The sequence below is a fragment of the Sporichthya brevicatena genome (assembly GCF_039525035.1).
GTDB classification, from domain to species: Bacteria; Actinomycetota; Actinomycetes; order Sporichthyales; family Sporichthyaceae; genus Sporichthya; species Sporichthya brevicatena.
In genome coordinates, this window is the sequence record NZ_BAAAHE010000020.1 from 109,703 (window position 1) to 165,653 (window position 55,951).

Here is a 55,951-nt window from a genome sequence, read left to right on the forward strand (position 1 = left end):
GCGCTTACTCGCCCGGCCGGGCGAGTAAGGCCTGGCTGCGGCGAGTGAAGCGCAACCCCGGGGGCGCGGCGCGGCGGGGCGCGGCGGGGCGCGGCGGGCCGCGGCGGGGGTGCGACTCAGCCGTGGCCGGCGGCGACGGCGACGGTGTAGATGACGACGCCGGCGAGGGCGCCGACGACGGTGCCGTTGATCCGGATGAACTGGAGGTCGCGGCCGACGGCGGTCTCGATCTTCTCGGAGGCCTCGGCGGCGGGCCAGCGGGCGACCTGGTCGCGGATGAGGGCGACGACCTGGTCCGCGTAGTGGGTGACGGCGTAGCGGACGGCCTGGTCGACGCCGCGGTCGAGCTTGGCGGCGAACTCCTCGTCGGAGACGACGCGGCGGCCGAGGTCCTGGACGAACCGGCCGAGCTGCTGCTCGAGGCTGACGGTCGGGTTGTCGAGCAGTTCGCGGGCCGAGCCGAGGTACCGGGCGACGACGTCGCGCAGCCAGGACTCGACGGCGGGGTTCGCGGCGATGTCGCGCAGGACCTCGTCGATGCCGTCGGCGGCGCGGGGGTCGTTCGCGAGGCCGTCGGCGAGGCGGGCGAGGACTTCGTCGAACTGCCGGCGCAGCGGGTGGTCCCGGCCGACCCGTTCGATCTCGAAGGACAGGTCGATGACGCGGTCGATGATCTTGTCCACGCGCCGGTCGGTGGACCACAGCCGCGCGAACACACCCAGGCTGTCGAGGAAGCGCGAGAGCTCGCGGTGCACGGTCGCGCGGTTCGCGACGACCTGCGCGCGCAGCCGCGGGAGGCTGAGCTCGATGATCGGGTCCTGGGCCCGGTTCTGCACCGCCGTCGTGAGCAGCTGCCCGACCTCGCGGGCGTAGGAGCGCCGGTCCAAGTCGCGCCGGACGTGCTCCAGCACCATCGAGGAGACCAGTCGCTCGTCGAGCGTCCCGACCACGGCCGCGATCGCCCGCGAGAGTTCGCGCCCGACGGCGTCGGCCGTCGCCGGCTCCAGCAGCCGCTCGCCGATCTTCCGGACCGGGTCGGCGGCACGGACGCGCTCGGCCACCGCGTCCGGGGTGAGGAAGTTGCCCGAGACGAACTCGCCGAGCTTGGTCGCGAGGTCGTCCTTCTTCTTCGGGACCAGCGCGGTGTGGGGGATCGGCAGCCCCAGCGGGTGCCGGAACAGGGCCGTGACGGCGAACCAGTCCGCGAGCCCGCCGACCATGCCGGCCTCGGCGGCGGCGCGCAGGTAGCCGGTCGCGGTGTTCTCCGGCAGCGCGAACGTCAGCAGGAACAACCCCGCCGCGAGGGCGAGCAGCCCCGTCGCCGCGAGCTTCATCCGACGCAGACGGCGTCGGGACACCGGGTCGTCGTAGCCGGCGAGAACCCCGGTGATCACCACGGCGTCACGCTATCCGTCCCGCGACCCGCGGAAACTCCCGTCACGCTGCGTGCGAGGCCACAGCGGTTCCGGTGACACCGCCCGCGGGCCCGCGGACGCCGACCTAATCTGACCAGATGGACGCTGAGGTCGAGGCCTGGCTGTCCGACACCGTCCTGCCGGACTTCGGGCCCCAGGTGGTCTACGACGACACCGCGCGCGCCTGGTTCTCCGGGCTGCACGCGGACGCGGGTCCGCTCACCGGCGAGGCCCTCTGGCGCGCGGCCGCGACGCACCAGTTCGAGCTGGCGAAGGACGCGGTCCTCGCGGTCTACGCCGATCTCAACGCCACCCTCACCGACCGGTCGCTGGTCATCGCGCCGGAGATCGTCGGGTACGTCGTGCGCATCAGCTGCGACGGCACGTTCTCCGACCACGACGGTGGGCGGATGCTCGCGTTCGGCCCGGACCAGGCGCTGCTCGAGGTGGCGACGACCGTCCAGGACCTGCTCACCGGCCTGTGGATCGCGTGGCCCCAGTGCCCCGAGCACGAGCGCGCCCTGATGGCCGAGGCCCGCTCGCGGCCGGCCTGGGTCTGCCGCACCGGCCCGCACGAGGTGGCCCCGATCGGTGCGCTCACGTCCGTCGGCGGCGCCGCGGGGTAGCGTGATCGACGTGGAGTGTTCGGGTCCGGTCCAGGTGATGTGGGACCCGAAGCTGATCGGCTACGACTTCGGCCGCGACCACCCGCTCGCCCCGATCCGCGTCGACCTCACGATGCGCCTCGCCCGTGAGTTCGGTGTCCTCGACGCCCCGAACGTGCGCGTCGAGGCCGCCGCCCCCGCCGACGAGCGGACGCTGCTGCTCCTGCACCAGGCCGAGTTCCTCGCCGCGGTGCGCCGGGCGGGGGAGGACCCGTCCCAGGTCGACCTCTACCGCGGTCTCGGCACCGGCGACGTCCCGACCTTCGCCGGCATGTACGACGCGTCCGCGCTGGTCGTCGGGCAGTCGGTCGCCGCCGCCGAGGTGGTCTGGTCCGGCGAGGTGGCGCACGCGGTGAACATCGCCGGCGGGCTTCACCACGCGATGGCCCACACCGCGAGCGGGTTCTGCGTCTTCAACGACGTCGCGCTCGGCATCGCGCGGCTGCTCGAGCTCGGTGCGACGCGGGTCGCGTACGTCGACGTCGACGTCCACCACGGCGACGGCACGCAGGCCCTGTTCTGGGACGACCCGCGCGTGCTGACCATCTCCCTGCACGAGTCCGGCCGGTACCTGTTCCCCGGCACCGGCTTTCCGGAGGAGATCGGCGGCGCGGGCGCCGAGGGGCGGGCGGTCAACGTCGCGCTCCCGCCCGCGACCGACGACGCCCGGTGGCTGCGCGCCTTCGACGCCGTCGTCCCGCCGCTGCTGCGGGCCTTCGCACCCGAGGTCCTGGTGACCCAGCACGGCTGCGACAGCCACGTGAACGACCCGCTCGCGCACCTCGCGCTCACCGTCGACGGGCAGCGGACGTCCTACCGCCGGCTGCACGAGCTCGCGCACGAGGTCGCCGGCGGGCGCTGGCTCGCCACCGGCGGCGGGGGCTACGACCTGATCGGCGTCGTCCCGCGGGCCTGGACGCACCTGCTCGCCGAGGCGTGCGGCGTCCCGATCGACCCTGACACCGCGACCGCCCCCGGCTGGCAGGCGCACGTGAAGAGCCTCGGCGCCAGCCCGCCGCCGCGCATGACCGACGGGTCCGCCGCGGCGTTCGTCCCCTGGGACGGCGGCGACCCCGACGACCCGCTCGACTCCACCGTGCTCGCCACCCGCGCCGCCGTCTTCCCCCGGCACGGACTGACGGCGTGACCCGGCCCAGCGTCCCCGTCCCCACCCGCGACGAGCTGCGCAAGCACCTGTGCGAGGCGCGCATCGCGGGGGACGTCGCGACCCCGCGCGACAACAACCTGCGCAGCTACCGCCGGGTCGTCACCGGCGACGAGTACGCCGGCTTCGGCCTCGACCTGGACCCGGACTGGACGTTCGCGCAGGTTCTGGAGGTCATGGCCGACCGCTGCGGCGTCTCGCCCGACGACCGGATCACCTCAGGCCCGGACACGATCGACCCCGACCGGACGCTCGACGCCCTGGACGACGCCGCCGAGGTGATCGCCCGCGCCGCGGCCGACCGGGCCCGCGTTCTCGTCGCGACCGGCCACCCCGCCGGGCTGCTGCCGGTGCACCTCGCCGTCGCCGCGGCCCTGAAGGCCGCCGGGTGCACCCTGCTCACCCCCGCCGCCGGGTGGCGCTACGAGGAGTGGCGCCGGCACGGGGAGGAGTACCGGGAGATCCGGTACATCGCCGACGTCGCGATGGTGTCCAACCGCGGGGAGCTCTGCCACACGCACTCCGCCTACCCGATGCGGGCGATGCTCGACGACCTCGAGCGCGCCGGGGAGGCGCCGCCGGACCTGGTCGTCGCCGACCACGGGTGGGCGGGGGCTGCCGGGCTGGCCGGCGCGACCGTCGTGGGCTTCGCGGACAGCAACGACCCGGCCCTGTTCCTGGGCGCCGAGGAGGGGAAGGTGGCGGTCGTCGTGCCCCTCGACGACAACGTCGCGCCGCACCTCTACGAGCCGATGACGGCCTACCTGCTCGACAAGTCCGGATTGTGATGGTCCGTTCGGGCAAAGTTCTGACCACCCGGACGGGTGACATTTTCCTCGGAAAGCGCCAAAAGACGCTTAGGTGTGTCGCGTTCTCGCAGGTAGATCAAGATCGGGCACAATGCGGCCCCTTCCCCACCCGTACCACCCGCCACTAGTGTCTACTTAACGAAACGCAGCATCCCCGAACTCGTCCATCGGACCCTTCCGGTGACCGACGCGGGCTGAAAGGTCCGGTGCGCCCATGGCTTCGAACGAGCAGCCGCTCTCCGACGTCTCGTTCCTCACGGTGGCGGAAGTCGCTACCAAGATGAGGGTGTCGAAGATGACGGTCTATCGGCTCGTCCACAACGGTGAGCTCCCTGCCGTGCGCGTCGGCCGGTCGTTCCGCGTCCCCGAGAACGCGGTGCAGACGTACCTGCGCCAGTCGTTCTTCGACGCCGACACCGGCTGACCTGCACGTCGCAACCCCTGCGCCGGGCCCGCTCCTGCGAGCCCGGCGTTCGGTGTTTGTGGGGGCGGTTGTGGGGGCGGTTCGGCTCCCCGGGCCGCCGGGTAGGCTTTCCCACCTGAACTCCGTCCGGCGCGCCCGTCTCCAGGCCGCCCTCCTCGTCTGAAAAAAGGTCTGCAGTGGGCTCTGTCATCAAGAAGCGCCGTAAGCGCATGGCGAAGAAGAAGCACCGCAAGCTGCTGAAGCGCACGCGCGTCCAGCGTCGCAACAAGAAGTAGGTAGCGGGACTTTCCAGGGCGGGGGCCGACATGGGACGAGTCGTTCTCGTCACCGGGGTTGCCCGGACCCTGGGCGGTGCCCTCGTCCACGAACTCAACGCCGCGCCCGGTGTCGACCGGGTGATCGGCGTTGATGTCGTTCCGCCGCGGTCCGACCTGGGCCGCGCCGAGTTCGTCCGGGCCGACATCCGCAACCCGATCATCGCCAAGGTGATCGGGGCGGCGGAGGTCGACACCGTCGTGCACCTGTCGGTGACCTCGGCGCCCGGGGCCGGCGGCCGCGCGGCGATGAAGGAGCTCAACGTCATCGGGACGATGCAGCTGCTCGCGGCCTGTCAGAAGGCTCCCAGCTTGCGTCGTCTGGTGGTCAAATCTTCGACAGCTGTCTACGGAGCGTCGCCGGCCGACCCCGCGCTGTTCACCGAGGGCACGCAGCCCAAGGTCGCGCCCCGCTCCGGGTTCGCGAAGGACGCCTCCGAGGTCGAGGCGTACCTGCGCGGTTTCGTGCGCCGGCGCAGCGACGTCGACACCACCGTCCTGCGGTTCGCGAACATTCTCGGGCCGGGGATCGAGTCGCCGGTCGCCGCGCTGTTCCGGCTCCCGGTGATCCCGACGATTCTCGGCTACGACGCCCGGCTGCAGTTCCTGCATCCCTCCGACGCCCTGGCGGTCCTGCGGGAGGCCGCGACGGGCCGGCACCGGGGGACGTACAACGTCGCCGGCGACGGCGTCCTGCTGCTCTCCCAGGCCGCGCGGCGGGCCGGGCGTCCGACCGTGCCGGTCGCGGGGGTGGCGGCGAAGGTCGCGGCGCCGGTCCTGCGCAAGGCCGTCGGGGTGACCCTGACGCCGGAGCTGATCGGCCTGCTCACCCACGGCCGCGTCGTGGACACGACCAAGCTGCGCACCGAGTTCGGGTACACCCCGCGCTACTCGACGGCCGCCGCGTTCGAGGCGTTCCTCGCGGGTGCCTCCGCGGATGCCGACCGCCCGGACGACGATCCCCTCCCGCCGGCCGGCCTCGGGCTCGTCGGCGCCGGCGGGAACCCCGGAGGTGCCGATGTCTGACGCCCGCGTTCTCCCGTTCCCGCCCGAGGACCGCTCGGGCCCGGCCGGCACCGAGTCCGCGACCGCGGGCACCGCGGAGCCCGGCCTGTCCGACGCCCTCCGCGACGCGCTCGGCGCCCGTGGGCGCGACCTGGACCGCAAGGCCGCCGGGGCGCTCGCCTTCCTGCGCCGCCGCGTCAGCGGGGAGTACGAGGTCGACGAGTTCGGCGCCGACCCCGACCTGACCGACCACGTCCTGCTCGCGCCGTTCCGGCCGCTCTACGACCACTGGTTCCGGGTCGAGATCCGGGGCGAGGAGAACGTCCCCGCCGAGGGCGCCGGTCTCGTCGTCGGCAACCACTCGGGGACGATCCCGCTCGACGCGATCATGACGATGCTCGCCCTGCGCGACCACCACCCCGCCCAGCGGCGTCTGCGCCCGCTGGGGGCGGACCTGGTCTTCGGGCTCCCGTTCGTCGGCGAGTACGCCCGCAAGGCCGGCGTCACCCTCGCCTGCGCCCCCGACGCCGAACGCCTGCTCACCGGTGGCGAACTCGTCGGCGTCTGGCCCGAGGGCTACAAGGGCATCGGCAAGCCGTTCCGCGAGCGGTACAAGCTCCAGCGCTTCGGCCGGGGCGGGTTCGTCGCCGCCGCCCTCCGCACCGGCGCCCCGATCATCCCGACCGCCGTCGTCGGCGCCGAGGAGACCTACCCCGTGATCGGCAACTCCCGGACCCTCGCGCGGGTCCTGGGCGTCCCGTACCTCCCGCTGACCCCGACCTTCCCGTGGCTCGGCCCCCTCGGCCTCGTCCCGCTCCCGTCGAAGTGGCTCATCGAGTTCGGCCGCCCGGTCCCGACCGACCACTACCCCGAGGGCGCCGCCGACGACCCGTCCCTGGTCTTCGAGGTCGCCGACCAGGTCCGCGAGGTCATCCAGCAGACCCTGTACCGCCTGCTCATGCAGCGCCGGAGCGTCTTCACCTGATCCGCCCCTGACTCGCCCCTGATCCGCCCGGACGCGCCCGCGCGGACTGGCTTCACCGGCTGAGCCTCTGCTTGACCGCGCGGCCCGGCTGGTGAAGCGAGGCCTCGGCTGGTGAAGCGCGCGGGGTGGCTGGTGAAGCGGCGCGCGACGGAGCGACGAGCGGGAGCTACTCGGCGGCGAGGTGGGCGTACCGGGCGCCGGAGGGGCTGAAGCTCGCGGAGAGGCTGCCGGGGACCGAGGCGTTGATCTCGTTGCTCGGGACCGGGAGGCCCCAGAGCAGCTGATCGGCGGCGGAGCTGCCGGCCTCGCGGACGGGGCTGCCCTTGAGCGAACCGGTGGTGACCTGACGCTCGCGGTCGGTGTTCGGCATGCTCGTGACCGCGACGTGGTCGAAGCTGCCGTCGCTGCCGGCGACGTCGACCTCGATGTACTTGCTCACGTCGCGCTTGAAGGTCTCGGTCGCGGGTTCCTGCTGCTCGGCGGCGGTCTCGTCCTCGGCGGCGGCCGGGGCGGCCTGCTGCTGCGCGGCCTGGGCGGCGGCGCGCATGGCCTCGAGCGCCTGGGCGATCGCCGCGGCGGAGCTGTCGAGAACGGTCCGGTCGGCGTGCCGGTCGGCACGGTCGCGGATGTCGCCGACGAGGGTCATCGGGCGGGCCAGGTCGGTGGAGCGACCGGTCACGTACGCGACCTTGGCGGCGAGGTCCTCGAGCTCGACGAGCAGCGAGGCGGAGTTCATCCGCAGCTCGACCGGGAGCAGGTCGCGCACGGCGGACAGACCCTCGGCGCGCTCGGCGAGGAACTGCTCCAGCGTCGCGAGGACGCTGGCGTCGCCGGTGCGCTCGAAGACCTCGAAGAACAGGGCGCTGCCGGCGTTCACGGCCTCGGCCATCGCGAGCATGGTCTCGCGGAGCTCCTGCACCAGCGCCGGGTCGGCGGCGGCGTTCGGGTTCTCGGCGAGCATCGCCTTGATCTCGCTCAGACGGGTGGACGCGATCGCCAGGTACCGCTCGGCCTTCGCGATGTCGTTCGGGGCGAGCGCGAGGCGCATGTTCTCGATCGCGAGCTTGACCTCGTAGAGGCGGTCGCCGGGCAGCGCGTTGCCGCTGGCGACGGCCAGGCCGGCGCCGCTGCCGGTCGAGACGGCGAGGACGGCGCTCGCGGCGACCAGGCGCCGGCGCCACGGGGCCGGGGCGGCGACCGCGGGCGGCGGGGTCGTGACGGCACCGACGGCGAGGATGCGGTTGCGGAGGGCGGCCTTGAAGTCGTCCGCCGGGGCGGCGGCGGTCAGCGCGGTGCCGACGCCCTGCAGGGAGGTCGCGAGGCGTGCCAGGGGGACCGCGGTCGTCTCGTCGACGGCCGCGCCGTCCAGCGCGAGGGCAAACTGCCGCACGCGCTGCCGCTCACGCGGACCCACGGTCACCGCTCCCACCCCCGGCCATACCTTTCCACGGCGTTGGGTTGTCGCCCGGCATAACGAGAGTTGGCCGAGGAAGTTACGCATTCACGCGAGGAACGTGCCGAACCGCCCGAAAGCGGGAGGGAAATCGCGCTCATCGGATCTCCTCCGGCAGCAGAGCGGCAAGGGCCCGGATCGCCCGGTACTGGAGCGTCTTGATCGCGCCCTCGTTCTTCCCCATCACCTTCGCGGTCTCGGCGACCGACAGACCCTGAAGGAATCTCAGGACGAGGCACTCCTGCTGCTGGGCGTTCAGGCGCTGCAGGGCCTCCAGCAACGCCGTGTTGGTGAAGGTCGCCATGACCTCGCCCTCGGGGCTCTCCTCGACGTGGTCGGAGTCGACCATGTCCGCCGTGGTGACCTCGAGGCGGAACCGGCTGGACTTGAAGTGGTCCGCGACCAGGTTCCGGGAGATGGTGACGAGCCAGGCGCCGAAGTCCCGGCCCTGCCAGGTGAAGGTCTCGATGCGGCGCAGCGCGCGCAGGAACGTCTCGCTGGTGAGGTCCTCGGCCAGCTGCTTGGAGCCGACGCGGTAGTAGACGTACCGGTAGATCGTGTCGACGTAGTGGTCGTAGAGCCGGGCGAACGCCTCGGTGTCGCCGTCCTTGGCGCGGTTGACCAGCGCGGTGAGGCGGCGCGACTCCGGGTCGTCGAGCTCGGCGGGGGCGCTGGCCTGACCGGGCAGCCCCAGGACGTTGCCGGCCGCGTTCGCGGCGACGCTCAGCAGCGTGTGCGGCGAGGACTCGGCGCGGTGGCGTCCGGTGCCGGCGAAGGGCGCCCGCGGCGCAGCACCGTCGAACCCGCCGGCGACCGCGAGTGCGGGTGGCGCCAGCAAGGCATCACGCAGGCGTGCGAGGCCTGACGCGTCGGTGAACGGCGGACGGGACATCGGCTCCCCGGGCGGCGGCGGACGGGAGGGGCGTTATTCCGAAGGTGTCGCAATCGTAGACACGGAAACCGGGACAGGACAGATGTTGTGGACGAACCTTGACCTTCCCACCGGCACCGCACTCAACACCACCGATCGGGTGAACGGCGGGCCCCATCGGTGCACGATCCGGGAGCGGTTGTGTGCAGATCTCCAAGGTCTGTTCCAGCGGCCAAAAGAACGGTCCGCGGACCCGCGCGGCATTTGTCGCGAATATGTCCGGATTCGTGCGAATGACGGCTCTGTAACTTTGTGCGACCGCCCGATTCCCGGCTGTGGTGCTTTTCGGTCGAGGGCTCAGCCCGACCCGCGCACGTGGCGTCGGTGGACCGAGATCGCGGCGGCGATCCCCCCGGCCATCGCGCCGGCCCCGGCGGCGGTGGGGAGCCCGATCTTCGCGGCCTTGCGGCCGGTCCGGTAGTCGCGGATCCGCCAGCCGTGCGCCTTCGCGTGGGCGCGCAGTTTCGCGTCCGGGTTCACCGCGCACGGATGCCCGACGAGGGAGAGCAGTGGAATGTCGTTCGCCGAGTCGCTGTAGGCGGAACAGCGCGCCAGATCGAGGTTCTCGCGGGCGGCCAGCGCCTCGACGGCGCGCGCCTTCGCGAGCCCGTGCAGCGGCTCTCCGACGAGGCGTCCGGTGTAGACGCCGTTGCGGACCTCCGCGACCGTCCCGAGCGCTCCGGTGAGGCCGAGCCGATTGGCGATCGTCGTCGCGAGCTCGACCGGCGTCGCGGTCACCAGCCACACCTGCTGCCCGGCGTAGAGGTGCATTTGCGTCAGCGCGCGGGTGCCCGGCCAGATCCGCTTGGCGATCAATTCGTCGAATATCTCTTCGCCGACGGCGACCAATTCGGAGACGGAGTGCCCGTCGATGAACGACAGCGCCATGGTTTTCGCCGAATCCATGTCGTTGAGATCCTCGGATCCGCCGACCACGAATTTCAGCTGCATCACCGCGAAGCGGGCGATGTCGCGGGTCGAGAAGAAACGCCGCGCATAGAGGCCGCGCGCGAGATGGAAGATCGAGGCGCCGCGGACGATCGTGTTGTCGACGTCGAAAAAGGCCGCCGCACCACCCCCGGTGTCCGCCTCGGCCGACATGCTCCGAGCCTATCGACGCCCGCGGGCCCGCCGAGCGCGCGTGGCAGACTCCGGGCCGTGGGAAACGCCACCTTCGCGCCGGGCCCGGCGAATCTCGCCGGTCTGGTCGCCGCGGCCGCCGCCCGGGACCCCGCGGGGCTCGCGCTGGTCGCGGGCGGGTCCGCCCGGACCTGGGCCGACCTGGACGCCGAGGTCGTCGCCGTCGCCGCCGGGCTGCAGGCCCGTGACCTGCGCTTCGGTGACCGGGTGGCGCTCTCGCTGCCGAACAGCGCCGGTTTCGTCGCTGCCTACCTGGGCGCGTTGCGGGCGGGCCTGGTGGTCGCGCCCCTGGACCCGACCGGATCGCCGGTCGCGATCGCGGCGGCCGTCGCCGAGGTCGGGGCGCGCCTGCACGTCACCGACGAGGCGGCCGTGGCTGACCTGGCCGCCGCGGGCCGCGCCGCCGGCGGCGCCCCGGCGCCCGGGCCGGTCCCCGGCGGGGAGGCCCTCGCCGCGCTGCTGCTCACCGCGGGCACCGGCGGCCCGCCCAAGCGGGCGATGCTCTCCCACCGGGCCCTGCTCGCGAACCTGTCCCAGTTGGCGGGCCTCGACCCGGCGCCGGTCCAGCGCGGCGACGTCGTCCTGCTCGCGCTGCCGTTGTTCCACGTCTTCGGCCTCAACGCCGTCCTCGGGCAGGCGCTGCACGCCGGGGCGACCACGGTCCTCGCCCTCGACAACGACCCCGCCGCGGTCCTGGACCTGGTCGCCTCCACCGGCGTCACCAGCGTCGCGGGCACCCCGGAGATGTACGCCGCCTGGACGGCGAACCCCGGCGCGCGGGACGCCCTCGCCGCGGTCCGCGTGTTCGTGAGCGGCTCGGCCCCGCTGCGCCCGGCGGAGGCGGCGGCGTTCCGGGAGGCCACCGGCCGCCGGGTCTGGCAGGGCTACGGGCTGACCGAGGCCGCCCCCGTCGTCACCGCGTCCCTGCGCGCCCGGGAGGGGTCGGTGGGCCGGCCGCTGCCGGGCATCGACGTCCGCGTCGTGGACCGCGACGGCACGGAGGCCGACGACGGCGACCCCGGCGAGCTGTGGATCCGCGGCGCGAACCTCTTCTCCGGGTACTGGCCCGACGGGCAGGGCGCCCCGGACGCCGACGGCTGGTTCGCCACCGGGGACGTCGCGATCCGCGACCCCGACGGTGACCTGTTCATGGTCAGCACCCGCCACGACGTCCTCGAGGTCGACGGGTTCGCGGTGTACCCGCACGAGATCGAGGAGGTCCTGCTCGCGCTGCCCGGTGTCGCGGAGGCGGTCGTCGTCGGCGCGCCCGCGGGTGAGCGTGGGATCCGGGCGCTGCTCGTCCCCGCGCCGGGCGCGGAGCTGACGGCGGATCAGGTCCGGGAGTTCTGCGCGGGCCGGCTCGCCCGGTTCAAGGTTCCGCAGCAGGTCGAACTCGTCCCGGGACTGCCGCGCTCGGTCTCGGGGAAGATCGCCCGCGGACAGTTGCGGCCGCCCGCACCGGGCGAACGGGAGGAGACGCGGTGACCGAGTCGACGCAGAGTTCGCCGCGCGTGACCGTGCTGACGAAGCCGGGCTGCGGCCTGTGCCAGAAGGCTCTGGTCGTGATCGAGGAGGTCTGCACCGACCTGGGCGTCGGGTGGACCGAGATCGACATCACGCAGGACGAGGATCTGTTCGCGCAGTGGTGGGAGCAGATTCCGGTGACGCTGGTGGATGGCGTACAGCACACCTTCTGGCGTGTGGACCCGGACCGCCTGCGTGCGGCCCTGACACGGTGAGGTAGCCGAAACGCTCTCGTCTCACCAGGTGAGACGAACGGTCGCTCCGAGTTTGTTCGCGCGTTCACAAGCGCTTACCCTCGCTGGTGCGCACGCCCCCCGAAAAGCGCCTCATTTTTCCCGCCCAGGAGTGCCATGAGCGCTGCACGATCACCGCGCGCGGCCCGCAGCCGCGACGGGATCCCGGACGCCACCGTGGCACGGCTCCCGGTGTATCTCCGCGCGCTGCTCGCGTACTCCGAGCGCGGCACGGCCACGGTCTCGTCCGAGGAGCTCGCGGCCGCCGCCGGCGTGAACTCCGCGAAACTCCGCAAGGATCTTTCCTACCTCGGCTCCTACGGGACCCGGGGGGTGGGGTACGACGTCGCGTACCTCGTCTACCAGATCTCCCGTGAGCTCGGCCTCACCCAGGACTGGGCCTGCGTCATCGTCGGTGTCGGTTCGCTCGGCCACGCGCTCGCGAACTACGGCGGTTTCTCCTCCCGTGGTTTCCGCATCGTCGCGCTCGTCGACGCGGACCCGGCCCGGGTCGGGGAGACGCTCGCCGGCGTCGTCATCAACCCGCTCGAGGACCTCGAGTCGATCATCGCGTCCCGCGGGGTGACCATCGGCGTCATCGCCACGCCCGGCAGCGCCGCGCAGGAGGTCTGTGACCGCCTCGTCGCCGCCGGCGTGACCAGCATCCTGAACTTCGCGCCGGTCGTGCTGACCGTCCCCGACGGCGTCGACGTGCGCAAGGTCGACCTGTCCGTCGAGCTGCAGATCCTCGCCTTCCACGCGCAGCGCAAGTCGCTGCGCGAGACCGAGCCCCGGCCCCGGCGCTCCCGCCGGGTCCCGGCGCCGAACGCGGACGGCAGCTCCAACGGATCCACCAACGGCGCGCCCGCGGACACCGGCGCCCTGACGGGGGCGATGCCCGGATGAACGTCCTCGTCATCGGACTGTCGCACCGCACCGCGCCGGTCCGCCTGCTGGAGCGCGTCGCCCTCACCGGCGATGCGCTGAACAAGCTGCTCTCGGACGCGCTGGCCTCCGAGCACGTCGCCGAGGTGACGGTGCTCTCGACCTGCAACCGGGTCGAGGTCTACGCGGTCGTCGACAAGTTCCACGGTGGTCTCGCCGACCTGTCGGAGGTGCTCTGCCGGCACACCGCGATCGGACTGGAGCAGCTGCGTCCGCACCTCTACGTGCACTACGAGGACCGGGCCGTCCAGCACCTGTTCTCCGTGGCCTGCGGCCTGGACTCGATGGTCGTCGGTGAGAGCCAGATCCTCGGTCAGGTCCGCGCCGCGCTCGCCGTCGCGCAGGACCAGGGTGGCGCCGGCCGTGTGCTGAACGAACTCGTGCAGCGCGCGCTGCGTGTCGGCAAGCGCGCCCGCACCGAAACCGGGATCGACCGCGCCGGTCGTTCGCTGGTCAGCGTCGGGCTCGGCCGGGCCCGCGCGACGCTCGACGGTCTCGCCGGCCGCAAGGCGCTCGTCGTCGGCGCGGGCTCGATGAGCGCGCTCGCCGCGACCGTGCTCGCCGAGGAAGGCCTCGCCGAGCTCGTCGTCGCCAACCGGACCTACTCGCGCGCGCAGCGCCTCGCCACCGGGCTCGGCGGCCGTGCGATCCGCATGGAGCAGGTCGAGGCGGCGTTGCCCGAGGCCGACCTCGTCGTGTCCTGCACCGGGGCGACCGAGCTCGTGCTCGACGCCGCGACCCTCCGTGCCGCTGCGGACGTCCGCGGCGGGGCGACCCAGTTCTTGCTCGACCTCGCGCTGCCGCGCGACATCGACCCGGTGGCCGCCGAGCTGCCCGGCGTCACGCTGGTGGACCTGGAGTCCCTCGCCGACGCCGACTCCGAGAACGGTGTGCCCGCCGAGGTCGAGGCGGTCCGGCGGATCGTCGCCGCGGAGGTCGCCGCGTTCGCGGCCGGCCAGCGGGCGAACCAGATCGCACCGACCGTCGTCGCGCTGCGCACCATGGCCGACGACGTCGTGAACGCGGAGATGCTGCGGCTGGAGGGCAAGCTCCCCGACCTCAGCGCCCGCGAGCGGGCCGAGATCGCGAAGACGGTCAAGCGCGTCGTCGACAAGCTCATGCACGGTCCGACCGTGCGGGTGAAGGAACTGGCCAGCGGCCCCGACGGCGAGACCTACACCGCCGCCCTCCGCGAGTTGTTCAACCTGGACCGCAACGCGGTCGAGGCGGTCATGAGCGCCGACCTGACCGACGACGTTCTGGGCGACCTCGAAGGGGGAGCCTCGTGATCGCGCTGCGTCTAGGCACTCGCGCCAGCAAACTGGCGACCAGTCAGTCCCAGTGGGTTGCCGACCGCGTCACCGAGTTGACGGGGCGTCAGGTCGAGCTGGTCCACATCACGACCGATGGCGACGTCTCCACGGCGCCGCTGGCGTCGATGGGGGGCGTGGGCGTGTTCGTCAGCGCGCTGCGCGAGGCGCTGCTCGCCGGTGAGATCGACTTCGCCGTCCACTCGCTCAAGGATCTTCCGACCGCGGACGCCGCGGGCCTGGTCATCGCGGCCGTCCCGCAGCGCGAGGACCCGCGCGACGCGCTCGTCGCTCGCGACGGCCTTGTGCTCGGTGAGCTGCCGTCCGGCTCGAAGATCGGCACCGGCTCGCCGCGGCGGGCCGCGCAACTGCGCGCGCTCGGCCTCGGGCACGAGATCGTCGAGATCCGCGGCAACGTGGACACGCGGCTGCGCAAGGTGACCGACGGGGAGCTCGACGCCGTCGTCCTGGCGCGGGCCGGCCTGGTCCGCCTCGGCCGCGCGGACGAGATCACCGAGACCCTCGACCCGATCCAGATGCTGCCCGCTCCCGGGCAGGGGGCGCTCGCGGTGGAGTGCCGCGACCCCGACACCGATCCCGCGGCGGCCGACGTGTTCGCCGCGCTCCGTGGCCTCGACGACCCGTGGACCCGGGCCGCCGTCGCCGCGGAACGAGCTCTGCTCGCCACCCTTGAGGCCGGATGCTCGGCGCCCGTCGGGGCGCTCGGGGAGCCGGTCGAGGGGGACCCCGAGGCGGGCGAGGAGGACGAGCTGTACCTGCGAGCGACGGTGCTCGCAACCGATGGGACCGCCGCCGTGCGGCAGTCCATGACCGGCCCCCTCGTCGAGGCGGAGATGATCGGCCGCAAGCTTGCGGCCGAGATGCTCGCCGACGGGGCCGACTTGTTGATGCAGGAGGAGTCGGCATGAGCCCGACGCGAAAGACGACCACCCCGGCCGCCCCCGCTGCGACCGCCGCGAAGCCCGCGGCGAAGCCGAAGGCGGTGAAGACCTCGACGAAGACGACGCCGGCCGAGCCGGCGAAGCGCGCGTCCGGGTCCGTGGCCTTCGTCGGCATCGGCCCGGGTGACCCGGGCCTGCTGACGGTGCGTGCGCTCGAGCTCCTGCGCGACGCCGAGGTCGTCGTGCTCTCCGAGAACGGCCGCGAGCAGCTGCTCTCGTACTGCCCGGCCGACGTCGCCGTCGTCGACGGCGCGTTCGACGCCGACGGTGCGCCGCTGACCCCCGCCGCCCGCGCGAAGGCGATCTCCAACGCGGCCAAGGGTGGCAAGCGCGTGATCCGCCTGGTCGACGGTGACGGCGCGATGACCGGGCACCTGGCCGACGAGGCCGCCGCCTGCGTCAAGGCCGGCTGGCCGTTCCAGGTGGTGCCCGGTGTCTCCCCGGTCGCCGCGGTCCCGGTGTTCGCCGGCGTCCCGCTGACGAACAAGTCGGTGCGCGAGGTGCGCGTCGTCGACGTCGCGGACACCAAGATCGACTGGGCGTCCCTCGCCAGCAAGGATGCGACGATCGTGCTCTCGGGCACGACCGAGCGTTCGCTGGTCGGCAACGCCGCCGCGAAGCTCATCGAGGTCGGCCTCGACCCCGCGACCCCGGTCATCACGACCTGGTCGGGCACGACCACCGAGCAGCGGACCGTCGCCGGCACGCTGGCCGACATCGTGAACGCGCTGCCCGCGGGCACGCTGGCACCGACCGCGGTCACCGTCGTCGGTGAGGTCGTGAACCTGCGCGAGACCCTGTCGTGGTTCGAGACGCGGCCGCTGTTCGGCTGGCGCGTGCTCGTCCCACGGACCAAGGAGCAGTCCGGCGCCCTCTCGGCGCGGCTGCGTTCCTACGGCGCGGTGCCGGAGGAGGTCCCGACGATTTCCGTCGAGCCGCCGCGCACCCCGCAGCAGATGGAGCGGGCCATCAAGGGCCTGGTCACCGGCCGCTACGAGTGGGTCGCGTTCACCTCGCGCAACGCGGTCCGTGCGGTGCGGGAGAAGTTCGAGGAGTACGGCCTCGACGCGCGTGCCTTCTCCGGCATCAAGGTCGCGGCGGTCGGCGAGCAGACCGCGGCCGACCTCGCGGCGTGGGGCATCCGCGCCGACCTCGTCCCCTCCGGGGAGCAGTCGGCCAAGGGCCTCCTCGAGGACTGGCCGCCCTTCGACGAGGTCTTCGACCCGATCAACCGCGTCTTCCTGCCGCGCGCGGACATCGCGACCGACGTCCTCGTCGCCGGCCTGGTGAACCTGGGCTGGGAGGTCGACGACGTCACCGCCTACCGGACCGTGCGTGCGGCCCCGCCGCCCGCGCCGGTGCGCGAGGCCATCAAGGGCGGCGGCTTCGACGCCGTCGTCTTCACCTCGGCCTCGACGGTGCGCAACCTCGTCGGCATCGCCGGCAAGCCGCACGCCTCGACGATCATCGCGTGCATCGGCCCGTCCACCGCGGCCGAGGCGACCGAGCACGGCCTGCGCGTCGACGTCCTCGCCCCGACCCCGTCGGCGCGCGAGCTCGCGGACGCCCTCGCCGACTTCGGCGAGGCCCGGCGGGCCGCGGCCGAGGAGGCCGGCGAGGCCGTGCTGCGACCTTCCGAGAAGCGCACCGCGGCTCGTCGCCGGCGGTAGGACAGGACGGACGATGGACATCCGGCCGCGCCGGCTGCGGCGGACCCCGGCCATCCGGCGACTCGTCGCCGAGACCACCGTGGAGCCGCGGCAGCTGGTGCTGCCGATGTTCGTCGCCGAGGGCGCGACCGAGCCCCGGCCGATCGCGTCCATGCCCGGCGTCGTCCAGCACTCGCTGGACTCGCTGCGCAAGGCCGCGGTCGACGCGGTCGAGGCCGGTGTCGGCGGGCTGATGCTGTTCGGCGTCCCGCTGGAGAAGGACGCCACCGGCTCGGGCCTCGACGACCCGGACGGGATCCTCAACGTCGCGTTGCGCGAGCTCGCGGCCGAGGTCGGGGACGCCACCGTCCTGATGGCCGACCTGTGCCTGGACGAGTTCACCGACCACGGCCACTGCGGGGTGCTCACCCCGAACGGTGCCGTCGACAACGACGCGACCTTGGAGCGGTACGCCGCCGGGGCGCTGGCGCAGGTCCGCGCCGGGGCGCACGTGCTCGGTCCGTCCGGGATGATGGACGGTCAGATCGCTTACGTGCGAAGGGCTTTGGACGCCGAGGACTTTACCGACACCGTCCTGCTCGCCTACGCCGCGAAGTACGCCTCGGCCTTCTACGGGCCGTTCCGGGACGCCGTGCAGTCCTCGCTCACCGGGGACCGCAAGAGCTACCAGCAGGACCCCCGCAACGGCCGGGAGTCGTTGCGCGAGGTCGCGCTCGACATCGCCGAGGGCGCCGACATCGTCATGGTGAAGCCGGCCCTCGGGTACCTCGACGTCGTGCGGCAGGTCCGGGACGCGGTCGACGTCCCGGTCGCGGCGTACCAGGTCTCGGGCGAGTACGCGATGGTCGAGGCCGCGGCCGCCGCCGGTGTCCTGGAGCGGGAGCGGGTCATCGACGAGACCCTCGCCTCGATCCGCCGGGCCGGTGCGGACATCGTCCTCACCTACTGGGCCGTCGAGGCCGCGCGCCGGCTGCGCTGATTCCGCTGGTCAGGGGCCTGCGCTGGGCCGTTCGGGTGGTCGCCGAAAATTCTCGGCGGTCGGTGTAAACCGCCTCGGTGGGCATGGCGTCTTCTCCGTGCGGACCGGGGCACGGGCCGCCGCCGGGAGCCACCCGGCGACGACTCATCACAAAGGACTTACGGCCATGACCCTCTCCACCAAGACCCGTCGCCGCGCCCTCGTCGGTGCCGTTGTCGCCGGCGTCGCCCTCACCGGCGTCGCGGTCACCTCGGCCAGCGCCGACCACACCGGCCGCTTCATCCCGAAGAGCGACCTGCCGCAGGCGTCGAAGTACACGCCGTGGACGGCGGCCAAGCCGAAGCCCGGCCTGCCGAACCCGATGTACACCTGCATCAAGGGGATCCTCCCGGCGGCGTCGTCCTCGCACCAGTCGTTCAGCTCCGACGGCAGCGCCGAGGCGCGCGAGATCATCACGATCACGAAGAACACGAAGGCGGCGAAGAAGGCCGTCAACAAGCTCCGCAAGGCCGTCCGCGAGTGCGACAAGAAGGTCTCGGACGTCACCGGCATCGAGCGCGTCGGCAAGTGGGACAAGGTCGAGAACGGCCTGACCGTCCACGCCGTGTACTACGCGCCTCCCGGGTCGGAGTACAACTTCACGCTCTTCGGCATCGGCCGCGACGGCAAGAAGGTCGTCGTGACCACGTTCGGCGACATGGGCAAGAAGAAGGACGCTCCCCTGGCGGCCTTCTCCACCACCGCCAAGCGGGCGCTCGAGAAGGCCTTCTGACCCCTCCTCAGAACGTCTGGCGATCCGCGAACAGAAGCGCCCCGGGACCCCCAATCCCCCGGGGCGCTTTTCGCGTCCCCCTCGCTCTGCGGGATGACGTCCCGTGGGGGTGGGGTGTCGGCCCTCGTGCGGGCTGACAGGGGGTGTCCCCGGGACGTCATCCCGCAGGTGTCAGAGGCCGGGGAGGTCGGGGACGATCGAGCGGAGGCGGTCGGTCAGGGAGTCCTTGACCGCCTGGGTGACGGCGGCACTGATCTGCTGCTGGAGTCGGTTCGGCTGGTCGAGGTCGTCGAGCAGGCGGCGCAGGTCGAGGTCGGTGATCGCCCGGCGCAGGACGTCGTCGGTCTTCAGCGCGGCGTCGACGACGCGGTCGGGCAGGGCCCGGATGGCGGCCTTGAGGAACCGGTTGAGGTCGGCGTCGGCGAGGGCCTCGTCGGCGAGCGCGGACGCCGGCGGGAGCAGGTTCTCGCGCTTCATCCGCTCGACGGCGTCGAGCAGACCGGCCCGGAGCTCGGCGTAGAGCGCCTCGGTGTGGTCGGTGCCCACGCCGAGGGTCAGGACGAGCTGTTCGCGGCTGACCCCGATCCGGCAGGCCGCGCCGTCGATGCCGTAGAGCACGAGCACCTCGCCGAGCGCCTCGATCGAGGTCGTCGACGCCGCGGTGACCACCCGCGGGACGCAGGGGTCCGCCGCCCGGGCCGGGACGAAGTCCCCGCCCCCGTTCGCGGTCTGGACCCCGAGCAGCCCGGCGACCAGGGCGACCGAGACCGCCGGCAGGACGAGTGCGCGTTGGTTCACCGCCCGCCCCCGTCCTGCACAAGAGATGTCATCTCCAGTGCACGGCGGCGGCGGGGGAGCGGGATCAGCGCGAGGAGCGCGGCGAGGGCGAGACCGGCGGCGATCAGGAACGAGTCCCGGAACGCCCGGGTGGCCGCGCGTTCGAGCTGGTTGTTCAGCGCGGCTTCGAGCCGGTCGGCCGCCACGCGTTCGGCGTCGCTGAGGCGGAGTTCGGCGAAGGCGGGGTGCAGGTCGGGCACACGGCCGCGCTCGGCCTGCAGACGCTCACCCAGGCTGCTCGCGAGCGCGATCTTGTCGTCGGGCTGCAGCGGTGCGTCCAGGATGAGACCGGTGATGGCCTCGGTCGCCGGGACCTCGGCGTCGCGCAGGTCGGCGGTGAACACCGGGGTCAGCAGCACCAGCCCGAGGACGACGCCGGCGTGCCGGGCGCCGATCGTCCAGCCGCCGTGCAGGGCGCGGGGGAAACGGTCACGCATCGCGGCGAAGGTGAGGGAGTCGACGGTCAGGCCGAGGCCGAGGCCGATCAGGGCCTGCGGGGCGATCGTCCAGCCCAGATGGGCGGACGGGGGCCAGGCCAGCGCGGCCAGGCCGCCGGCGATCAGGACGCACCCGGCCGCGGTCTCCGAGCGCGGGCCGCCGCGCACGAAGCGGGCGAGCGGGGGCGCGACGAACGCCGCGACCGGCACCACCGAGACCGCGAGCGCGGCCGTCGCGGGGGAGCGGCGCCAGCCCTCGACCAGCAGGAGGACGACGAGGAACAGGGCGGCGGTCAGGGCGGCGGAGAGCAGGATCAGCGCGATGTTCGGCGCCCCGGCCGGGCGTTCCCGGGTCGGCGAGGGCGCCCGGGGTGCGCGGATCGTCAGGGCTGCCGGCACCGCGAGCACCGCGATCGGGACCTGGACGACGAAGATCGACTGCCACGAGATCGCCTCGGTGAGCAGGCCGCCGGCGAACGGTCCGGCCGCCGTCCCGATCACGCCGGCGGCGGTCCAGCGGGCGAGGCCGCGGCGTTCGTCGAGCGCGGCGACCAGCAGTTCCAGGCAGCCCACCAGCGCGAACGCGCCGCCGAGGGCCTGGATCGAACGCGCGGCGATGAGGACCTCCATCGTCGACGCGAGCGCGCAGGCGGCGGAGGCGAGGGCGAAGACGGCGATCCCGATCGCCGCCAGCGGTGTGGGGTTGCGGTGGCTGAGGACCCACGCGGCCGGGACGGCGGCGATCGCGAGCACGAGGTTGTAGGCGATCAGCACCCACGCGACCTCGGAGACCGTGCCGTCGAGCTCCCGCAGGATCTCCGGCAGCGCGAGCGTGACGATCGCCGAGTCGGCGAGAACCGTCCCGACCGTGAACGCCAGCAGCGGGACGACGGCGCGCCGGGCCAGGGTCGGCATCGCGGGCTACTGCGGGGTGACGAAGCCGGGTCGGACGTTGCGGTCGGGCGCGAAGTCGTCCTCGTCGACGTAGGACAGGATGACCGCGCCCATCACGCACAGCGCGATCCCGGCGACCGCCATGGCGACGTCGCGCGGGAGGCGGCGACGGGCCGGGTCGCCGGAGGCCGCCGCGTCACCGCCGGCCGAGAGCGTGACCTCGCCGGCGAGGGCGGGGGTGCCGTCCGCGGTCTGCGTGAGGTCGCCGGCGGCGAGCAGGTCTGACCCCTCGGTGAGGACGAACTCGAAGACGTCGATCTTCGGAGCGGCCTCCCCGGCGGCGCTCCCGGCCAGCTTGGGGCTCTCGTCGAACCACGGGTGCGACGCGGCGCGGGTCTCCCGGAACGAGGGGGCGATCTGCTCCAGCGCCGGGCACTCGGGGCCGATCAGGACGCGGTTGCCGGCGGCGTCCTGCAGGGCGAAGGGGGCGGGGGCGTAGCGGTCCACGGTCGCGCGGCGGCCGTTGACGGACACCGTCTGCGTCGCGAGGAACCAGACGCACTCCGACTCCGACAACGGCGCGCGGTAGGGCCCGTCGGGGCCGGCGGCGACGGTCCCGCGGACGACGACCCGCGGCGCCCCGTACTTCGACTTCGCCGACCGGGCGGCCCGCTCGGGGAGCTTGGCGATCTCCTCGACCCCACGGCCGGGGAGCAGTTTGAGGGTCAGCGCCGACCCCATGGCGCCCAGCAGGCCGATGATCGCCAGGAAGGACCCGGTGAGCACGGAGAGCAGGCCGATCAGGGTGCGCATCCGGCCACGGTAGTGAGGTGGCGAGATGGTCCGATCGACCGACCCTGACGGTGAGGAAAAGGTGCCGTCCGATATGCCCGGCCCGGGCGGGCTGCTGGCGTATCGTCCCGACTTGGGTGTTCGACGCGCGGTATCCGCACCGTCACCGTCCGCCGATTTTGCCGAGCAGGTGTTCACGAACGGCGCACAGGGGCAACCGGGACCGGCGCACGATGCGTCTGACCCCGCATTCGGGTCGTGACAGACCGCCGCACCACCGCCAGGAGTGAGACACAGATGACGACGCTGCGAATCCGAGGCCGGATCGCGACCGCCGCGCTCGCGCTCTGCGCTGCCGGCACCGCGTTCGGTGGACTCGTGGCCGGTCTCGGTGTCCCGGCCGCCGCGACCGACGTCGCGGCTCCGGCGCCGTCGGAGAAGCAGGAGATCGGCGTGGGCGTCTCGCGCCTGCCCTCGTTCCTGAAGACCTCGCAGCTCCCGCAGGGCAGCCGGTACGGCAAGTGGAAGGCCAGCGGCGTCTACACGGGCACGCCCCGCAACCCGAAGTTCTGCCTCGGGCACGACGTCCTGCCGGCCGCCGAGACGCGTTACCGCACCTACCGCGGGAAGAAGAACGTCGCGGCCGAGGAGTTCGTGACGATCGCCGACAACGAGGCCGCCGCCGCGGCGCTGGTCTCGAAGCTCCGGACCCAGATCCAGGGCTGCTACTCCGAGTGGCTCGACGCCGACATCCCGCAGTACCGCGAGGGCAAGCGCAGCGCCTCCTGGAAGCGGTACAACACCTACGCGGTCGAGGACGGGATGACCGTCATCGGCGTCTTCACCGTCCCGCCGAAGGGCTTCGTGAAGACCACCCACCTCTACGCGGTCGGCCGCGACGGCGCGATGGTCGTCGTGCTCCACCTCGGCGTCCCCGGGGGCAAGGCGAAGGCCCCGGCCGCAAAGTTCACGACCGCCGGCGCCACGGCGCTCCGCCAGGCGCTCTGACCCGGCGGCTCACTGACCCACCTCGCAGCACCGGCGCCCGTGCACCCGGCGCGCCGCCCCGGAACCCCCGGTGGAGATGTCATCTCCATCGGGGGTTTCGACTGTCCGGAATAGAGCGGCCTCGGCTCAAGTTTTCTGCGGTACAGACAGTGAACCTCCGCCGGGACATCGGCGGTCGCAGAGGAGTGAGTTCGATGAGTTACCTGGTTGCTTCCCGTCGCCGCGATCCGCTCGCGGAGTGGTTCTCCCCGTTCCGCACCGTCTTCCCGGCCGTCCCGCCGGCCCGCGCGAACGCGGCGTGGTCGCCGTCCGCCGAGGTCGTGCGCGAGGGCGACGACGCGCTGGTCCGCGTGGAGGTCCCGGGTGTGACGCCCGAGGACATCACGGTCGAGGTGGCCGACGGCCGCCTGGTGGTCTCCGGGGAACGGCGGGACGAGCGCGCCGAGGAGCAGGACGGCCGCACCGTCCGCGAGATCCGCTACGGCACCTTCCGCCGGAGCTTCGCGCTCCCGGCCCGCATCGGGCAGGACGCGATCAGCGCGTCCTACGACGCGGGCGTTCTGACCGTGAAGGTCGCCGGGGTCTACGCCGGCTCCGAACCGGTCCGGATCCCGGTCTCGGGCACGGCCCCGGCCGCCGTCGAGGCCTGACCCTCCGTTGCGTCCGACGCGGTGGTCGCTGCTGCGGCCACCTCGTCGGACGCGCGCGTGTGTGGCCTCGGTTACCTGCGCGGCTGCGGGGTCGGGGCACCAAGGGACGTCTGAAACGATGCCGGGGTGAGTGCCCCGAAGGAGTACCCCGCCGCTGCGCCCGCGTCCGCCGCGCTGTTCGAGCGCGCCCGCGCGGTGATTCCGGGCGGCGTGAACTCGCCGGTGCGCGCGTTCGGCGCGGTCGGCGGGACGCCCCGGTTCATGGCCGCGGGCCGCGGGCCGTACCTGGTCGACGCGGACGGTCGGGACTACGTCGACCTGATCTGCTCCTGGGGCCCGCTGATCCTGGGTCACGCGCACCCCGACGTCCTCGCCGCGGTTCAGGCCGCGGCCACGACGGGCACCTCGTTCGGTGCGCCCACCGAGGGTGAGGTGCTGCTCGCGGAGGAGATCGTCGCGCGGGTGGCGCCGGTCGAGCAGGTCCGGCTCGTGTCCTCCGGCACCGAGGCGACGATGTCGGCGGTCCGCCTCGCGCGCGGGTTCACCGGCCGCCCGAAGGTCATCAAGTTCGCCGGCTGCTACCACGGTCACGTCGACGCGCTGCTCGCCGCGGCCGGCTCCGGCCTCGCGACGTTCGCGCTGCCCGACACCCCCGGAGTGACGGGGGCTCAGACCGGCGACACGATCGTGCTGCCCTACAACGACCTCGACGAGGTCGCCGGTGCGTTCGCCGCGAACGAGGGTCAGATCGCCGCCGTCATCACCGAGGCCGCGCCGGGGAACATGGGCGTCGTCCCGCCCGTACCGGGCTTCACCGCCGGCCTCAAGCGGCTGTGCCAGGCGCACGGCGCACTGCTGATCTCCGACGAGGTCATGACCGGCTTCCGCGCCGGGCCCGCCGGCTGGTGGGGCCTCGAGGGCGTGGACGCCGACCTGTTCACCTTCGGCAAGGTCATGGGCGGCGGCTTCCCCGCCGCGGCGTTCGGTGGTCGCGCCGACGTCATGGGCCACCTCGCGCCGGCCGGGCCGGTCTACCAGGCCGGGACACTGTCGGGGAATCCCGTCGCCGTCGCCGCCGGGCTCGCGACGCTGCGTGGCTGCACCCCCGAGGTCTACGAGCACCTGACCAAGGCCGGGGAGGCCGTCGCGTCCGCGGCGTCCGACGCCCTGTCCGCGGCGGGTGTCCCGCACCGCGTGCAGTTCGCCGGGACGATGTTCTCGGTCTTCTTCATCGACGCACCGGTGCGCAACTACGACGACGCCCGCGCGCAGAACGTCCCGGCGTTCAACGCGTTCTTCCACGCGATGCTCGACCGCGGCGTGTACCTGCCGCCGTCGGCGTTCGAGGCGTGGTTCCTGTCCGCGGCCCACGACGACGAGGCCGTCAACCGCATCCTCGACGCGCTGCCGCACGCCGCGCGGGCCGCCGCGGAGGTCGCACCGGCATGAGCACGCACACGATCGTCCACCTCGTCCGCCACGGGGAGGTCCACAACCCCGAGGGCGTCCTCTACGGGCGGCTGCCGGACTTCCACCTCTCCGAGCTCGGCCGCAAGATGGCCGAGCGGGTCGCGGAATCCTTTGCCGGCAAGGACATTGCGGCGGTCGTGAGCTCGCCGCTCGAGCGCGCGCAGGAGACGGCCGCACCGGTCGCCGCGGCGTTCGACCTGCCGATCCACATCGACGAGCGGCTGATCGAGACCGCGAACTACTTCGAGGGCAAGACCTTCGGCGTGGGTGACGGCTCGCTGCGTCGTCCGACGCACTGGCCGAAGCTGTGGAACCCGTTCCGGCCGTCGTGGGGTGAGCCCTACGTGAAGGTCGCGCAGCGGATGCTCGACGCCGCCGCGGCCGCGCGGGACCTCGCGCCCGGCCACGAGATCGTCTGCGTCAGCCACCAGCTGCCGATCTGGATCGCGCGCCAGCGCATCGAGGGCAACCGCCTCTGGCACGACCCGCGCAAGCGGCAGTGCGGGCTCGCGAGCGTGACGTCGATCCGCTACGAGGGCGAGAAGATCCGCGGGCTCTCCTACTCCGAGCCGGCGGCCGACCTCGTGCCGATCAAGCCGGGCAAGGGTTTCAGCGCAGGCGCGTGATGCGTACTGCCGAGGTCTGGCTCGCAGCGTCCGGTGACTCGTTCTCGGGAACGGTCACCGACGGGTCGCTGCTGCTCGCGATCCCGGTCGCGCTCCTCGCCGGCCTGGTCGCGTTCGCCTCGCCGTGCGTCCTGCCGCTGGTCCCGGGCTACCTCGCCTACGTCACCGGCCTGACCGGCACCGACCTCGCCGAGGCCAAGCGCGGCCGGGTCCTGCTCGGCACGACGCTGTTCGTCCTCGGCTTCACCGCGGTGTTCGTCTCCTTCGGCGCGCTGTTCGGCTACTTCGGCGCGGAGCTGGTGGAGCACGAGTCGACGATCAACCGCGTCCTCGGCGTGCTGACGATCCTGCTCGGACTCGGCTTCCTCGGCTTCCTGCCGTTCCTGCAGCGCGAGTACCGCCTGCTGCGCCACGCGCCGTCGGCCGGACTGCTGGCCGCGCCGATGCTCGGCGTGCTGTTCGGCATCGGCTGGGCCCCGTGCATCGGCCCGACGCTCGGTGCGGTGCAGGCGCTCGCGTTCTCCTCGGCCAGCGAGGAGCGCGGGGCGCTGCTCACGTTCGTCTACTGCCTCGGTCTGGGGCTGCCGTTCATCGGGATCGCGCTCGGTCTGCGCCGGTTGCTCGGCACCGTCGAGTGGGTGAAGGCGCATCACCTGCTGGTCACGCGGATCGGCGGGGCGATGCTCTGCCTGCTCGGCGTCCTGCTCGTCACCGGCGCGTGGACGGAGATGTCGATCCAGATGCGGATCTGGACGTCGAACTTCGAGACGGCGATCTGAGCCGATGACCGTCACCGACTCCGACGTCGACGCCGCGCCGGTTCCGCCGCCCCTGGGCCCGATCGGGATGGCCCGCTGGGCGTGGCGGCAGCTGACGAGCATGCGCACCGCGCTGCTGCTGCTGTTCCTGCTCGCCGTGGCGGCGATCCCGGGTTCGCTGGTCCCGCAGAAGGGCGTCGACCCGGTCGCGGTCGCGGACTTCCGCAACCGGCACCCCGAACTGTCGAAGTGGTACGACAAGCTCTCGCTGTTCGAGGTGTTCTCCTCGCCGTGGTTCTCCGCGGTCTACATCCTGCTGATGATCTCGCTCATCGGCTGCCTGGTGCCGCGGTCGAAGGTCTACCTCAAGGCCGTGCGCGCACGTCCGCCGGCGACGCCGCGCAACCTGAACCGGCTGCCCGAGCACGCCGAGATCGTCGTCGACGACGAGCCCGACGTCGCCCTGGAGAAGGCCACCGCCGCCCTGCGCCGCGGTCGGTTCCGCGTCCAGGCCTACGAGAACTCGGTCTCCGCCGAACGCGGCTACCTGCGCGACACCGGCAACCTCGTCTTCCACCTCTCCCTGGTCGTGGTGCTGGTCGGGATCGCCGTCGGGCATCTGTACGGCATGCGCGGCAGCGCGCTGGTCGTCGAGGGTGAGGGTTTCGCGAACACCGTCACGCAGTACGACAACCTGCGCACCGGCGGGCGGTTCGACGTCGACGACCTGCCGCCGTTCGCGATCACGCTCGAGGACTTCAGCGCCCGCTACGAGGAGACCGGCAGTCAGCGCGGCGCGGCCCGCGAGTTCGAGGCGCGCGTCAGCATCCGCGACGAGCCGGGTGCCGCCCCGCGGGCGGAGAGCATTCGCGTCAACCACCCGCTCAAGCTCGGCGGATCGAAGGTCTTCCTCGGCCCGCACGGGTACGCGCCGGTCGTCACCGTGCGGGACGGCCAGGGCGACCTCGTCTTCTCCGGCGCTGTCCCGTTCCTGCCCGTCGACCCCGTCGGGCTGTCCTCGCGCGGGGTCGTGAAGGTCCCCGACGCGGCGCCGACCCAGCTCGGCTTCCAGGGCTTCTTCCTCCCGACGGCCGCGTTCGACCTCGACCTCGGGCCGTTCTCCACGTTCCCCGCGCCGCGGTTGCCGCGGCTGGTGCTCAACGTCTGGTCCGGCGACCTCGGCCTCGACGACGGCGTCCCGCAGTCGGTCTACCGCCTCGACACGACCGACATGGAGCAGGTGCGGACGAACTCCCGCGAGGACGCGCCGCCGTTCACCCAGTCGCTCGCCGTCGGGGACACGATGAAGGTCCCCGGCGGGCTGGGGAGCATCACGTTCGAGGGCTACCGCGAGTGGGTCGTGCTGCAGATCGCCGAGGACCCGGGCCGCGCGCCGGCGCTCGCCGGCGGCGCGCTCGCCCTCGCCGGGCTGCTGGCCTCGCTGTTCGTTCGCCCACGTCGGGTCTGGGTGCGTGCGAGGCGCGACGAGGCAGGACGTACCGTGGTCGAGGTAGCCGCGCTGGCCCGCTCCGAGGGGCCGGACCTGGCCGCCGACGTCGAACGGGTCCGCGCCGCGCTGGCCGCGGACTCCACCGGCAGTGCCGCCGACGACAGCGCTGCCGTCGACAGTGCTGAGAAACCCGCTGGACCTGCCGATCCAGCAGCTGCGAGGGAGTGACCGTGGTTCACGAGAGCCTGGCCGAGACCAGCGACCGGCTGGTCTACGCCGCCATGGCCGTCTATGCGCTGGCGATGCTGGCGCTGGCGGCCGAGTGGGCGTTCGGGAGCCGTCGCTTCACCGGGGCGACCGTCGAGGAACGTGCGCTCGTCGGCGCCGGGGCGCCCGCCGCCGGTGCGGAGACGCAGCCGCCGGCCCGGGACCGCGCGGAGACCTTCGGCCGCGTCGGTCTCTCGCTCGCGACCCTGGCGTTCCTGCTCCACCTCGTCGGCATGACCTGCCGCGGACTCGCCGTCGAGCGGGTGCCGTGGGGGAACATGTACGAGTTCTCCACGACCTCGGCCCTCGCCACGATGGGCGTCTACCTCGCGCTCACCCGCAAGTACGACATCCGCTGGCTCGGCGTCTTCGTCGTCACCCCGGTGCTGCTGACGCTCGGCCTCGCCGTCACCGTCCTGTACACCGACGCCCAGCAGCTCCAGCCCGCGCTGCAGTCGTACTGGCTGGTCATCCACGTCATCGCCGCGGCCGTGTCGATGGGCATCTTCACCGTCGGTGCCGCGGTGAGCATCCTGTACCTGGTCCGCGAGCGCGCCGAGCGGTTGCGCCCCGGCGCCCCGAGCCGCCTGCCGTCCGCGGACGCCGTCGACCGGCTCGCCTACCGCATCCACGCGTTCGTCTTCCCGCTGTGGACGTTCGCCGTCATCGCCGGCGCGATCTGGGCCGAGAACGCCTGGGGCCGCTACTGGGGCTGGGACCCCAAGGAGACCTGGGCGTTCATCACCTGGGTCTGCTACGCCGCCTACCTCCACGCCCGCGCCACCGCCGGCTGGAAGGGTCGCCGCGCCGCCACCGTCGCGCTCGTCGGCTACAGCACGATCCTGATCAACTACTTCGTGATCAACCTCGTCGTCACCGGCCTGCACAGCTACGCCGGGACCTGACGGGTTCGGCCGATCAGTCCCGCGGGGCCGACTCGCCGGGCTTGTCGTTCGGCTCGGTGGGGTTGGGGGACTTGAGGTCCTCCTCGAGCCGGCGGAGCATGCGCTGGCGCTCGGCCTCCTCGTTCAGCCGACGCAGGAAGTCGGGGTCGTCGTCCGGGGCGGGACGCGAGACGTAGCGCGTCCGGCGGGGCAGGTTCGGCAGATTCAGGCTGCCGGCGGAGGTGCCCACGCCGGGGACGCCGACCTTCGGGCGACCGAGGAAGAACCAGGCGATCGCGCCGGTCGGCGGCAGGGGAAAGACGCACAGCACCAGCCACGCCCACTTGGGCAGTCGCCGGACCTCGGCCTTGTCGGCCTGCACGACCTCGACGAGGGCCCAGACGACGATCATCACCGTCAGGACGATGAGCGCCATAGGCACGCGCACGGACCCTCTCCCTCGAAAACGATCTCGCTTCAGAGTAGCTGCGGACATCGGGACGTGTGCCCGGACCGCCAAGCCGTTATGTACCCGGGGGTCCGGCCTGCGGGCGGGCGATGTTTGACTGGTCGGGTGAAGATGTCCCCGACGCTGACGTACACGCTGCAGCGCCTCGCGTTGTTCCTCGGGACGCTCGTGCTCTGCGCGGCGATCCTGCGTGGCACCTCGTTCCTGCTGGTACTGGCGATCGCGACGGTGATCTCGGGGGTCCTCTCGTACTTCGTCCTGGCGAAGTCGCGGGAGCAGATGGCGGCGCGGGTCGCCGGTCGGATGCAGCGTCTGGGCGAGCGTCTGGACGCCGGTGCGGCCGCCGAGGACGCGGCGCTGGACGCCGCTGAGCAGGCCCCTCGACACCCGGAAGCGGGCGCTCCGAAACCAGAGTGACCCCTGGGGCTTGTTCACCCGGGTTCCGCAAAACGCACGACCCGGGCATGACATGCGCCCTACGGTGGAACGTGGGGTGGAGGGGGACGACGCGATGAATGGTGGAAAAAGGACATCTCGCCTGCGCTCGGAGTTCGATCTCTGGATGCAGGCCCTGGGGGGCTCGTTCCGGCAGCTGCAGCAGCGCCGGGAGATGGGCCGGCTCGCCTCCGCGGAGGCGGAGCAGCAGCGGCGCGCCGAGGAGCGGGCCGCGGCCGGCCGCGCCGCGTCCCGGCGTAAGGCCGGCTTCGTCCTGACGGGCCTGTTGCTGCTCGTCACCGTCCCGACCTGGGCCGTCGTGAACGCGCTGACCGCGCCCTCGGCCCACAACGGCGACCCCGCCAGCCTCGGCAACCAGCCGCCCGGCTACGTCGAGGCCGAGCCCGCGGGCGCCGGGGACCCCCTCGGCGGCGCCGCCGAGGAGACCCCGACGCCGACCCCGAGTCCCGAGGTCGCCGGCGTCGACCTGCCGACTCCCACGCCTGAGCCGACCACCGCCCCCACCCCGACCCCGGTGGTCTCGCAGCCGTCCCAGCCCTCGCAGCCGACCCGGCCGGACCCGACGCCCAAGGCGACCCCGAAGCCGGACCGGACGCCGAAGCCGACCCCGAAGGCGACGCCGTCGCCGAGCTGCCCGAAGTCCGACCCGGCCTGCGACCCCGGCAGCGACGACCCGGGCCCGATCCCGACGCCGACTCCGACGCCGACGCCGACGCCGACCCCGACGGCCACGCCGGTGCCGACGCCCACGCCGACCGTGACGCCGACGCCGACCCCGGCGACGACGCCGGCCGCGACGGGCTGAGTCAGGCCGGCAGGCAGAGGGCGAGGGTGAGCAGCGCGCCGTAGGCGAGCTGGGTCAGCCCCGTCCGGCCGAGGACCGGGATCAGCGCCGGGCCGGCCGCGTGGTTGCGCACGGCCCGGACCGCGGGGGCCGCGACCGGGAGGGCGGCGACGGCGATCACCGTCCACGGGTGCGCGACCGCGAGCCCGAGGGCGATCAGCAGCGGGCCGAAGAGCAGGACCGTGTACAGCCAGCGGGTGCGGAAGTCGCCGAGCACCACGGCGAGGGTGCGCTTGCCGACCTCGGCGTCCGCGGGGGCGTCGCGCAGGTTGTTCACGACGAGCAGGGCACAGGCGAGCATCCCGACCGGGACCGACGCGGCGAGCGCGAGCCCGGTGACCTTCTCCATCTGCACGTACGCGGTGCCGACGACCGCGACCAGGCCGAAGAAGACGAACACCGACACCTCGCCGAGCGCGCGGTAGCCGTACGGCTTCTTCCCGCCGGTGTAGCCCCAGGCCGCCGCCATGGCGGCGACGCCGACGGCGAGCAGCCACCAGGTCGTCGTCGCGGCGAGGACCAGTCCGGCCGCGCCGCCGACGCCGAGGGCCGCGAAGGCCGCCAGCTTCACCTGCTGCGGGGCGGCCACCTTCGAGCCGACGAGGCGCAGGGGTCCGACGCGGACGTCGTCCGTCCCGCGCACACCGTCGGAGTAGTCGTTCGCGTAGTTGACGCCGACCTGCATCGCGAGGGAGACCACCAGCGCGAGCAGCGCCTTCCACCACACCGCGTCGCCGGCCTCGACCGCGACGCCCGTGCCGACCGCGACCGGCACCACGGCTGCCGGCAGGGTCCGGGGCCGCGCGCCGGCCAGCCATTGTCCCGGAGTCGCCACGGGTGGCAGTCTCCCAAATCCCGCTCCGGCGGGATGACGTCCCCCACGGGCGCGTGTCGGCCCGGGTGCGGGCTGACACGCCTGGTCTGCGGGATGACGTCCCGCGGGGGTGGGGTGTCGGCCCTGGTGCGGGCTGACACGCGTGGTCTGTGGGATGACGTCCCGCAGGGGTGGGGTGTCAGCCGGTGCGGGCGGGGTTCCAGGCGACCTCCCAGAGGTGGCCGTCGGGGTCGGTGAAGTAGCCGGAGTAGACGCCGAAGGGCGCCATCTTCGCGGGGGCGGTGATGCGGGCTCCCGCGGCGGCGGCCTCGGCGAGCATCGCGTCGACCTCCTCCGGCGAGGCGGCGGGGACGCCGAGGCTGAAGCTCGCGCCGCCGGCGACGCCCGCCTCCACCCGTGCGTCGGCAGCGAGGTTGCGCCGCTCCCACAACGCGAGCCCGACGCCGTGCTCGAGCTCGAAGATTGCGACGCTGTAGTCGACGCCGGCCTCCTCGTCGCGGAACTCGGTGCCGACGATGCCGTCGGTCTTCCATCCGAGGCCGTCGCGGTAGAACGCGAGCGAGCGGTTCAGGTCCTCGACGGCGAGCGTGATGAAGTTGATCGCTGGGCGCACGGGACGAGCCCTTCGTCAGTCGGTCCCCCGCACGAGCGCGCGCAGGGCGTCGCGGTCCACCTTGCCGGACGGCAGGGACGGAAAGCGCTCGACGGTGACGACGTCGCGCGGCGCCCAGGCCTTGTCGAGAGCCCCGGCGGCGAGGTCGCGCAATTCCGCGAGCGGCACGGGCCCGGACGGGACGACGACAGCAACAACCGCCTCGCCCCACTCGGGATCGGGACGCCCGACGACCACGACCTCCGCGACGCCCGGGTGGCCGGCGAGCACCTGCTCCACGCTCTGCGCGGGGACGTTGACGCCGCCGGAGAGGATGACGTCGTCCGCCCGCCCGAGGACGGTGAGCACGCCGTCGTCGTCGAGTCGGCCGAGGTCGGAGCTGACGAACTCGCCGCCGAAGTCCGGCCCGCCGAGGTAGCCGCGCGCGAGGACGGGTCCGGTGATCGCGACGCGGCCGTCGTCGGTGATGCGCAGCCCGACGCGGTCGAGGGGTCGGCCGTCGTACACGCAGCCGCCGCAGGTCTCGGTCATGCCGTAGGTGCGGACGACGTTCGCCCCGACGGTGGCTGCTCGCTCGACCAGGCCCGCGGGGATCGGTCCGCCGCCGAGCAGGATCGCGTCCAGGCTCGTGAGGTCGACGCCCGCGTCGAGGAGCCGGATCAGCTGCGTCGGCACGAGCGAGACGTAGCGGCGCTCGCCGGTCATCGCCCCGAGCGCCTCGGCGAACGCGTCGGGCCGGAAACCGCCGGCGGTCTCGAGCACGACCGGCGTCTCACCCGCGGCGCGACAACGCAGCACGACCTGGAGCCCCGCGATCCGCGCCGCGGACATCGCGAGCAGCCACTGGCCCGGTCCGCCGAGGTGGGTGTGCGTCGCGCGGGCGGAGTGGCGCAGCGCCTTCGCCGAGATCCGGACGCCCTTCGGCGTACCCGTCGACCCCGACGTCGCGATCACGACCGCCGTCCCGTTCGGCACCCCCGCCGCGGCCGCGGGCCCGAGTGCCCCGACCAGCCGCGCCCCCTCCGGCCCCGGGGGCACCAGCAGCAGCGCGGGCCCGCTGCCGTCCATCGCCGCCCCGAGCCCGGGGATCTCCGCGCTCCCCACCGGCACCGGGACGGGGATCAGGTCGTGGCTCATCCCCGCCAGCGTACGGACGCCCGTCCCGGGGGTCGTCTTCACCGGCTGGGCCCCTGCTTCACCAGCCGGGCCGGGCCGGTGAAGGTGGGCTCGGCTGGTGAAGACGGCGGGCGCCGGGAGCGGGAACGCCCACGCCGCGTCGTCGGCGGCTCTCGGCGGCTCTCGGCGTACGGGTTCCCTTCACGGGCTGGGCTCGTCTTCACCAGCCCGGCGGAGCGAGTGAAGGGCGGGCTCGGCTGGTGAAGCGCGCGGGGGAGCTGGTGAAGCGGGCGGGGGAGCTGGTGAAGCGGGTCAGGGGAGGCAGGGGAGGACCTGTTCCCCGATCAGCTCGACCATCTCGAGGAACTCGGATGCCGGCTGGCCGCCCATGTCGAGATAGAGCAGGTTGGTGTCGGCGTGGAGCATCTCGGCGCTGACGGCGAGGCGCTCGGTGACCTCGGCGGGGCTGCCGACGAGGGCGGGGCCCTTCGTCGTCAGGAGCTCGAAGTTGAAGGGCTTGCGGATGAACGGCGGGGGGTCGGGGTTCACCCGCGGGATGATCTCCTTCATCAGCTCGAAGTACGCCCGGTACCGCGGTTCCCAGCGGGCGCGTGCGGCCTGGGAGGTCTCGGCGACGTTGACGTGCCAGCACGCGCCGATGCGCGGCGTGCGCGAGTGCCCGTAGGAGGCGTACCGCTCCCGGTACTGCTCGACGATCGGGCCGAACTGCGCGGGATTGCCGAACGCGCTGGGGAGCATGAGGTCCAGGCCGAGGCGCGCGGCGAGCTCGAGGCTCGACGGGGACGCGCCACCCCCGATCCAGATCGGCATCGGCCCGACCGGCGTCGGCTGGACGGTGAAGTCGACGATCGGCGCGCGGAACTCCGAGCCCGGCCACGTCACCGACTTCCCGCTGCAGAGCTGGACGAGGAGCTCGACGGACTCCTGAAAGAGCAGGTGCGAGTCCTCGATGTCGCGGCCGAACAGGTCGTAGGTCGAGACGAAGAAGTTGCCGCGCCCGACGACGATCTCGCAGCGTCCGCCGGAAAGGGCGTCGACGGTCGCGTAGTCCTCGGCCACGCGCACCGGGTCGAGGTTGGCGGCGAGGGTGACGGCCGTCGACAGCGTCAGCCGGCGCGTCCGTTCGCCGATCGCGGCGAGCACGACCGGCGGCGCGGACGTCGTGTACTCCAGCCCGTGGTGCTCGCCGACGTAGACGCCGGAGAACCCGACCTCGTCGGCGATCGCCGCCGCCTCGACGATCGCGCGGTGCCGTTCGGCGGCGGTCTGCCGCGTCCCGGTGACGGGGTCGGTGACCTGGTCGCCCAGCGACATCAGCCCGACGTTCATGCGGCGCCTCCGAGGTCGTGCTCGGCCAGCCAGGAGTGGACGAGGTCGGCGGCTGCGGCCAGGTGGGAGCTCTGGTCCGCGCCGCTGAAGTAGTGGTTCGCACCGGGCAGTTCGACCAGGCGCTTGTCCGGGTGTGCGACGGCGTCGAACACCTGCTGCGGGTGGGGGACGGGCACCGCGTCGTCGCACCCGTTCTGCAGCACGAGGACGGGGACGCCGACCCGCGGCGCCGCGTCGGCGGCGTCCACCTGCGCGGTGCGCAGCGACCACTGCGAGAGCCACGACCGCGTCGTCGTGAACCGCATCAGCGCACCGGGGCTGTTGTTCGCGATCGCCGGGTCGCCGAGATAGCTCCAGCGGGGCCGGCGGCCGTTGGGGTCGATCGCGGGGTCCAGCCACCGCGGGTCGGCCATCGTGCCGTGGACGACGAAGCCGTGCTCGTCGTGCGGCCGCCCCGCGGCGCGGAAGGCGGTGAGCTTCTCCAGCGCGAAGTCGGTGATGCGCTCGTTCCTTCGACGCTGCCGCTCCCGGTACGCCGCGATGAAGTCGGCCGAGTACGGCGGCTGGTTCGGGTTCGCCGGGTCGTAGAGGTCGAACTTGCGGTCGCGGTTGCGGTCCGGGTCGAGCTCGTCGGTGACGGAGGCGTCGAGGAAGTCGGTCAGCAGCCGATGCCGGCTCCGGGGAGCGGCGAGCAGCATCACCGCGTCGGCGGGTGGGAGCTGAGTCTCCGTCAGAAGCGTCGGTTCGCCGGCCGCGGTCTGCGTGATCGCCGGCTTCTCCGCCTCGGCCTGATAGCCCATCATCGGCGAGCCGCCGCCACTCCAGCCCGCGAGCACGACCTTGCGGTAACCCAGGCGTTCCCGGGCCTCGCGCACGCAGGCGGCGATGTCGAGCAGCACGTTCTCCATCTGCAGGGCCGCGTCGCCGACCGTGTAGCGGCTCGTCGAGCCGAGGACGTGCAGCCCGGTCCGCGCGAGTTCGGGAAACAGTGGCAGGTACGCGGGCGACCCGATGGGGTGCATGCAGACGATCACGGTGTCGGAGTCCGCGTCCCCGCGCAGCAGTTGCGCCTGGCGCACGACGTGGTCCCCGACCGAGGCGTAGACGTCCTTGCGCACCGCCGATTCCTGCGTCACGACGAGCAGCGGGGTGCGTCGGTACCGGACCCGAGGAACCTCCACGCCGGCCATGCCGGGACCATACCAAATGGTGTTTGGTTTCGTCGATCCCCGCCGGAGGCTGCGTCCGGACACGCCGTCGTCAAGAAGGGGTGACACCCCTTACTGCGCAGTAAGGGGTGTCACCCTTTCTTGACAGCGGGGTCAGGCGGAGCGGCGGCGCTTGGGCTTCGGGGCGCCGGACTTCTCGGTCGCGACCCGGACGATGGTGGCGACGATCTGTTCGCAGACGAGGTCGAAGATCTCGTCCGGGGTGAGGGCGCGGGCGGCGTCGGCCTCGGCCATGTGGGGGGCGCGTTTGCGGTCGGGCTTCGCGGACCCGGCGGCGGACTCGTGGAGGGCGCTGCCGATCGCGTAGAGCTCGAGCGCCTCCATCATCGGGGCGATGGCGCCGAGGGGGACGCCCTCCTCGGCGAGCATCGCGAAGGTCTGCTCGAGCTGCGAGGTGCCGATGCCGAGGGGCTCGCGGCGGAGCATAACCGGGACGAGGTCGGGGTGGTCGCGGAACGCGGCGCGCAACCGACGTGCGTTGCGCAGCAGCCAGACCTGCCACGGTTCCTCGTGGCCCTGGGGGACGCGGACCTCTTCGAGGGCGAGCTTCGCGGCGCCGACGACGATCTCGTCCTTGTTCCGGAAGTGGTGGTAGAGCGAGGCCCCGTTGACGCCGAGTCGGTCGGCGAGGCGCCGGATGCTCAGCGCGTCGATGCCCTCGGTGTCGATGATGTCGAGTGCCGCCTCCAGCGCCGCGCGCTTGGAGATCAGCGGAACCTTCGGTCGTGCCACGTACTTCCCCCTCTTCCTGGAGGTCGATCGTAGGGACGCACGTCAGGAGCGGCGCACGTCCCTCCACGGCAGGTCCTTGTCGACCCGCGGCTCGCCGGGCAGACCGAGTACTCGTTCGCCGAGGATCGTGCGCTGCACCTCCGACGTCCCGCCCTCGATCGAGTTCGCCAGCGACCGCAGCCACGACTTGCGCGGGTCGCGGGTGCCGTCGAGGGCGGTCGCGGTCGGGGCGAAGCGTTCGTAGGTGTCGATGAGCAGGCCGTCGACGCCGGCGAGGTCGACGCAGAACTCGAAGATCGCCTGGTTGAGCTCGGCCATCTGCAGCTTGGCGATCGAGCCCTCGGGGCCGGGCCCACCGCGGTCGGCGGCGGAGGCGCGCAGGCTGGTCAGGCGGGCGGCCTCGGCCCGCGTCCACAGCAGCATGAGGCGCTCCAGCGTCGCCGCGTCGGCGCGCCCCTCCGCGGCCGCGGCCCGGTAGGCCTCGACGGCCCGCGCGATCGCGCCGTCCCCGCGGCGGACGAACTTGCGGCCCAGTGCCACACGCTCGTTCGCCAGCGTCGTCATCGCGACCTTCCAGCCGTCGCCGACCTCGCCGAGCAGGCAGTCGGCCGGGATGCGGACGTCGGTCAGGTACACCTCGTTGAACTCGTCCTCGCCGGTGAGCTGCCGCAACGGCCGCACCTCGACGCCGGGGGTCGTCATGTCGAGCACGAAGTACGAGAGCCCCTTGTGCTTGGGCACGTCCGGATCGGTGCGCGCGACGAGAATGCCGCGGCGTGCGTAGTGCGCCAGCGAGGTCCAGACCTTCTGTCCGTTGACGACCCAGTCGGCGTCGGGATCTGCGCCCGCACGCACCGCCCGCGTCGCCAGCGCTGCGAGGTCCGACCCGGCGCCCGGCTCGGAGAACAGCTGGCAGTAGACCTCCTCGCCGGAGAAGCACCGGCGCAGGTAACGCTGTCGCTGCTCGTCGGTGCCGTGGACGAGGATCGTCGCCATCGCCATGCCGAGCCCGATGACGTTGCGCGCGCTGTGGTCGGCCGCGCCCGCGGCGAGGAACCGCGACTCGACGTACGGCTGCAGCGACGGGTCGAGTCCGCGCCCGCCGAGCCCGACCGGAAAGGCGACCTTCGCCAGTCCGGCGTCGAACCGCGCCTCGCGGAACGCGCGGTCGGCCTCGACGTCGTCGGGGTCGGGGACCGGGTGCGCGGCGAGGAACTCCGTGATCGCGGCGTCGAGCTCGGCAATATCCGGACCGCGCTCCTCGGCCGGCGCCTCGGCGGGCAGCGGCACGACCGCGGGCCCGGTGACGCCGACCAGCGCGGCCAGGTCGGCGCGGTGCGCCGCCGACGAGCCGAGCAGCAGCTGCGCGCTCTTGGCGCGCTTGAGGTACAGGTGCGTCGGGTGCTCCCAGGTGAAGCCGATCCCGCCGTGGATCTGGACGGCGGACGTGGTCACCGTCCGGTACGCGTCGGACGCGACGGCCCGGGCCAGCGCCGCGGCGGCGGGCAACGTGTCGGGGTCGTGGGCGGCGCTCCACAGCCCGTGCCAGACCACCGACCGCGCGGACTCCACCTCGACGAGCAGGTCGGCGCACCGGTGCTTGATGACCGAGAACGAGCCGATCGCGCGGCCGAACTGGATCCGGGTCCGCGCGTACTCGACGGTGAGCTGGAGCATCCGCGCGGCGCCGCCGAGCTGTTCCGCGGCGAGGTAGAGCAGCCCGAGCTGCCAGGCACGGCGCAGCGGGTCCGCGCCGGTCCCCAGCAGGCGCGCGGGGACGCCGTCGAAGTGCAGTCCGGCGAGAGGACGGGTCGAGTCCAACGCCGTCAGCTGATGGCGCGTCAGGCCAGGGGCGTCGCCCGGCACCGCGAACAGCGCCGGCCCGCCCGGCGTCGCCGCGGCGACGAGGACGAGATCCGCGTCCGCGCCGGCGACGACGACGTCCGCGACGCCGGAGATGCGCCAGCCGCCGCTGTCGACGGCGCTCAGGGTGGACTTCGCGGGTTCCCGGCCCGCCCAGGCGAGGGTCGCGACCGTGCTGCCGTCGGCCAGGCGGGGGACGAGGGCGTCGGCGTCCGGGCCGCCGACCGCCAGCAGCGCCGAGGTCGCGAGTCCGACCGAGGCGAGGAACGGCCCGCCGTAGAGCGCGGCCCCCAGCTCCTCGAACACGACGCCGAGCTCGACCGGCCCGGCCCCGCTGCCGCCGAAGTGCTCCGGCACCGCGAGCCCGTGCAGCCCCAGCTCGCCGGCGAGCTGGTCCCAGACGGCCCGGTCCCAGCCGGGGTCGGTCTCCATCCAGCGGCGGACGTCGTTCTCCGTGCAGTGCTTGTCCAGGAAGTCGCGGACCACGGCGCGGAGGTCCTCGGCGTCCCGACCCGGTGCGTAGGTCATGGCGCGTCCTGTTCGTCGGCGGTGCGGCCAGTCTCCAGGTAACTACCCCGTGTGCCGCGCACGAAGTTCTCCCGCAGCGGCGCCGCCTCGCCGCGCAGGTTCAGGTCGAGGGTGTGGGCGAGTTCCCGCCGGAAGACGCCCCGGACGTCCCGACCGATGCTCTCGTCGGTCGCAGCCTTGAGCGCACGAAGCACGGCGGGGTTCTTCGCCGCGACGCGGCCGGCCAGGTCGCGGGCCGCGGCGGGGAGCTCCTCGGCCGGGACGAGGCGCAGCACCGAGCCGAAGTGGTGCAACTCCTCGGCCGCCACCGGCTCGGCGGTGAACAGCGCGGCGCGCAGCCGCTTCTCGGGCATCAGGCCGATCGCCTGGATCATCCCGCTGGCCGCGCCGTTGTCGGCCTCCGCGAGGACGAACGGCGTCCCCGGTGCGGCGAGCAGGACGTCGCAGACGCCCGCGACCAGCACCCCGAGGCCGATGCAGAAGCCGTGCACCGCGCCGATCACGGGCACCGCGCACTCCGCGATCGCCGTCGTGAGCTCCATCGACCCGTGGGTCTGGCCGAGGACGCCCTCGAAGCCGGGGAGCGACTGCACCTCCTTGACGTCCCCGCCCCCGCAGAACCCGCGCCCGGCCCCCCGGAGGACGACGACGCGCACCCGCTCGTCGGTGGCGTACGAGCGCAGGCGCGCCGCGAGGGTCGCGATGTCCTTGAGGTTCAGTGCATTGACCGGTGGGGCGTCGAGGACCAGTTCCGCGATGCCGGCGTCGTCGACGTGTTCGGTGATCACCGGTCGATCATTCCCGCGTCACGCGTACTGCTCCCGCAGGGCGTCCCGGTTGACCTTGCCGGTGACGTTGCGTGGCAGGTCGTCGACGACCGCGAGTCGCTTCGGCAGCTTGAACCGCGCGAGGCGGTCGGCGGCGAACGCGGTGAGGTCCTCCAGCGTCGGCTCGGTGCCGGGGACGGCGACGACGACGGCCATCCCGACCTCGCCCCACTTCTCGTCCGGCACTCCGACGACCGCGACGTCCGCGACCGCCGGATGGAGCGTCAGAACGTTCTCGACCTCGGCCGGGTACACGTTCTCGCCGCCGGACTTGTACATCTCCTTCGTCCGCCCGGCGAGAAAGTAGAACCCGTCCGGGTCGCGGCGGGCGGCGTCACCGGTGCGGAACCAGTCGTCGGTGAAGAAGTCCGCCCGGTCCTTGCGCCAGTACCCGACGGTGACGCTCGGCCCGCGCAGCCAGATCTCGCCGACCTCCCCGTCCGGGACGTCGTTGCCCTCGGGGTCGACCAGACGGATCTGCGTGTGCATCGCTCCCCGGCCGGCCGAGCCCGCCTCGGCGAGGTCCTGGTGGTTCACCTCGTGGTCGAGCGCGAACGCCATCGGTCCCATCTCGGTCCCGCCGTACTGCGGCTGCAGCGGCAGGCCGCGACCGGAGTAGGTGCGGAACAGTTCCGGCGTCCCGATCGCGCCGGCAACGATCAGGTGCCGCAGGTGCGACAGGTCCGCTTCCGCGAAGGCGGGCTGGGCCGCGATCGCCCGGTACATCAGGGGGATCGCAGCGAAGTGCGTGACGGGTGGAGAGCTGTCGATCATCGCGGCCAGGATTGCGGCGGGGTCGAAGCGGCGCAAGGTCGTGACCAGGCCACCGAAGTAGAGGATCGGGTTTGCCATCACGTTCAGGCCGCCCGCGTGGAACAGCGGCATCGGGTTCAGGTGATGACAGCCGGGCGCGCTGAACCCCGAGGTGTGGGCGGTGTTCAGCGCCTGCCACACCAGCGTGCCGTGCGTCGAGAGCGCGCCCTTCGGCCGGCCGGTCGTGCCGGAGGTGTAGAGGATGTGGGTCGGGTCGGCGTGGGTCGCGTCGGTGCGGGGGGCCACGGGCTCCCCGGTGGCGAGGTCGCCGTCGGTCTCGGCGACCGGGCCCTCGACCGTCCAGGCCAGCCGGTGCGGGACCTGGGCCTTCTCCGCGACCTGCTCGGCCGCCTCGGCCCAGACGTCGTCGTGCACCAGGACCGCGGGCTCGGCGTCGAGGCAGATCTCGGCGAGCTCGTGGACCGTCAGGCGCCAGTTGAGCGGGACGAACAGCGCGCCGAGCCGCATCGCGGCGAACTGGATCTCGAAGACCCGCGGGTCGTTCTCCGCGAGCAGGGCGACGCGGTCGCCGCGACCCACGCCGCGGGCTCGCAAGGCGCCGGCCGCCCGGGCGACGCGCGTCTCGAGCTCGGCCCAGGTGGTGGTCCACCCGTCCTCACCGCGGCGCAGTGCGGGGGCGTCGGGGCGGTGCTGGGCCGAGTAGGCGACCCAGTCGTGGGCGGCGGGTTCCATCTGACGGCCTCTCAGTCCCAGGGATTCAGTCGGACAGTTTGTCGGCCATGCCCTGCTGGGTGAGGAACTCGCGGTACATCCCGAACGCGGGCTGCATCGCGGGCAGGAGCTTGAGGAGCGTGCCGACCGAGCCGTCGATCTTCACCTTGCGGCGGGCCATCGCCATCGGGATGTTCAGGTCGCCGAGCCAGAACTTGTGCCCGTCGTCGGCGGACATGAACAGCTGGACGTCGACGCGCGCCGCGCGCGCCTCGTCCCCGACCTTCACCTCGGGCGGGTCGACCGAGGCGTCGATGCTGACCGCGGAGTCGGGGTCCGTGTAGTTGGCCCGGAACGACGCGCCGGCCTCGACGAACTTGGGTCGCAGGTCCGGGTGCGTGGTGATGTGGGTGAAGAAGGCGGCGTAGACCTGCTCGGCCTCGTCGGCGGAGTCGAAGACGGGCACGCGCGGAGTCCCTTCGCCGTTGTGGCCTGCACCAAACAGCGTTAGGTTAGTGAGGCCGGAGGGTGAGGCGCAACGGTGCGAGGGAGGCGGGGCGTGCGGGTCTCGATCGACGTCGACCGCTGCCAGGGGCACGGTCGGTGCGAACTGATCGCCCCGGACTACTTCGTCGTCGACGATGCCGGGGTGGGTCAGGTGCTGCGCGACGAGGTTGCCGACGCCGACCGGGCCGACGTCGAGGAGGCGCGGTTCTGCTGTCCGGAGCAGGCGATTGCGGTGGGGGACTGAGGGCGTGTTCGACCATCACACCGAGGACTTCGCCGCGCGCTGGCCGCAGATCTACGCCGACCTGCGGGCCACCTGCCCGGTCGCCCACACCGAGGCGCACGGCGGCTACCACGTCGTCACGCGGTACGCGGACGTCAAGCAGGTCATGTCCGACCCGGACACGTTCGCGTGCGGGCGGGACCTGACGTTCGACTCCGCGGACGGCCCGGTGACCACCGGTGGGGTGACCATCCCGGTCAACCCCGTCCGCATGGGCATGATGGAGACCGACCCGCCGCTGTCGCAGGCGTACCGGCGGCCGCTCGCGAACCTGTTCACCGCGAAGGCGGTCGCGGCCTACGAACCGCGGATGGCGGAGATCGTGACGTGGGTGGTCGACCGCGTCGTCGAGAGAGGCCACCTGGACTTCGTCGACGACCTCGCCAACCCGCTGCCGGCACTGGTCTCCCTCGACTACTTCGGGCTGCCGCTGGAGAAGTGGGACGAGTACGCCACCGCTCTGCACCGGGCGGCGTACCGCGAGAAGGGCTCGGCGCGCGCCGTTCTGGCGCTGGTCGACGACGTGCGCGCGGTGGTGGCCGAGCGCAAGGCGTCCGGGCCCCGCGGCGGTGACGTCCTCGACCGGCTGCTGACCGCGGAGGTGAACGGGGCTCCGCTGCCCGACGAGGACGTCGTCAACCAGGTCTTCATGCTGCTCAACGGCGGCATCGACACCTCGACGGCGCTGATCGCGTCGATGTTCCTGCACCTCGCGCAGCACCCGGACGACCGTGCCGCGCTTGCCGCCGAGCCGTCCCGCATCCCCAACGCGGTCGACGAGATGCTGCGCTACTTCACGCCGGGCCCGGGCGTCGCGCGTACGGTGACGCGGCCCGTCGAGCTCGGCGGCGTGACGCTGCGGCCGGGGGACCGGTTGCTGCTCGCGCTGGGGTCGGCGAACCACGACGAGGACGTCTTCGACGCCCCCGAGTCCGTGCGCCTCGACCGCGAGAACGCCGGCAAGCACCTCGCGTTCGGGCACGGGCTGCACCGCTGCCTCGGCGCGTTCCTCGCCCCGGCCGAGATGCGCCTCCTGCTGGAGGAGGTCCTGCGCCGGCTGCCGGACTACGTCATCGACGAGACCGCCGTCGTGCACTACCCGACGATCCCGCTGATCAACGGCTGGATCGCGATGCCCGCGACCTTCACCCCGGGCCCGCGGGTGCTCGAGGGCTTCGACGCGACCCTGCCGGTGCGCGCCCCCGCGGGGGTCTAGGCGACGGTGCCGTCGGCGACGAGGGCGGCGATCTCGGCCTCGGTGTAACCGGCGTCGGTGAGAGCGGCCGCGGTGTCGGCGCCGCGGACGGCGGGAGAGCCGGGGCGCGCCGGGGTGCGGGAGAGCCGCGGGGCGGGGGCGGCGGAGATCCGGTCGCCGTCGCGGACGACGGTGCCGCGCGCGGCGAGGTGCGGGTCGTCGGGGAGCTCGTCGAGGTCGAGGACGGGGGTGCCGCAGCCGTCGACACCGGCGAACACGGTCTCCCAGTGCGGGCGGGGACGGCCGGCGAACGCCCCGGCCACGCGGGCGCGCAGGGCCGGCCACGTCCTCGGGTTCAGCTGCGTCGAGCGGTCGACGTCGGCGAGGCCGAGGACGTCGAGGAACTGCGCGTAGAACTTCTCCTCGATCGCGCCGACGGCGAACCAGCCACCGTCGGAGCAGGCGTAGACGCCGTAGAACGGTGCGACGCCCGAGAGCAGGTGCCGCCCCCGGCCGGCCCAAACCCCTGCGTTCAGCTCGGCGAGCCACGCGCTGCTCAGCAGCGCGGCGCCGTCGGTGATCGCGGCGTCGACGACCTGTCCGTGGCCGGTGGCGGCACGTTCCAGCAACGCCGTCACGATGCCGAACGCGGTGAGCACCGAGCCGGCGGCGAGGTCGCCGAGCATCGCGAGCGGCGGGACCGGCCGGTCCTCGCCGATCACGCCGAGCGCGCCGGAGATCGCGAGGTAGTTGATGTCGTGCCCGGCGCGGTCGGCGTACGGGCCGTCCTGCCCCCACCCGGTGAGGCGGGCGTAGATCAGCCGCGGGTTGCGGGCGCAGAGCACGTCGGGGCCGAGGCCGCGGCGCTCCATCGTCCCGGGCCGGTTCGACTCGAGCAGGACGTCGGAGCGGTCGGCCAGGCGGCCGATCACCTCGGCGCCGCGGGGGCTGCGCAGGTCGACGACCGCCGAGCGCTTGCCCCGGCTCAGGTGGGCGGACGGGTCGAAGGGCGCGACCGACGGGCGCTCGACGTGCAGCACGTCCGCCCCGAAGTCGGCCAGCAGCATCGAGCAGAACGGCCCGGGGCCGAGCGTCGAGAGGTCGAGGACGCGGACGCCGTGCAGGGGGCGGCCGGTCGGTGCGCGGTCCACGATGCCCCCTCAGAAGGTCGGACCCGGATATTACCAATCAACGTTGGGTATTGGCAGTCCCCGCGGTGTACGGTCGGCGCCATGAGGTCGCTCATCCAGTTCAGCAAGGGCCGGACGAGCAGGCAGGCGCACCGCGACCTGCCCGGGCCGGCACCCGACGGGTCCCCGCTCAAGGACGACGAACTGACGCGGGGTGGGTTCGACGGTCGCGAGGCCGTGCTCTACCGCGCGAACGATCCGACGGTCTTCCGCGCCGAGGGCCGGTTCCGCTCGACGACGGCGCTGCTGAGCGACCTCAAACCCTCGGACCTCACCGACCCGCGGGGACAGGCACAACGCCTGCACTACAACGGCGACGTGACGACCTGGCTCTCGCGCCGATCCGAACCGATGCCGTTCTTCCGGCGCAACGTCGACGGTGACGAGTGCTGGTTCGTCCACCGCGGCACCGGGACCGTCGAGACCGAGTTCGGCCCCCTCACCTACGAGCCGGGCGACTACGTCGTCATCCCGAAGGCGATCACGCACCGCTTCGTCGTCGACCCCGGCGAGACGTACCTGTTCGGCATCGAGACCGTCGGCGAGATGCGCGCGCCCACCTACGTCGGGCTCGGCCGGCACGCGCCCTTCGACCCCGACGTGATCCGCGTGCCGGACCCGCAGCCCGTCGACTCGGCCGCGGCCGCGGCCGAGTACGAGATCGCGGTGAAGTACGACGGCGAGTACTCGGCGATCTTCGTCGACCACCACCCGTGCGACGTCGAGGGCTGGAAGGGCGACTACTTCCCGTTCGCGTTCAACATCCGCGACTGGAACGTCGTCATGAGCGACAGCCTGCACCTGCCGCCGTCGATGCACGTGTTCCTCGTGGCGGAGGGCGTGAACATCATCAACCTGCTGCCGCGGCCGTTCGAGACGGTCGAAGGCGTCGAGCGGATCCCCTGGTACCACCGCAACGCCGACTACGACGAGGTCGCGCTGATCCACGGCGGCAACTCGCTGGGGCGGCCGATGAAGGCGGGCCTGATCAGCCACGACCCCCAGGGCATTCATCACGGCTTCCCGGACCGGGCGCGCATCAAGGCGCGCCGGGAGTGGGACGAGCACGCGCGGATCGAGTGGGAGATCATCATGGTCGAGGCGGCACGGCCGCTGAAGCTGGACCCGGTGCTGCTGGGGTCGCCGGCATGAGCGCTGAACGTGACTGGGCGTCACTCGTGCCGACGTTCGACATGTTCGACCCGGAGCACGAGGAGTGGAAGTACGACGGCTTCGCGTGGGCGCGTGAGCACTGCCCGATCATCCACGGCAGCCCGCCCTCGACCGGTCCGCGCTCGATCGTCACGCGGTACGCCGACGTCCGGCAGATCCTCGAGGACCCCGAGACCTTCTCCTCGGCCGGGTCGCCTCCGGTCCCGGCCCCGATCCGTCTCGGCGCGCTCGACGCGGACCCGCCCGAGCACACGGCGTTCCGGCGCCTGCTCAACCCCGTGTTCACCCGGCAGTTCGCGCTGCAGTTCGAACCGGACATGCGCGCCTACGCGCGTGAACTGATCGACGCGTGGGTCGACCGCGGCGAGGTCGAGATGCTCGGCGAGTTCGCGAGTCCCTACGTCGCGCGCATCCTCGCGCGGATGGTCTTCGACGAGACCGACATGGACAAGATGGAGCGGGCGAAGCAGGTCGTCATCCGCGTCGCGGAGCGTCCCGACGACGAAGGCTTCTTCGACCTCGCGGTGCTCTCCGCGGAGTACCTCGCCGCCGCGATCGACAACCCGCCGGAGCGGGAGGGGATGCTGCGCCAGCTCGTCACCGGCGAGTTCCTCGACGGCAAGCCCATGACGGAGGACCAGGCGATGGGCGCCATCGCCTCGACGTTCCTCGGTGGGCTGGACACGTCCCGCTCGGCGATCGCGGCGATCTGCCTGCTGATCGCGCAGCAGCCTGAGCTCGAGGAGCGGGTCCGCGACCCGCGCTGGATCCGGAACGACATGGACGAGTTCATCCGACTGATCTCGCCGGTCGCGTCGCTGGGCCGGATCGCGACCAGGGACACCGAGGTCGGTGGCTGCCCGGTGAAGCAGGGCGAGCACCTGCTGCTCCGTTTCGACTCCGCGAACCGGGACGAGACCAAGTTCCCGAACGCCGACCAGCTGCAGTTCGAGCCGCCGCGGACCGGGACGGCGGGTTTCGGTCTCGGGATCCATCGGTGCATCGGGATGCACCTCGCCCGGGTGCAGATCGCCGTCGCGATGGAGGAGATCTTCGCCCGCGTCACCAACTTCAAGCTCGCGGTGCCGCCGGAGGAGATCACCTGGGCGCCGGGGATCGCGAACTGCCCGCACGCCGTCCCGCTCCGCTTCGACCGAGTCCTCTGATGGAGCGTCAGGAGTTCGACGCGCTGGTGATCGGCGCGGGCGCCGGGGGGATGGCCGCGGCCGCGCGCCTGCAGCTGCTCGGGTACCGGACGCTGCTGGTCGAGCGGTGCGACCGCGTCGGGGGCCGGGCGTCGACGGTCGAGATCGACGGGTTCCGTGTGAACACCGGCGCGCTCGTGACCGAGACCGGCGGGGAGAACGGGCGGCTGTTCGCCGACCTCGGCGTCGACCCGGGGCTGCGCATGCCGCGGCGGCCCGTCGTCCTGCGGCTGGGAAGGCGGGACGTCCCGCTGATGAGCGGACCGACCGGCTTCGTCGCGCAGCGGCTGCTGTCGGCGGTGGGCGCGATCTCGCGTCGGACCGGGAAGCGCCCCGCGCCCGGCCCGACGCTCGCCGACTGGCTCGACAAGCGCAACGCCAAGCCCGCGCTGCGGAGCCTGGCCCGCAACCTCACCTCCGCGCTGTACGCCGCCGAGCCTGCGGACGTCGAGCTCGTGCTGTTCTGGGACTACCTGACCAAGCCCGGCGGCATGTCGCCGTACGCGATCCACCCCGAGGGCGCGATCGGCCCGTGGCGGGTCGTCGCCGACGACTTCGTCCGCCGCGGCGGGACGCTGTGGCTGAGCAGCGACGTGCAGGGTCTGACCTTCGTCGGCGGACGGGTGAGCGGGGCGACCGTCCGGCGCGGGGGCGAGGTCGTCGAGGTCGACGTCCGCGCGGTCGTGAGCAACGCGGGGCCGCTGCAGACCGCCGAGCTGTGCCCGCCGGACGCCCTGCCCGCCGGCTACCTCGAACGGCTGCGGACGTGGTCGAGGACCGGCGCGCTGATCACGATCAACTTCGCGAGCCGCCGCCGGCTGGGCCCGATCGACGGGCTGTTCTTCTTCTCGACCACGCGTCGGCTCGCCTACGCGTGCGAGGTGACCGGCACGTGCCCCGAGATGGCCCCGCCGGGCTGGCATCTCTACCTCGGCGCCTGCGCCCCGAGCCCCGCGACGGGGGAGTTCGACCTCGACGCCGAACTCGCCCTCCTCCGCGCCGACCTCCGCGAGCACTTCCCCGGCTTCGACGACGCCCGCGAACTCTCCGTCGAGGTCTGCGCCGGGACGGACTGGCCCGCCCAGCGCGCCGTCCCGGGAAAGGACGAGCCGCAGTCGACCCCGATCCCGAACCTCTGGAACGTCGGCGACGGTGCCCGCCCCTGGGCCGGCGCCGGCCAGAGCGGCTGCGTCGAGTCCGCCCGCCTCGCCGTCGAGTCCCTCGCCCGAGTGGTCGCGCTTCACTCGCCGCAGCCAGGCCTTACTCGCCAGGTCGAGCGAGTGAGCCCTGGCGCCGGCGAGTGAAGCGCGTCTTTCAGAAGTACCAGGGGAACGGGGACCAGTCGGGGTCGCGCTTCTCGAGGAAGGCGTCGCGGCCCTCGACCGCTTCGTCGGTCATGTAGGCGAGGCGGGTGGTCTCGCCGGCGAAGAGCTGCTGGCCGACGAGGCCGTCGTCGATCAGGTTGAACGAGTACTTCAGCATCCGCTGGGCGGTCGGGCTCTTGCCGTTGATGATACGGGCCCAGCGCAGCGCCTCGGCCTCGAGCTCGGCGTGGGGGACGACGCGGTTGACCGCGCCCATCCGATAGGCGTCCTCGGCGGAGTACTCCTGGCCGAGGAAGAAGATCTCGCGGGCGAACTTCTGCCCGACCTGGCGGGCGAGGTACGCGGAGCCGAAGCCACCGTCGAAGGAACCGACGTCGGCGTCGGTCTGCTTGAACCGCGCGTGCTCGGCGGACGCGAGAGCGAGGTCGGCGACGACGTAGAGCGAGTGCCCGCCGCCCGCGGCCCAGCCCGGGATCGCGGCGATCACGATCTTGGGCATGAAGCGGATCAGCCGCTGCACCTCGAGGATGTGCAACCGCCCCGCGCGGGCCGGGTCGACGGTGTCGGCGGTCTCGCCGGACGCGTACTGGTAGCCCGTGCGCCCACGGATCCGCTGGTCGCCGCCGGAGCAGAACGACCACACGCCGTCCTTCGGCGAGGGCCCGTTGCCGGTGAGGATCACGCACCCGACGTCGGAGGTCATCCGCGCGTGGTCGAGCGCCTGGTACAGCTCGTCGACGGTCCCCGGGCGGAACGCGTTGCGCACCTCGGGGCGGTTGAACGCGATCCGCACCGCCCCCGTGTCCACCGCGCGGTGGTAGGTGATGTCGGTGAAGTCGAACCCGTCGACCTGCTTCCACGCGCTGGCGTCAAAGATCTCGCTGACCATCGCGCCACCGTACTGACCCCGGCGGGGCGACCTCCTCGGTGCCTCCGCCTACTCTCGGCGCGTGGCTGACCTGCACCGCTACCGCAGCTCGGACGAGGACAGCGCACGCTGGGCGCAGGTGCGGCTCCGGCCGGGCGACGTCGTCGTCTCCACGCGGTCGAAACACGGGACGACGTGGATGCAGACGCTCGTCGCGATGCTGATCCACGGCCCGGATCTCCCGGCGCCGCTGGCCGAGCTCTCGCCCTGGGTCGACTTCCTGATGGAGCCGATCGACGTCGTCACCGCGCGGCTCGACGCCCAGGACCACCGGCGCGTGCTGAAGACCCACACGCCGCTCGATGGTGTGCCGCGCATCGACGGTGTGCACTACGCCGTCGTCGCCCGCCACCCGCTCGACGCCGCGGTCTCGCTGTGGCACCAGGGCGCAAACCTCGACCGGGCCCGCATGGCCGAGCTCTCGGGCAGCCCGGCGGCCCGCGGCCGGCGTCCCCCGCTGGAGGACTGGCTCCGTCGGTGGATCGCCGCCGACGCCGATCCGCGCACGAACCTCGAGTCGCTGCCCGGCGTGATCAGACATCTGACGCTCGCCTGGTCGCGCAGGCACGACCCGGACCTCGTCCTGGTGCGCTACGACGACCTGCGCGCCGACCTGCCGGGTGAGCTCGCTCGCCTCGCCGACCGCCTCGGGTTGTCCGTGCGGCCGGGAGTTGCCGAGGCGGCGGGCTTCGAGCAGATGCGGGCGAACGCCGACCGCCTGGCGCCGGATCAGGGCGGCATCCTGCTCGACCGCACCGCGTTCTTCCGCTCCGGCCGGTCCGGCGACGGCGCACGCCTGCTGACGTCCGAGGAGTACGCCGGCTACCGGCGACGGGTGGCGGTCCTGGCGGGAGAGGCCGGGCCCGAGTTCCTCGCCTGGCTCCACCCCGGAGAATGAGGCAAGGCACCAAACGTCCGAAGGAGTGGTCGCCATAGCAGCCACATCGTCGGACGTCCGGGTGTACGCGATCGGGCTGCGGACGCGGTTCCGGGGAATCGACGTCCGCGAAGGGGTGCTGATCGAGGGCCCGAACGGGTGGGGGGAGTTCGCCCCGTTCGCGGAGTACGGCCCCGAGGAGTGCCGCCCCTGGCTGCGCGCGGCCCAGGAGGCGGCGTTCGGCACCTGGCCCGCCCCGGTGCGGGACCGCATCCCGGTCAACGTCACCGTCCCCGCCTGCGACCCGGCGCGCGCGTTCGAGATCGTCGCCGCCTCGGGCTGCCGCACCGCCAAGGTCAAGGTCGCCGAGCGGGGGCAGAGCCTGGCCGACGACCTCGCACGGGTGGAGGCCGTTCGGGACGCGCTCGGCCCGGCGGGCCGGATCCGGGTGGACGCCAACGGCGGCTGGGACACCGACGAAGCCGTGGCCGCGATCGCGCTCCTGCACCGGTTCGAGCTCGAGTACGTGGAACAGCCGTGCGCGACCGTCCCCGAGCTCGCCGCGGTCCGTCGCCGGGTCGACGTCCCGGTCGCCGCCGACGAGTCGATCCGCCGGGCCGAGGACCCGCTCCTGGTCGCGAAGGCGGGGGCCGCGGACATCGCGGTCGTCAAGGTTGCCCCGCTCGGCGGGGTGCGGGCCGCGCTCGAGATCGTCGACGCGATCGGGCTCCCCGCGGTCGTCTCCTCGGCGATCGACACCTCCGTCGGCATCGCGGCCGGGGTCGCCCTCGCCGCCGCACTGCCGGAGTTGCCCTACGCCTGCGGGCTCGCCACCGTCGCGCTGCTCCACGACGACGTCGTGGCCGACCCCTTCCTCCCGATCGACGGTCATCTGACGGTGCGTCGGCCGACGCCCGATCCCGCCCGCCTCGACGCCGTCGCGGCCTCGCCGGAGACCGCCGCGCGCTGGCACGAGAGAATCGCCGCCGTGGAGCGGGTGGAGCAGAACCGGTGAACCCGTCGACCGCCCTCGCCCGGGTCCTGGCCGACGAGCTCGCCCGCTGCGGCGTGACCGACGCCGTGATCGCGCCCGGCTCCCGCTCGGGCCCGCTCGCGCTGGCGCTGCTGAACCAGACTGGCCTGCGCGTTCACGTCCGGATCGACGAGCGGTCGGCGTCCTTCCTCGCCCTCGGTCTTGCGGCGGCGAGCGGACGTCCCGTGCCGCTGGTCTGCACCTCCGGCACCGCGGCCGCGGCCTTCCACCCCGCGGTCGTCGAGGCCGACGCCGCCGGGGTCGGCCTCCTCGTCCTCACCGCCGACCGGCCGCCGGAGCTGCGCGGCACCGGTGCCAGCCAGACCATCGACCAGATCGGCCTCTACGGCGGCGCCGTCCGCCTGTTCACCGAGGTCGGGGTCCCCGAACCGGTGCCCGGCCAGGTCGCGTACTGGCGCTCGCTCGTCGGCCGCGCCGTCGCGGCGGCGGCCGACGGCCCGGTGCACCTCAACGTCCCGCTCCGCGAGCCGCTGACGCCGGACGGCACCGAGGACTGGCCGGAGCCCCTCGACGGTCGCGCCGGTGGGGGTCCCTGGGTGACCGTCACCCCGCCGACGCCGGGCCCGCGCCCCGACCTCGCCGCGATCCTCGGCACCGATGTGCCCGAGCGGGGTGCGGTTGTCGTCGGCGCCGGTGCGGTCGACCCCGCCGCGGCGGTCGCGCTCGCGAAGGCCTGCGGCTGGCCCGTCTTCTCCGAGCCGACGGGCAACGCCCGCTTCGGCCCCAACGCGGTCGCCGCCTACCCGCTGGTGCTGGCCGACCCCGAGTTCGCGCGGCTGCGCCCCGACCTGGTCGTCACGGTCGGGCGCCCCGGTCTCACCCGCTCGCTGATGGGGTGGATCCGCGGGGCGGCGCGCCAGGTCGTCGTCGACCCCGCCGCCCGGTGGGCCGACCCGACCCGCACCGCCGAGTTCGTCCTCCCCGCCGTGCCCACGGCCCGACGCACCCCCGGCGGCTGGCTCGCCCGCTGGCAGGAGGCCGGCGCCGCCGCCGGCGCGGCCGTGGAGGGCGTCCTGGAGGACGCCGGCGAGCTCACCGAGCCCGGCGTCGCCCGGACCCTCGGCCGCGTGCTCCCCGCCGACGCCCTGCTCGTCACCGGCCCAAGCCGGTCGGTGCGCGACCTCGAGCTGTGCCTGCCCGCCCGCGCCGACCTGCGGGTTCTCGGCAACCGCGGGGTCAACGGGATCGACGGCGTCGTCTCGACCGCGGTCGGTGCCGCCCTGGCTCACCGGGCCGCGGGCGGGGGCCCGGCCGCCGCCCTGATGGGCGACCTCACCTATCTCTACGACCGCAACGGGCTGGTCCTCGGGCCGGAGGAGCCCCGGCCGGACCTCACGGTGGTCGTCGTCGACAACGACGGGGGCGGGATCTTCTCGATGCTCCCGCAGGCCGGGATCGCCGGGTTCGAGCGTGTGTTCGGAACCCCGCACTCGCTGGACCTGGTCGCCGACGCCGCCGCGGCCGGCGTCCCGGCGACCACCGCGACCACGCCGGCCGAGCTCGAGGCGGCGCTGGAACCCGGGGAGGGGCTGCGCCTCGTCCGTGTCCGGACCGATCGGGACGCCACCGCCGAGCTGCACCGACGGCTCCAGAAGGCGGTCTCCGCGGCCCTGCGCTGATCCCGGGCCGGGACTGTGCCCGAGTCACAACAAGTCGCGGGCAGTTCGTGAGCTGCGCCTAGTGGCCCGCGTCACAGCCTGTCCTAGCGTGGGGCGCACTGTTGATCCGTTTTGCTCACGTACGTCCCGGGAGTGCGCGCATGGGATTCAAGGAACCTGATTTCCCGCCGGTCGACCCAGAGACCTTCCTGCAGAAGCCGCTCATGGAGCGGACGAAGACGCTGGCTCTGCACTGGTGCGAGTACGGCTTCGGGACGCCGAAGATGGTGCACACCATCTACATCTTCAAGCTGCTGTTCTTCTACATCGGCATCGGCGTCACCCTGGCCGTCCTGACCTCGGACATCGGGATGAAGCCCTGGGAGGTCGACCAGTGGTGGGACCAGCCGATCGTCTTCCAGAAGCTCGTCATGTGGACGATGCTGCTGGAGGCCATCGGGGTCGCCGGGTCGTGGGGTCCGCTCTCGGGCACCTTCAAGCCGATGACGGCGGGCATCCGGTTCTGGGCGAAGGTCGGCACCCTGCGGGTACGCCCGTGGAAGCGCGTCCCCTTCACCGCGGGTGACTCCCGGACGATCGTCGACGTCGTCCTCTACCTGGCCTTCCTCGCGAGCCTGCTGGTCGCGATCTGCTCGCCCGAGGACGGCGGGCTGGTCAACGAGGCGCTGCTGATCCCGCCGCTGGTCCTGATCGGCCTGATCGGTCTGCGGGACACGGTGGTGTTCCTCGCCGCGCGCACCGAGCAGTACGCGCCCTGGATCTTCTTCTTCGCGCTGTTCGACTTCGTCGACATGATCGTCGCGGTCAAGATCGCGATCTGCATCATCTGGATCGGTGCCGGCATCTCCAAGTTCGGTCACCACTTCGGCTGTGTCGTCGCGCCGATGATGTCCAACTCGCCGGCGCTGCCGTCGAAGAAGATCAAGCGGATGATGTACCGGGACTTCCCGACGGACATCCGCCCGGGCAAGATCTCGAACTTCCTGGCGCACGGTGGTGGCACGGCCGTGGAGCTCGCGCTCCCGCTGATCCTGCTGTTCTCGACCAACCGTGAGCTCACCATCGCGACGGTCGTCGGCATGGTGATCTTTCACCTGTTCATCGTCTCCGCGTTCCCGCTCGCGGTTCCGCTGGAGTGGAACATCATGTTCGCCTACGCCACGGTGTTCCTCTTCGCCGGTTACCCGGCGCAGGACGGCTTCGGTGTCGGCGACATCAACGGTGGCCTGTTGCTCCTGGTCCTCGTCATGGGCCTGACGTTCCCGATCCTCGGCAACCTCCGCCCCGACCTGGTCTCGTTCCTGCCCTCGATGCGGCAGTACGCGGGCAACTGGGCCTCGGCGCAGTGGGCGTTCAAGTCCCGTGAGGTCGAGGCCAAGCTGAACAAGCTCACGCCCCGCCCGCACCTCAACCAGATCGACCAGTTGACCCAGGGCATGGGCTACCCGGACGCGATCGCCGAGATCACCATGCAGCAGACGATCGGCTGGCGGACGATGCACAGCCAGGCCCGTGGCCTGTACTCGCTGTTCATGCACCACGTGCCCGACCTCGACACCTGGACGGTCCGCGAGGCCGAGTTCGCGTGCAACTCGATCGTCGGCTTCAACTTCGGTGACGGCCACTTCCACGACGAGCGTCTGCTGACCGCGATCCAGAAGCGGGTCCAGTTCGAGCCGGGCGAGTTCATCGTGGTCTGGGTCGAGTCGCAGCCGATCCACAAGCCGACGCAGACCTACAAGGTCATCGACGTCGGTCTGCTCGACACCCCCGAGGGTGGAATTCTCGAGCGCGGCTGGTGGAGCGTTCCGGAGGCCGTCAACGAGCAGCCGTGGCTGCCCAACGGCCCGATCACGCTCAACGTCACCTGGACGAAGGAAGGCTACGTCCGCCCGGGCAACTACCGGGTCCCGGACTCGATCCGCAACGGCGTCCCGAAGTCCACGGGTCAGCCGGCCGAGCAGCCTGCTTGAGCAGCGCGCATTGAGTACCGCCGTCGTGGTGGGGGCTGGCCCGAACGGGCTCGCCGCCGCCGCGGTCCTGGCTCAGGCCGGGGTCGACGTGACAGTGCTGGAGGCCACCGCCGAGATCGGCGGTGGCACCCGCACGTCCGAGGCCATCGTGCCCGGCCTGCTCGTCGACCACTGCTCGGCCGTCCACCCGATCGCGGTGGGATCGACGGTTCTGCACGAGTTGGAACTGGAGAAGCGCGGCCTGAGTTGGCGGTGGCCGGAGATCGACTGCGCCCACCCGCTCGACGACGGCCGCGCGGCGCTGCTGCACCGTTCGGTGACCGAGACCGCCGCCGGTCTCGGCGCGGACGGCAAGCGCTGGCGCACGCTGTTCGAGCGGACGTCGGAGGGCTACGACGCCCTCGCCGAGGACATCCTGCAACCGCTGATCCGGTTCCCCTCCCATCCGATCCGGCTCGCGCGGTTCGGGATCCCGACGGCCCTCCCCGCCGCGGTGCTGGCGCGGGGGTTCTCGACCGACGAGGCGCGGGCGCTGTGGGGCGGGGTCGCCGCGCACGCCATCCGCCCGCTGAACCGGCCGTTCACCTCGGCGATCGGTCTGGGAATCCTGACGGCGGGTCACAAGTACGGCTGGGCGGTCGCCGCCGGTGGCTCGCGGGCGATCACCGATGCGCTCGCGAGCGTCGTGACCGACCACGGGGGGCGCATCGAGGTGAACGTCCACGTCCGGGCCGCGGCCGACCTGCCGCCCGCCGACGTGGTCCTGTTCGACGTCGCGCCCGGCGCCCTCGCCGACATCCTGGGCGACCGCCTCCCCGGCGGGGTGGCCCGTGCCTACCGGCGCTTTCAACACGGACCGGGGGCGTTCAAGGTGGACTTCGCCGTCGAGGGCGGGGTCCCGTGGAAGCACGAGGCGATCGGCCGCGCCGGCACCGTCCACCTCGGCGGGACGTTCGCCGAGATCGCGGCCAACGAGAAGACCGTCCACGCCGGGCGGATGCCCGAGCGGCCGTTCGTCCTCGTCGCGCAGCAGCACGTCGCCGACCCGAGTCGATGCGCCGGCAGCGTGACGCCGTTGTGGACCTACGCTCACGTGCCCCACGGCTGGACCGGCGACGCCACCGAGGCGATCACCGCACAGATCGAGCGCTTCGCCCCGGGATTTCGGGACCGCATCGTCGGCACCGCGGTGCGTACCCCCACCGAGTTCGCCCGGTACAACCCGAACTTCGTCGGCGGCGACATCGTCACCGGCGCGAAGAGCACGCCCCAGTTGCTTCTCGGCCCGCGGCTGACCCCGCACCCGTACGACACCGGCGTCCCCGGCATGTACCTGTGCTCGGCCGCCACCCCACCCGGCCCCGGTGCCCACGGCATGTGCGGGGCCCTGGCCGCCCAGCGGGCGTTGAGGTATCTCGGGCAGGGTTGACCCATGAGCGGAACGGGTTCGGCCAACACCTCGTACTTCATGAACGCCCAGACCGCGGACCGGTTCGGGCAG

55 protein-coding genes (1 of these 55 only partly in view) are annotated in these 55,951 nt (G+C 72.8%); 35 read left to right on the forward strand and 20 right to left on the reverse strand.

Annotated features, from left to right (window positions below; all coding sequences use genetic code 11):
- Window positions 1-116: 116 nt before the first annotated feature.
- Window positions 117-1,397, reverse strand: coding sequence for a DUF445 domain-containing protein (locus ABD401_RS13225; RefSeq protein ID WP_344605407.1), 1,281 nt, complete (start codon window positions 1,395-1,397; stop codon window positions 117-119).
- A 116-nt stretch (window positions 1,398-1,513) separates the two neighbouring features.
- Here ABD401_RS13225 and ABD401_RS13230 point away from each other — a divergent pair, with 116 nt between their 5' ends.
- The 7 genes from ABD401_RS13230 (at window position 1,514) to ABD401_RS13260 (ending at window position 6,782) form a co-directional block, all read left to right on the forward strand.
- On the forward strand, window positions 1,514-2,041 hold the full coding sequence (locus ABD401_RS13230) for a hypothetical protein (RefSeq protein WP_344605409.1): 528 nt from the start codon (window positions 1,514-1,516) through the stop codon (window positions 2,039-2,041).
- Window positions 2,042-2,051: 10 nt separating this feature from the next.
- Window positions 2,052-3,227 (forward strand): acetoin utilization protein AcuC, encoded by a 1,176-nt coding sequence (locus tag ABD401_RS13235; RefSeq protein ID WP_425566136.1) that lies wholly within the window; start codon window positions 2,052-2,054, stop codon window positions 3,225-3,227.
- Window positions 3,224-4,033, forward strand: coding sequence for a phosphatase (locus tag ABD401_RS13240; RefSeq protein ID WP_344605411.1), 810 nt, complete (start codon window positions 3,224-3,226; stop codon window positions 4,031-4,033). The genes ABD401_RS13235 and ABD401_RS13240 overlap by 4 nt, the downstream gene beginning before the upstream one ends.
- Before the next feature lie 235 nt (window positions 4,034-4,268).
- Window positions 4,269-4,478: a helix-turn-helix domain-containing protein gene (locus ABD401_RS13245; protein ID WP_019875062.1), complete on the forward strand. Its 210-nt coding sequence runs from the start codon at window positions 4,269-4,271 to the stop codon at window positions 4,476-4,478.
- A 176-nt stretch (window positions 4,479-4,654) separates the two neighbouring features.
- Entirely contained in the window at window positions 4,655-4,753 is a 99-nt protein-coding gene (locus ABD401_RS13250) for a 30S ribosomal protein bS22 (RefSeq protein WP_003948845.1), read from the forward strand.
- Window positions 4,754-4,783: 30 nt separating this feature from the next.
- Window positions 4,784-5,818, forward strand: a complete 1,035-nt coding sequence (locus ABD401_RS13255; protein WP_344605414.1) for an NAD-dependent epimerase/dehydratase family protein — start codon at window positions 4,784-4,786, stop codon at window positions 5,816-5,818.
- Window positions 5,811-6,782, forward strand: coding sequence for a lysophospholipid acyltransferase family protein (locus ABD401_RS13260; protein WP_344605416.1), 972 nt, complete (start codon window positions 5,811-5,813; stop codon window positions 6,780-6,782). The genes ABD401_RS13255 and ABD401_RS13260 overlap by 8 nt, the downstream gene beginning before the upstream one ends.
- Before the next feature lie 166 nt (window positions 6,783-6,948).
- Here ABD401_RS13260 and ABD401_RS13265 read toward each other — a convergent pair whose 3' ends face one another.
- From ABD401_RS13265 to ABD401_RS13275, 3 genes are all read right to left on the reverse strand, one after another.
- Window positions 6,949-8,202: a DUF5667 domain-containing protein gene (locus tag ABD401_RS13265; RefSeq protein ID WP_344605418.1), complete on the reverse strand. Its 1,254-nt coding sequence runs from the start codon at window positions 8,200-8,202 to the stop codon at window positions 6,949-6,951.
- 130 nt (window positions 8,203-8,332) lie between these two features.
- Window positions 8,333-9,127: an ECF subfamily RNA polymerase sigma factor, BldN family gene (locus ABD401_RS13270; RefSeq protein WP_344605420.1), complete on the reverse strand. Its 795-nt coding sequence runs from the start codon at window positions 9,125-9,127 to the stop codon at window positions 8,333-8,335.
- A 336-nt stretch (window positions 9,128-9,463) separates the two neighbouring features.
- Window positions 9,464-10,267: an HAD family hydrolase gene (locus ABD401_RS13275; RefSeq protein ID WP_344605422.1), complete on the reverse strand. Its 804-nt coding sequence runs from the start codon at window positions 10,265-10,267 to the stop codon at window positions 9,464-9,466.
- 57 nt (window positions 10,268-10,324) lie between these two features.
- Here ABD401_RS13275 and ABD401_RS13280 point away from each other — a divergent pair, with 57 nt between their 5' ends.
- From ABD401_RS13280 to ABD401_RS13315, 8 genes are all read left to right on the forward strand, one after another.
- Window positions 10,325-11,791 carry a class I adenylate-forming enzyme family protein gene (locus ABD401_RS13280; RefSeq protein ID WP_344605424.1) on the forward strand — a complete coding sequence of 489 codons (1,467 nt, stop codon included), beginning with the start codon at window positions 10,325-10,327 and terminating at the stop codon, window positions 11,789-11,791.
- Window positions 11,788-12,045: a glutaredoxin family protein gene (locus ABD401_RS13285; RefSeq protein ID WP_344605426.1), complete on the forward strand. Its 258-nt coding sequence runs from the start codon at window positions 11,788-11,790 to the stop codon at window positions 12,043-12,045. Before ABD401_RS13280 ends, ABD401_RS13285 begins: the two co-directional genes overlap by 4 nt.
- 135 nt (window positions 12,046-12,180) lie before the next feature.
- Window positions 12,181-12,969 carry a redox-sensing transcriptional repressor Rex gene (locus tag ABD401_RS13290; RefSeq protein ID WP_344605428.1) on the forward strand — a complete coding sequence of 263 codons (789 nt, stop codon included), beginning with the start codon at window positions 12,181-12,183 and terminating at the stop codon, window positions 12,967-12,969.
- A complete protein-coding gene (locus ABD401_RS13295) occupies window positions 12,966-14,297 on the forward strand; it encodes a glutamyl-tRNA reductase (RefSeq protein ID WP_344605430.1) in 1,332 nt (443 codons plus the stop codon). The genes ABD401_RS13290 and ABD401_RS13295 overlap by 4 nt, the downstream gene beginning before the upstream one ends.
- Window positions 14,294-15,247, forward strand: a complete 954-nt coding sequence (gene hemC, locus ABD401_RS13300) for a hydroxymethylbilane synthase (protein ID WP_344605432.1) — start codon at window positions 14,294-14,296, stop codon at window positions 15,245-15,247. The genes ABD401_RS13295 and hemC overlap by 4 nt, the downstream gene beginning before the upstream one ends.
- Window positions 15,244-16,950: a bifunctional uroporphyrinogen-III C-methyltransferase/uroporphyrinogen-III synthase gene (locus ABD401_RS13305; protein ID WP_344605434.1), complete on the forward strand. Its 1,707-nt coding sequence runs from the start codon at window positions 15,244-15,246 to the stop codon at window positions 16,948-16,950. The genes hemC and ABD401_RS13305 overlap by 4 nt, the downstream gene beginning before the upstream one ends.
- Window positions 16,951-16,963: 13 nt before the next feature.
- The gene (gene hemB / locus ABD401_RS13310) at window positions 16,964-17,929 is read left to right on the forward strand and encodes a porphobilinogen synthase (protein WP_344605436.1); all 966 of its coding nucleotides are present in this window, start codon (window positions 16,964-16,966) and stop codon (window positions 17,927-17,929) included.
- Window positions 17,930-18,095: 166 nt separating this feature from the next.
- A complete protein-coding gene (locus ABD401_RS13315; RefSeq protein ID WP_344605438.1) occupies window positions 18,096-18,701 on the forward strand; it encodes a hypothetical protein in 606 nt (201 codons plus the stop codon).
- A 171-nt stretch (window positions 18,702-18,872) separates the two neighbouring features.
- Here the strand turns inward: ABD401_RS13315 and ABD401_RS13320 are convergent, their stop codons facing one another.
- From ABD401_RS13320 to ABD401_RS13330, 3 genes are read right to left on the reverse strand one after another with little or no spacing between them, the layout of a single operon-like run.
- Entirely contained in the window at window positions 18,873-19,499 is a 627-nt protein-coding gene (locus ABD401_RS13320; RefSeq protein WP_344605440.1) for a hypothetical protein, read from the reverse strand.
- Window positions 19,496-20,890 carry an MFS transporter gene (locus ABD401_RS13325; protein ID WP_344605442.1) on the reverse strand — a complete coding sequence of 465 codons (1,395 nt, stop codon included), beginning with the start codon at window positions 20,888-20,890 and terminating at the stop codon, window positions 19,496-19,498. The genes ABD401_RS13320 and ABD401_RS13325 overlap by 4 nt, the downstream gene beginning before the upstream one ends.
- A gap of 6 nt (window positions 20,891-20,896) precedes the next feature.
- A complete protein-coding gene (locus ABD401_RS13330) occupies window positions 20,897-21,682 on the reverse strand; it encodes a hypothetical protein (RefSeq protein WP_344605444.1) in 786 nt (261 codons plus the stop codon).
- 276 nt (window positions 21,683-21,958) lie between these two features.
- On the opposite strand from ABD401_RS13330, the gene ABD401_RS13335 reads away from it, so the two are divergent.
- The 7 genes from ABD401_RS13335 (at window position 21,959) to ccsB (ending at window position 28,795) form a co-directional block, all read left to right on the forward strand.
- A complete protein-coding gene (locus ABD401_RS13335) occupies window positions 21,959-22,669 on the forward strand; it encodes a hypothetical protein (RefSeq protein ID WP_344605446.1) in 711 nt (236 codons plus the stop codon).
- 194 nt (window positions 22,670-22,863) lie between these two features.
- Complete coding sequence (locus ABD401_RS13340) at window positions 22,864-23,319, forward strand: Hsp20/alpha crystallin family protein (protein WP_344605448.1); 456 nt, start codon at window positions 22,864-22,866, stop codon at window positions 23,317-23,319.
- Between the two features lie 126 nt (window positions 23,320-23,445).
- The gene (gene hemL, locus ABD401_RS13345; RefSeq protein WP_344605450.1) at window positions 23,446-24,768 is read left to right on the forward strand and encodes a glutamate-1-semialdehyde 2,1-aminomutase; all 1,323 of its coding nucleotides are present in this window, start codon (window positions 23,446-23,448) and stop codon (window positions 24,766-24,768) included.
- Window positions 24,765-25,415 carry a histidine phosphatase family protein gene (locus tag ABD401_RS13350; RefSeq protein ID WP_344605452.1) on the forward strand — a complete coding sequence of 217 codons (651 nt, stop codon included), beginning with the start codon at window positions 24,765-24,767 and terminating at the stop codon, window positions 25,413-25,415. The genes hemL and ABD401_RS13350 overlap by 4 nt, the downstream gene beginning before the upstream one ends.
- Window positions 25,415-26,194 (forward strand): cytochrome c biogenesis CcdA family protein, encoded by a 780-nt coding sequence (locus ABD401_RS13355; RefSeq protein ID WP_344605454.1) that lies wholly within the window; start codon window positions 25,415-25,417, stop codon window positions 26,192-26,194. Before ABD401_RS13350 ends, ABD401_RS13355 begins: the two co-directional genes overlap by 1 nt.
- Before the next feature lie 4 nt (window positions 26,195-26,198).
- Entirely contained in the window at window positions 26,199-27,851 is a 1,653-nt protein-coding gene (gene resB, locus ABD401_RS13360; RefSeq protein ID WP_344605456.1) for a cytochrome c biogenesis protein ResB, read from the forward strand.
- Window positions 27,848-28,795 carry a c-type cytochrome biogenesis protein CcsB gene (gene ccsB, locus ABD401_RS13365; protein WP_344605458.1) on the forward strand — a complete coding sequence of 316 codons (948 nt, stop codon included), beginning with the start codon at window positions 27,848-27,850 and terminating at the stop codon, window positions 28,793-28,795. Before resB ends, ccsB begins: the two co-directional genes overlap by 4 nt.
- Before the next feature lie 13 nt (window positions 28,796-28,808).
- On the opposite strand, the gene ABD401_RS13370 is transcribed toward ccsB, so the two are convergent.
- On the reverse strand, window positions 28,809-29,222 hold the full coding sequence (locus tag ABD401_RS13370; RefSeq protein WP_344605460.1) for a PLD nuclease N-terminal domain-containing protein: 414 nt from the start codon (window positions 29,220-29,222) through the stop codon (window positions 28,809-28,811).
- A gap of 132 nt (window positions 29,223-29,354) precedes the next feature.
- Here ABD401_RS13370 and ABD401_RS13375 point away from each other — a divergent pair, with 132 nt between their 5' ends.
- Together ABD401_RS13375 and ABD401_RS13380 are read left to right on the forward strand one after the other, a co-directional pair.
- Window positions 29,355-29,660: a DUF4229 domain-containing protein gene (locus ABD401_RS13375; protein ID WP_344605539.1), complete on the forward strand. Its 306-nt coding sequence runs from the start codon at window positions 29,355-29,357 to the stop codon at window positions 29,658-29,660.
- A gap of 145 nt (window positions 29,661-29,805) precedes the next feature.
- Entirely contained in the window at window positions 29,806-30,504 is a 699-nt protein-coding gene (locus tag ABD401_RS13380) for a hypothetical protein (protein ID WP_344605462.1), read from the forward strand.
- 1 nt (window position 30,505) lies between these two features.
- Here ABD401_RS13380 and ABD401_RS13385 read toward each other — a convergent pair whose 3' ends face one another.
- The 10 genes from ABD401_RS13385 to ABD401_RS13430 form a co-directional block, all read right to left on the reverse strand.
- Window positions 30,506-31,378, reverse strand: coding sequence for a 1,4-dihydroxy-2-naphthoate polyprenyltransferase (locus ABD401_RS13385; protein ID WP_344605464.1), 873 nt, complete (start codon window positions 31,376-31,378; stop codon window positions 30,506-30,508).
- 178 nt (window positions 31,379-31,556) lie between these two features.
- On the reverse strand, window positions 31,557-31,991 hold the full coding sequence (locus ABD401_RS13390) for a VOC family protein (protein WP_344605466.1): 435 nt from the start codon (window positions 31,989-31,991) through the stop codon (window positions 31,557-31,559).
- A 15-nt stretch (window positions 31,992-32,006) separates the two neighbouring features.
- Window positions 32,007-33,128 carry an o-succinylbenzoate--CoA ligase gene (gene menE / locus ABD401_RS13395; protein WP_344605468.1) on the reverse strand — a complete coding sequence of 374 codons (1,122 nt, stop codon included), beginning with the start codon at window positions 33,126-33,128 and terminating at the stop codon, window positions 32,007-32,009.
- A 291-nt stretch (window positions 33,129-33,419) separates the two neighbouring features.
- Window positions 33,420-34,457, reverse strand: a complete 1,038-nt coding sequence (locus tag ABD401_RS13400) for an LLM class flavin-dependent oxidoreductase (protein WP_344605470.1) — start codon at window positions 34,455-34,457, stop codon at window positions 33,420-33,422.
- A complete protein-coding gene (locus tag ABD401_RS13405) occupies window positions 34,454-35,647 on the reverse strand; it encodes an alpha/beta hydrolase family protein (protein ID WP_344605472.1) in 1,194 nt (397 codons plus the stop codon). Before ABD401_RS13405 ends, ABD401_RS13400 begins: the two co-directional genes overlap by 4 nt.
- Before the next feature lie 132 nt (window positions 35,648-35,779).
- Window positions 35,780-36,418: a TetR family transcriptional regulator gene (locus ABD401_RS13410; RefSeq protein WP_344605474.1), complete on the reverse strand. Its 639-nt coding sequence runs from the start codon at window positions 36,416-36,418 to the stop codon at window positions 35,780-35,782.
- A gap of 42 nt (window positions 36,419-36,460) precedes the next feature.
- Entirely contained in the window at window positions 36,461-38,809 is a 2,349-nt protein-coding gene (locus tag ABD401_RS13415) for an acyl-CoA dehydrogenase family protein (RefSeq protein WP_344605476.1), read from the reverse strand.
- Window positions 38,806-39,597 carry an enoyl-CoA hydratase-related protein gene (locus ABD401_RS13420; protein WP_344605478.1) on the reverse strand — a complete coding sequence of 264 codons (792 nt, stop codon included), beginning with the start codon at window positions 39,595-39,597 and terminating at the stop codon, window positions 38,806-38,808. The genes ABD401_RS13415 and ABD401_RS13420 overlap by 4 nt, the downstream gene beginning before the upstream one ends.
- An 18-nt stretch (window positions 39,598-39,615) precedes the next feature.
- On the reverse strand, window positions 39,616-41,142 hold the full coding sequence (locus tag ABD401_RS13425) for an AMP-binding protein (RefSeq protein WP_344605480.1): 1,527 nt from the start codon (window positions 41,140-41,142) through the stop codon (window positions 39,616-39,618).
- Window positions 41,143-41,167: 25 nt separating this feature from the next.
- A complete protein-coding gene (locus ABD401_RS13430) occupies window positions 41,168-41,587 on the reverse strand; it encodes an SCP2 sterol-binding domain-containing protein (RefSeq protein ID WP_344605482.1) in 420 nt (139 codons plus the stop codon).
- Between the two features lie 93 nt (window positions 41,588-41,680).
- On the opposite strand from ABD401_RS13430, the gene ABD401_RS13435 reads away from it, so the two are divergent.
- Entirely contained in the window at window positions 41,681-41,872 is a 192-nt protein-coding gene (locus tag ABD401_RS13435; RefSeq protein WP_344605484.1) for a ferredoxin, read from the forward strand.
- Between the two features lie 4 nt (window positions 41,873-41,876).
- On the forward strand, window positions 41,877-43,127 hold the full coding sequence (locus ABD401_RS13440; protein ID WP_344605486.1) for a cytochrome P450: 1,251 nt from the start codon (window positions 41,877-41,879) through the stop codon (window positions 43,125-43,127).
- Here the strand turns inward: ABD401_RS13440 and ABD401_RS13445 are convergent.
- On the reverse strand, window positions 43,124-44,257 hold the full coding sequence (locus tag ABD401_RS13445) for a CaiB/BaiF CoA transferase family protein (protein WP_344605488.1): 1,134 nt from the start codon (window positions 44,255-44,257) through the stop codon (window positions 43,124-43,126). The two genes, ABD401_RS13440 and ABD401_RS13445, sit on opposite strands and share 4 nt — an antisense overlap.
- A gap of 81 nt (window positions 44,258-44,338) precedes the next feature.
- Between ABD401_RS13445 and ABD401_RS13450 the strand changes: the two genes are divergently transcribed.
- The 3 genes from ABD401_RS13450 to ABD401_RS13460 are packed head-to-tail and all read left to right on the forward strand — an operon-like array spanning window position 44,339 to window position 47,978.
- A complete protein-coding gene (locus tag ABD401_RS13450; protein WP_344605490.1) occupies window positions 44,339-45,448 on the forward strand; it encodes a homogentisate 1,2-dioxygenase in 1,110 nt (369 codons plus the stop codon).
- The gene (locus ABD401_RS13455; protein WP_344605492.1) at window positions 45,445-46,635 is read left to right on the forward strand and encodes a cytochrome P450; all 1,191 of its coding nucleotides are present in this window, start codon (window positions 45,445-45,447) and stop codon (window positions 46,633-46,635) included. The genes ABD401_RS13450 and ABD401_RS13455 overlap by 4 nt, the downstream gene beginning before the upstream one ends.
- Entirely contained in the window at window positions 46,635-47,978 is a 1,344-nt protein-coding gene (locus tag ABD401_RS13460; protein WP_344605493.1) for a phytoene desaturase family protein, read from the forward strand. The genes ABD401_RS13455 and ABD401_RS13460 overlap by 1 nt, the downstream gene beginning before the upstream one ends.
- A gap of 10 nt (window positions 47,979-47,988) precedes the next feature.
- Here ABD401_RS13460 and ABD401_RS13465 read toward each other — a convergent pair whose 3' ends face one another.
- On the reverse strand, window positions 47,989-48,888 hold the full coding sequence (locus ABD401_RS13465; RefSeq protein ID WP_344605495.1) for a 1,4-dihydroxy-2-naphthoyl-CoA synthase: 900 nt from the start codon (window positions 48,886-48,888) through the stop codon (window positions 47,989-47,991).
- A gap of 61 nt (window positions 48,889-48,949) precedes the next feature.
- On the opposite strand from ABD401_RS13465, the gene ABD401_RS13470 reads away from it, so the two are divergent.
- The 6 genes from ABD401_RS13470 to ABD401_RS13495 form a co-directional block, all read left to right on the forward strand.
- Window positions 48,950-49,825: a sulfotransferase domain-containing protein gene (locus tag ABD401_RS13470; RefSeq protein ID WP_344605497.1), complete on the forward strand. Its 876-nt coding sequence runs from the start codon at window positions 48,950-48,952 to the stop codon at window positions 49,823-49,825.
- A 34-nt stretch (window positions 49,826-49,859) separates the two neighbouring features.
- Window positions 49,860-50,819, forward strand: a complete 960-nt coding sequence (locus ABD401_RS13475; protein ID WP_344605541.1) for an o-succinylbenzoate synthase — start codon at window positions 49,860-49,862, stop codon at window positions 50,817-50,819.
- Window positions 50,816-52,477 carry a 2-succinyl-5-enolpyruvyl-6-hydroxy-3-cyclohexene-1-carboxylic-acid synthase gene (gene menD / locus ABD401_RS13480; protein ID WP_344605499.1) on the forward strand — a complete coding sequence of 554 codons (1,662 nt, stop codon included), beginning with the start codon at window positions 50,816-50,818 and terminating at the stop codon, window positions 52,475-52,477. The genes ABD401_RS13475 and menD overlap by 4 nt, the downstream gene beginning before the upstream one ends.
- Before the next feature lie 140 nt (window positions 52,478-52,617).
- Complete coding sequence (locus ABD401_RS13485) at window positions 52,618-54,450, forward strand: DUF3556 domain-containing protein (RefSeq protein ID WP_344605501.1); 1,833 nt, start codon at window positions 52,618-52,620, stop codon at window positions 54,448-54,450.
- A 10-nt stretch (window positions 54,451-54,460) separates the two neighbouring features.
- Entirely contained in the window at window positions 54,461-55,879 is a 1,419-nt protein-coding gene (locus ABD401_RS13490; protein WP_344605503.1) for a phytoene desaturase family protein, read from the forward strand.
- Between the two features lie 3 nt (window positions 55,880-55,882).
- Window positions 55,883-55,951, forward strand: partial view of a DUF7064 domain-containing protein gene (locus ABD401_RS13495; RefSeq protein WP_344605505.1) — the 5' end (the start) only. 972 nt of this gene lie beyond the right edge of the window; the window shows 69 of its 1,041 coding nt (coding positions 1-69); its start codon is at window positions 55,883-55,885; the stop codon falls past the right edge of the window.

Excerpts from the sequence above, each read along its gene's own strand:
- ABD401_RS13350 (WP_344605452.1), top strand. The coding sequence starts at position 24,765 with ATGAGCACGCACACGATCGTCCACCTCGTCCGCCACGGGGAGGTCCAC.
- ABD401_RS13380 (WP_344605462.1), top strand. The coding sequence starts at position 29,806 with ATGCAGGCCCTGGGGGGCTCGTTCCGGCAGCTGCAGCAGCGCCGGGAG.
- ABD401_RS13425 (WP_344605480.1), bottom strand. The coding sequence starts at position 41,142 with ATGGAACCCGCCGCCCACGACTGGGTCGCCTACTCGGCCCAGCACCGC.
- ABD401_RS13400 (WP_344605470.1), bottom strand. The coding sequence starts at position 34,457 with ATGAACGTCGGGCTGATGTCGCTGGGCGACCAGGTCACCGACCCCGTC.
- ABD401_RS13245 (WP_019875062.1), top strand. The coding sequence starts at position 4,269 with ATGGCTTCGAACGAGCAGCCGCTCTCCGACGTCTCGTTCCTCACGGTG.
- ABD401_RS13455 (WP_344605492.1), top strand. The coding sequence starts at position 45,445 with ATGAGCGCTGAACGTGACTGGGCGTCACTCGTGCCGACGTTCGACATG.
- ABD401_RS13340 (WP_344605448.1), top strand. The coding sequence starts at position 22,864 with ATGAGTTACCTGGTTGCTTCCCGTCGCCGCGATCCGCTCGCGGAGTGG.
- resB (WP_344605456.1), top strand. The coding sequence starts at position 26,199 with ATGACCGTCACCGACTCCGACGTCGACGCCGCGCCGGTTCCGCCGCCC.
- ABD401_RS13330 (WP_344605444.1), bottom strand. The coding sequence starts at position 21,682 with ATGCGCACCCTGATCGGCCTGCTCTCCGTGCTCACCGGGTCCTTCCTG.
- ABD401_RS13405 (WP_344605472.1), bottom strand. The coding sequence starts at position 35,647 with ATGGCCGGCGTGGAGGTTCCTCGGGTCCGGTACCGACGCACCCCGCTG.
- ABD401_RS13325 (WP_344605442.1), bottom strand. The coding sequence starts at position 20,890 with ATGCCGACCCTGGCCCGGCGCGCCGTCGTCCCGCTGCTGGCGTTCACG.
- ABD401_RS13335 (WP_344605446.1), top strand. The coding sequence starts at position 21,959 with ATGACGACGCTGCGAATCCGAGGCCGGATCGCGACCGCCGCGCTCGCG.
- ABD401_RS13450 (WP_344605490.1), top strand. The coding sequence starts at position 44,339 with ATGAGGTCGCTCATCCAGTTCAGCAAGGGCCGGACGAGCAGGCAGGCG.
- ABD401_RS13415 (WP_344605476.1), bottom strand. The coding sequence starts at position 38,809 with ATGACCTACGCACCGGGTCGGGACGCCGAGGACCTCCGCGCCGTGGTC.
- ABD401_RS13305 (WP_344605434.1), top strand. The coding sequence starts at position 15,244 with ATGAGCCCGACGCGAAAGACGACCACCCCGGCCGCCCCCGCTGCGACC.
- hemB (WP_344605436.1), top strand. The coding sequence starts at position 16,964 with ATGGACATCCGGCCGCGCCGGCTGCGGCGGACCCCGGCCATCCGGCGA.
- ABD401_RS13290 (WP_344605428.1), top strand. The coding sequence starts at position 12,181 with ATGAGCGCTGCACGATCACCGCGCGCGGCCCGCAGCCGCGACGGGATC.
- ABD401_RS13230 (WP_344605409.1), top strand. The coding sequence starts at position 1,514 with ATGGACGCTGAGGTCGAGGCCTGGCTGTCCGACACCGTCCTGCCGGAC.
- ABD401_RS13255 (WP_344605414.1), top strand. The coding sequence starts at position 4,784 with ATGGGACGAGTCGTTCTCGTCACCGGGGTTGCCCGGACCCTGGGCGGT.
- ABD401_RS13485 (WP_344605501.1), top strand. The coding sequence starts at position 52,618 with ATGGGATTCAAGGAACCTGATTTCCCGCCGGTCGACCCAGAGACCTTC.
- ABD401_RS13355 (WP_344605454.1), top strand. The coding sequence starts at position 25,415 with ATGCGTACTGCCGAGGTCTGGCTCGCAGCGTCCGGTGACTCGTTCTCG.
- ABD401_RS13275 (WP_344605422.1), bottom strand. The coding sequence starts at position 10,267 with ATGTCGGCCGAGGCGGACACCGGGGGTGGTGCGGCGGCCTTTTTCGAC.
- ABD401_RS13260 (WP_344605416.1), top strand. The coding sequence starts at position 5,811 with ATGTCTGACGCCCGCGTTCTCCCGTTCCCGCCCGAGGACCGCTCGGGC.
- ABD401_RS13375 (WP_344605539.1), top strand. The coding sequence starts at position 29,355 with ATGTCCCCGACGCTGACGTACACGCTGCAGCGCCTCGCGTTGTTCCTC.
- ABD401_RS13315 (WP_344605438.1), top strand. The coding sequence starts at position 18,096 with ATGACCCTCTCCACCAAGACCCGTCGCCGCGCCCTCGTCGGTGCCGTT.
- ABD401_RS13465 (WP_344605495.1), bottom strand. The coding sequence starts at position 48,888 with ATGGTCAGCGAGATCTTTGACGCCAGCGCGTGGAAGCAGGTCGACGGG.
- ABD401_RS13295 (WP_344605430.1), top strand. The coding sequence starts at position 12,966 with ATGAACGTCCTCGTCATCGGACTGTCGCACCGCACCGCGCCGGTCCGC.
- ABD401_RS13270 (WP_344605420.1), bottom strand. The coding sequence starts at position 9,127 with ATGTCCCGTCCGCCGTTCACCGACGCGTCAGGCCTCGCACGCCTGCGT.
- menE (WP_344605468.1), bottom strand. The coding sequence starts at position 33,128 with ATGAGCCACGACCTGATCCCCGTCCCGGTGCCGGTGGGGAGCGCGGAG.
- ABD401_RS13460 (WP_344605493.1), top strand. The coding sequence starts at position 46,635 with ATGGAGCGTCAGGAGTTCGACGCGCTGGTGATCGGCGCGGGCGCCGGG.